This is a genomic window from Salipiger aestuarii (genome assembly GCF_003259905.1).
Classification (GTDB): Bacteria; Pseudomonadota; Alphaproteobacteria; order Rhodobacterales; family Rhodobacteraceae; genus Salipiger; species Salipiger aestuarii.
Genome location: NZ_QLMG01000025.1, coordinates 1 through 53,205 on the forward strand (window position 1 = coordinate 1; position 53,205 = coordinate 53,205).

Genomic DNA, 53,205 nt, shown 5'->3' on the forward strand with positions numbered 1-53,205 from the left:
CTCAGTTCTCCTCCTTCGCCTGGACGGACCGCTTGCGCCGGACCGGCGTGCGCATCTCGATGGATGGGAAAGGCCGGTTCCTCGACAATATCTTCATCGAGCGGCTGTGGCGGACCCTGAAATACGAGTGCGTCTACCTGCATGCCTGGGAGACCGGGGCGGAAGCAAAGGCGGGCATTCGAAAATGGATGACCTTCTACAACCACCAACGCCCACACTCCGCCCTTGGCGGCAGACCGCCAGCCGTGGTCTATTGGCAGAGAAATGAAACAACCAACCCCGATCAGCAGGTGCAACGAGTAGCTTGAATTACGCCAGATCCTGTCCAACCGATGGGGAGTAGCTCAACCTCCATGACGACATGTTGACCGAGACGGACCTGAGGCTATGGCCGACACTCGCCCGCTTCGACGCCGTCTATCATGGGCACTTCAAATGCGCGCGTCGGCGGCTGATCGACTATCCAAATCTTTGGGGTTATGCGCGCGATATCATGACGTGGAAAGGCGTCGCGGAAACTTTTGACGAGGCAGTAATCCGGGCAGCCTACTACGGAGAGGACCGCGACCTGAACCCTTTCGGGATCGTGGAAATGGCCCCGGCGCTCGACTGGACGGCACCGCACGACCGCGGGCGTCTTGGCCCAGCGACGGTTGCCGCAAGGGCCGGACGCCAAATCGAGGTCAATCCGACGACACTCCATGCTGTCGAGGTTTCCGCCCGTACGCGCTGTCCTAACTCGAAGGCGCTGCTCCGCACCGATACCAGATAAGAGTCCACGCGCTCTACATTCAGCATCTGGGTTTGGCCAGAAGAGCAATGCCTGGACTCCTTGGCCATGCTGTAAACGCTCAAAGCCCGGGAACCGCAAAGATATCGGCCAGGCACCACCCGGAATCTAGGTAGCTCCAATACGATGTGGAAACCTACACCGCCCCACCCCGCCTGACGATTCGGAAGCCACAAGGCCATTTAATTCGAGAGCAACTAATCTCGCGTTGCTCCCGAAGCATCTTCGGCAAAATCGCGCTGGAAGAGCCCTGATATGCAAGCTGCGAACAACATGAGCACCGAAGCCCATAGCCCGCCGGCAAGCCCTCCTGTGTGGTCAGTTATCATGCCTGTGGCGACCGGGCCAAGCATCTGTCCGGCCCCGAAGGCAACCGTAAGTGCTCCGATCGCCGAGGCCCAATGGGCGGGTGGCAGATTGCGGCGGACAAAAACGGTCGTCGAGGCAACCACGGCGAAGAAGGCCGCGCCGAAGATCACGGCCGAGAGAAACAGAACGATATTCGCGCCGGACGCCAGCGGCAGGGCCGCGCCGATGGCGGTGACCCCGACCAATAATGCAAAGGCGTGGCCGTGTTGCAATTGCTTTAAGGGTCTCGCACATACCCAGGGCGAGGTCATGGCAGCGGCACCGATTGCCGCCCAGAAAGCTGCTTGAAACCCGGCCCCACCGCCGCCGTCCCGTACCCAAGCGATCATGAAAGTCATGTAAGCAATGTAGCCTGCCCCGAAGAGCAGATAACCTGCGAGAAGCCAAAGCATTTTCAAACCGAACGGTTGGCGATCCACGCGGCCCTTCCCAGTTTCCGGTGTTGAGGCCTCAGCGACCTTGCCGCACATCAGAAGAACGCTCATCACAAGCGACAAGGCTGTCAAAGCCACCCAAGCGATCCGCCATGAACCTGCGCCAAATAAAGCGAGAACCATGGGCACCGTAATCCCGGACAGGAAGATACCCAAGCCTGGCCCAGCATAGAACAGACCGAGGTAGAGCGCGCCGTGCTCTGGGTTACGATGTGCAATATGGGCGGCCAGAACTCCGCCCGCGACAAAAGCAAGCCCTCCCCCCACCCCTGCGAGTCCACGTGCGATATTCAAAGCGACGAACTGTTGCATGACTGCGCAGAGGACCAGCGCCAAAACACAGGCCCAGACACCGATCACCATGACTCGGAACGCCCCAGCCATTGCGATCGCGCGGGTGCAAAGCAGCGCACCAAGTAGGTACCCTGCGGCATTGCTGGTATTCATCCAGCCGGCCTCCGCATAAGACCAACCGAGATCTGCGCGCATATCGGGCAGAACCAGAGCGTAAGCGAAACGCGCAATGCCAAGGCCCACTGCCGGAGCCAGGGCCAGCGTCACAACTGTCCAGGCGTCGCGCCGCGGAACTGGGGAATTCGCACTGCGTCGTTGCGTTTGGTTAGCCAGCATTTCGACACCCTGAGTCTACTTATTAGACTCAGGTTATCAGCCTAGGTTCAGATTGCAAACTAAGATATCCTATTTCGATGACCAACGAGACACATGACGCTACCAACAAACTGCACGCACCGGTTCCGCTTGCCGAATGCGCGCTCGCACGTGCCATTCGCACCATTGGCGACGAATGGACGCTTCTGATCTTGCGAGAGGCTCTTTGCGGCGTCGAACGCTTCGATGCGATGCGTGACGATCTGGGTATTCCGCGTTCGGTTCTTTCCCAGCGATTGAAACAGCTGACCAGTGAAGGGCTCCTGCAGCGCAAACCCTATAGCCTGCCCGGCCAACGCCCCCGTGACGGATATGTGCTGACAGAGAGGGGCCGTGCACTCATTCCGGCCCTGGCGGCCCTGCGCGAATGGGCAGAGATACATCTGCCCGGTGGACCTTCGAGATTGCGCCTTCAGGACAGCGACGGTCAGAAAGTTACAACCCGTTTGATCAAGGAAGATGGGAGCCCTGTTGACGATGTCTCGGCGATCGTGGCGGTTGCGCACCCCCCGAATACCGACCCAGCATAACCTCGGCTCATCCGCTTGCAGGAGCGGCGATCACCTTGCCCGGCACACTCTCTGGCAACTGCCCGGTCAGGAGCCAGGCAGAGGCCAGCGGCCAGAGCGTTTGCTCGAAGCGGCTGTGGAAAAACGCGAAATGTCCAACCTTATCCTCCCCAATGTCTTCGGGCGCGATCTTGAGATGGGTGCGCTCGGCGCCAGTGTAGTAGCTCAGCAGACGGCCGATAGCCGCGTCGGTGCCGTAAGGGTCGTCAGTGAGCCCGACGGCAAGCAAACTCGCACATGTCGTACCGTGCAGCTGAGCCAGATCCGCCCTATCGAGAACGGTGTCGACACTGGCCTCGAACCGTGGCCCCATGCGGCTCCAATCCCTGGCCACGCCGCGTGGCACATTCTCAAGCCAGCCAAGGCGTTCGCCCGGGAAAAATCCAAAAAGACCGGTAAGAGCGGGCATGACCACATGCCATTTCAGCACCATGGAAAGCCGTTGACGGCGAGCGTAGTCGCGCCAATAGGCGAATTGCGCACCGACCGTAACGATCCGATCAAGGTGCGCGGCGGAAGGCGCAAGACCAAGGGCGAAGCCGCCGATGGAGTGCCCCACCGCCATATATAGCCGGTGTGGCCAGCGCCGCATCGCGTAGGCGAGCACCGCCTCGGCATCAAGCAGGCCCCAGTCAACCCAGCCTGCATTGAGCTGCCGTATGGGCGTGGAGCGTGACTCGCCAATCCCACGATAGTCGAAGGTTAGGACGCTCGCGCCTTGCCCCGCCAACCAGGCGGCGAAGCGGGCGTAGTATCGCGCGCGCACTGCGGTGGCGGCATGAATGATCACGACGGGACCCTTCCCCGCGCCGTGCCAGATTGAACCTCGGATCGGATATCCGTCCTCGGCCGAAGCGGTGAAGGTCTCGTCCGGGTACATCTGGCACGCCCCTTGTCTTCGGCTGATCGAACAGTTCGCCATGCGTAGAGGCAAGCATCCCGGAGGATTGGCCCCGAGCCAAATGAGCATTCTTCCCGTGATGCTGAAGGTAACTCAGTTGCCTTATGACGCGACTTGGCTCCTTTTCCCCGAAGGAGGAACCTACAATGTCCCATCCCTCACCCCTATCCCTTGCCCCCGTTATCCGGCTGGAGGATCTGCATCTCGTTTCACAGGAACGCGGCAGCCGGTTTTCGGCCTTGATGGCACTGATCGCCGCACCGCTCGGCGCAACCCACCTGGGAGCACGGTTGGTGGAAATTCCGCCCGGCAAGACAGCTTGGCCCTATCATAGCCATCATGCAAATGACGAAATGTTCGTGATCCTCTCCGGCGCGGGCGAGTTGCGTTACGGTGCGGACGAACGCCACAAATTGGCCGCGGGTATGGTTGCGGTTTGCCCGGCAGGCGGGGCCGAAACCGCGCATCAGATCATTGCCATCGGCTCCGCGCCACTGCGCTATCTTGCCATCAGCATGATGCGCGAGCCCGACGTGCTAGAGTATCCAGACAGCGGCAAGATCACAGTCTTTGCCGGCGCCGCGGCTGGCGGGGAGAAAGCTCTGCGCCGGGTGGCCGCGTCGTTCCGGCAGGGGGATGCGGTTGATTACTGGGAAGGTGAGGACACATGAACCCCATCGAATTCTGGTTCGACTTCTCCTCGGGTTACGCCTTCTTTGCCGCGCAGGAGATCGACGCTCTTTCGTCACGAGTAGGGCGAACGGTGCTGTGGCGTCCGTACATGCTGGGTACGGCATATAAGGTAACCGGCGCACGCGGCTTGTCTTCAACACCGCTCAAGCGCGACTATGCGCGCCGCGACTGGGCTCGCATCGCCAAGGCGCGCGGACTGAGCTTTCAACTGCCACCCGAGCATCCGCGCGTGGCATTGCCCGCCACCCGCGCCTTCTATTGGATCGAGGCGCAGGACCCAGGCGCCGCTCGCTGTTTCGCAAAACGCATCTTTGCGGGCTATTTTAACGAAGGTCTCGACACCGCGTCGCCAGAGGCCGTTGCACCAGTTGCCCTGGATTTTGGATATCAACCCGAGGATCTTATGGCTGGGATAATCGATCCCGTCATCAAGTCGCGAACGACAGAACTTGCCGAGGACGCGGTGGCGCGGGGTGTTTTCGGTTCGCCGTTCTTTCTGGTCGATGGCGAGCCGTTTTGGGGTTGGGATCGCATGGGGATGATGGAAGAATGGATTGAAGCCGCAGGATGGTAACTTCTCTTCTCATCCGCACGCTTGTGCCAGACGATGCGCCACAGTTGACCGAGTTGGTCAATGGCTATCGCGCCGCCCTTTCCGAGAGCCCAACGCCTTCTGTCATGGTGGAAGCCGTAGCCCTGGACATGATCGCGAACGCCACCGGCGACCAGATTATTCTGCTGGGCGCTGAAGCACACGGCCGACTGGCCGGATTTGCCCATGCCTTCGATCTGCCTGAAATAATCTCTGGCAGTCGGGCGGGTCAGCTTGACGACCTCTTCGTCAGCGCAAATGCACGGGGGGCAGGCGTGGCCCGGGCGTTGATCGCCCGGCTCGCCGAAATAGGTGCCTCCAGAAACTGGACGCATTTGCGCTGGCTGGTACCGCAGGGCAATAGCGCTGCCCGGCAACTCTATCTGAAAATTGCCGAACAGGCCCCCTGGGATAGCTTTCGGATGGATCTGTCGGCAAAGACGACTCTGAATCGCGCCGGGTTTGCCGGAGGCTCCAACTCCTGAGTAGGGTGGAGCATCATGAGCAAGACGACGAACAAGTTTTCCCCTGAAGTGCGAGAGCGGGCCGTGCGGCTGGTTCTCGAGACCGAGGCCCAACACCCGTCACGCTGGCGAGGTGATGTCGATCGCGGCGAAGATCGGTTGCACTGCACAGACTCTGAACGAGTGGGTGAAGAAGGCAGAGGTCGACAGCGGTCGACGCGCAGGCATCCCCACTGAGATGGCGGAGAAGATGAAAGCGCTCGAGCGGGAGAACCGCGAGCTGCGCCAAGCGAACGAGATCCTCGGGAAGGCGTCGGCGTATTTTGCGATGGTGGAGCTCGACCGCCGGTCGAAGTGATGGTGGGTTTCATCGAGGCGCATCGTGATGCGCATGCCCTTGCGCTCCAACAGAACGCCAATCCAGCGGTAGCCGAACCTGCGCCGCTTGGCGGCGATCTCCGACATCTCCTTGCGGATATTTGCGCAGTCCGGCGGGCGGTCTCGCCGGACTGTCTTGGGATCGACACCAACCAGCCTGCACGCCCGGCGCTGCGAGATGTCGTGATCCCGCATCACCCGGAGCGCCGCATCTCGCCGCTTGATCAATGTCGTCAGTTCTTTCCCAGCAGGTCTTTCAACACGACGTTGTCCAGCATGGTGTCCGCCAAGCAGGCGCTTGAGCTTGGCATTCTCGTCCTCAAGGGCCTTTAACAGTGCGTGGCGCTCCCGTGACGAACTTGTCCCATAATGCTTCCTTCCATTCACGAGAAAGGATCGCACCATCAAACCGTGGGATCAAACACAGTGAGGCCGGACGGTTACGCTGGATTCAGATCCGGCGCACCTCGTGTCCGCTGCTCGTCAGATCTGCGCTTTATCCCGGCTTTCCTGGGCGGCCTCGACCATCCAGCGGCTCAGGTTGCGCACCCGGTGATCGCGGGCCAATGCCTCAGGATAAACCAGGTAATACCCGCCACCCGTTTGCGTCTGATGAGTAAAGATCCGCGTTAGCCGCTCGGCACTGACATCGGAGGCCGCGATTTCTACCCCGGCAAGTGCGACCCCTGCCCCGTCCATGGCCGCACGGAGTGCCAGACCTGCAGAATCGACCATCATCACTGCAGCGGGTCGAATTGGGCCACCTGGGAGCGTCGCGTTCCAACGGGCGTAATTCTCCTGTCGATACTGCGACAAGAACAGCGTCATCCCCGCGATGCCGGCGCGCATTTCGTCGGGATCACGAACTGCCAAGGACGGCGCGCCAAAGAGGCTTACCGATTCCTCAAAAAGAAGATCGGCCTGCAGCCCATCCCATTGTCCTTGCCCATGGCGCACCGCAGCATCGGCAACCCCGGCGGAGAGGTCCACTGCTTCTTGCGTTGTTGAGATCAATAGATCGAACCCGGTGCGCTCAAACGGATAGCGTGTAAGACGTGGAGAGAACCAATGCGCTGCGAAAGTCGGCAGCATGGAAAGCCGCAGCGGTCCGGTGCTTCGGTCCTGGCGAAGACTGCCCACGGCTTTGACAATCCGAGAGAATCCCTCGCTCAGATCTGGCGCAAGCCGTGCGCCGGCTTCTGTCAGTTCCAACGCGGGGCCGACACGGCGCATGAGGGAGAAGCCAAGCGCATCCTCCAGCCCGCGCAGCTGGTGACTGACCGCCGAGGGGGTCACGCCAAGTTCAAGCGCTGCCTCCTTGATAGAGAGGTGACGCGCGGCGGCCTCAAAGGCGCGCAATGCGGTGAGGGGCACATTTAGCCGATAGTTTGATTGCTTATCCATTATTGGTCCTCACTCGCGATAGTCTTCCAGAAATCGGGTGAGATGCGAACGACCCTTTCTCACTCCGGACTGAAAACTGCTCACTCGCCAGCGGGCCAGAAAAGGCGGACACTCTGCCGGACAACCCGAAAAAGGACGCCCTTGCATGTCGTCGGAAGCTACACTCGCACCCCGTGCCACCGCATCCCAAGAAAATGGGGCAGGTCCCGTCTGGTTCGATGGTTCTTTGATTCCATCGGGAGAGGCAAACCTGCACATCCTGACCCATTCGCTGCACATGGCTGGCGCAGTGTTTGAAGGCATCAGGGCCTATGACGGTCGGGTATTCCTCGCCGAAGAGCATTTCCAGCGCTTTGAACGTTCCGCCGAAATCCTCGGCTACGCCTTGCCCTGGAGCTTGGATGAGCTTGTCGCGGCAACCGAAGCCGTCCTCTGGGCGGGTGGATTGCAGGATGCCTATATCCGTCCCGTCGCTTGGCGCGGTAGCGAAGCCGTCTCGGTTTCCGCAAAGGGGTGCCGCATTCACACCGCCATCGCGGCTTGGGACTGGCCGGTGGATGCCACTCTTGGCAATGGTACAGACGGGTTGCGCTTGGTGCTGTCGGACTGGCGTCGCCCGGCACCTGATACCGCGCCCACGGCGTCGAAATGTTCCGGCCTCTACATGATCGGCACGCTGTCGCGCGCCGCAGCCGCCCGCAGCGGACATGACGACGCCCTCATGCTGGATGTGCACGGGAATGTCGCCGAAACCACCGTAACAAATGTGGTGTTGATTCGAGACGGGAGTCTTCTGTCGCCTCTGCCCACGTGCTTCCTCGATAGCCTGACCAAGCGCCATGTATTTGAACTCGCCAAGAGCCTCGGGTATACGGTTCATGAAGGGACCGTTAGTCTGGACGATCTGGTCGCGGCGGAAGAAGTTTTCGTCACCGGCACTTCGGTCGAGCTTCGTCCCGTGGCCTCGCTCGACACGCCCGACAAACACATCGCCTGGCCGGTAGGGCCGATCACCGTCGCGCTGCGCGAGGCATTCCGTGCTGCAACCCGGCGTCACGCGTAGTGCCAGACCAGCACGAGGCCGAGGCAGACGATAGCAGCGCGCAGAAGTTGCGGTTTCACCCGACGGGCCAGCCGGCCACCGATGACACCACCCGCCGCCGCCCCAAGAAAGACCAGGGCAGCCGGACCCCAGGCGACCGCGCCGCCAAAGGCGAAGATCAGGACGGCGATACTGGTCGCGAGCGTCGCCAGAGCATTCTTGACCGCGTTCAGCCACTTCAGATCATCGTCCCCCGTTACGGTCAGCAGCGCAAGCAGCAGTACCCCCAGCCCTGCACCAAAGTAGCCACCATAAAGGGCCACGACCCCCTCGGCGCAGACGGCAAGGACGGGCCCGATCGACACCCCGCGGTGTGCTAGCCAGCGGTTGAGCATGGGTCCCGCCGCAAACAGCAGCGTCGCGAAGAGCAGCAGCCAGGGGACCAACTGCCGAAACAGCGCATCTCCTGACACCAGCAACAGCCCGGCCCCCAGTGCTGAGGCCAGCGCAAACACCGCAACCCGCCCCGGCCGTGCGATCAGTTCCTGCCGCAGCACCGCGCCTTCGCCGATCAGACTGGCCGCATGGCCGGGCCAGATCGCCACAGCGCTGGTCGCCCCCGCCATCACCGGCGGCAACCCCACGGCCAGCAGCGCCGGGAAGGTGAAGAACGTGCCTCCGCCCGCGATCGCATTGCACAGCCCGCCGAGCAGCCCCGCGCCTGCGAGCAGCGCCATTGTCGTTATATCCATCCGGTCCTCCGTTCCGCATCCGCGCGATCCTGACGGAAGGGCTGGAAAAATGTGTCGCGCCGGTGCCAGATGATACCCCGGAGGTGCCAGCATGCAGCGCGACGAGATTGGAGGATTTTCCGAGGATGGAAGTCCGGTGATCGGCAGGATCACGAGCTTCACACCCGGCACCATGCCTGAGGCACATGCGCATTGGCGCGGACAGCTCGCCTGGTGCCCGGACCGAGCGGTGACGGTCGAAACAGGACGCAGGCTGCATCTTCTCTCTCCCGGCATGGCGATCTGGCTTCCACCGACGCACCGCCACCGCATCCGGGCCGAGGGCGCGCGGAAATCGGTCAATCTCTACACCCGACCTGCCGCGGCACCGCTGCCCAAGGCTCCCACGCCTTTCCCACTTGAGGCGCTGGAGGCCGAACTTCTCCGCGCCCTGGCAGGGTCCAGCCGCGCCGACCGACAAGAGCCCGCTTTCGCCCGACTGACGGCCGTGCTGTGGGACCGGCTTGCGCGCCCCGCCCCTGCGCCCACGCTGCCCCTGCCCACCGACCCGCGCCTGCGTCGCATCGCGCTGGTACATCTCGATGGGGCTGACCAATCGCTCGACCACTGGGCTGGAGCACTGGCCCTATCGCGGCGCAGCCTGCAACGCCTCGTCCGCCGCAACACCGGGCAGAGTTGGGCCACCTGGATGCGAGATCTTCGGCTGGCACGCGCGATTGCCCCGTTGATGGCGGGCAAAAGCGTGCAGCATGCAGCCCATACGGCCGGCTACGCCACCGCGAGCGGCTTCGTGGCCGCCTTTCATGCCGCCCATGGGATCACGCCCGGTCAGTTGCAGCGTCGGATGGAGATCTGCGGCATTAGGTAGCAAGCGCACCAAGATATAAGGCCACAAGAACAGCCGCTTAGACTAGTCTGCGCCCATGACACAGAACACGATTTCCGGGCTGCTGAAAAGGCTAAGGGTGCGGGACCTTGCTGAGAGAAGGAAGTGTTGTGCCATTGTACTGTATCCGATGCCTATGCATCAAATATAGTACGGTGACGCATCGCACACAAGGGCATAGGTATCGAAAATAGTACCTAAGCACTAAAGGTGATGCATGGCAGGCCAAACCGAATGGGAAACGAAGGCGGCAAACCTTCTCAAGGCAGAGCTGAAGCGTAAGGGCGTGACTTACGCTCAGCTTGCAGAGATGATCGGAGACAAAGAAGCGAACGTCCGCAACAAGCTTTCGCGCGGGAAATTTAGCGCCGCATATCTCCTGCAATGCCTGAATGCTATTGGTGAAGATACCTTTCGTATTTGACCTAGAAAAGTAGGCTGCACAGCCGGGTCACACGCCGCGCTGTGCTTCAGGCCCGACTACAATCATCCAAGAGGTATCGGACTGCTTGAATATCTTAATGTCCATGACAGGCTCTTGCATCGATACACGCGTAAAGCCGTCTGGATCTATATTGAACTCATGACTCCTCATGAACTCTCTTATCTGGTTCGCTAGTATACACGCCTCTTCATCTCCCCAAACCCCAGCTACGGAATAGCTGACGTGCCTTGGCAGGTCTTCGAGGATGTATTTCTTGAAGCCCGCTGCCTCTGGGTCGTCAATGCTTCGTGTTTTCTTGCCAAAGTTTACTGCCCCCGCAGTTATCCCTCCACTTTGACCTATAGATAGCACCCCGGTATTTTCAGAGATTTCCACAGTATGATCCGATGGCTTTGGGGGTACGGCTGGCTTAACTCGGCCGTCGCGACGTGCAGACTTCTTCGCAAATATTTTTTGAGAAACGTAGTGGACCCAGATACCTACGCCTAGTCCGATCATCAGGAACAGGATTTCGCCATTTGCTGTTACTGTACTCATGACGACCACCGCGTAGCTTTCCGCGTGCCATCCAAGCTGGTCAAACAGCTCCTCAAAGAACGGCTCAACAAGCATCGCGGCCAGTGGCCCGATGACGAAAGCAAGAGCGATTGTTCGTATGTAAGACATTTGCCGAAATCTCGCACAGGACAGTTGGCGATTGGAGACAATTTCATCATCCGTTCCCAACATTGCGGCCAAGGGTTGCCTCGACCTGCAGAGGCTTGCCAGGTCCTACAAGAAGGCGGCGATGACAGATGAGGCGCGGTGTGCGCCTTAGCTGTCGACAGGCGGGCCGGCATGAATTATCTATATTTCATGAAGAAAGCCCCCGAAGAAACACAGTCCACGCGCATCGCCCGTAACCTGGCTGATCGCATCATCTCGGGCCAAATACCGCCCGGCGCGCGACTGCGGCAGGATCACATTGCCGCCGAGTTCGGCGCCAGCCACGTTCCGGTACGCGAGGCCTTCCGCGAGTTGCAGACCCAGGGTCTGGCCGAGAGCGAACCGCGACGCGGCTTTCGCGTCACCGAGTTCGACGTGGCCGAGCTGCGCGAGGTGGCCGAGATGCGCTCCAGTCTCGAAAGCCTCGCCCTGCGCCACGCCACCCCCAACATCACGCGCGTCATTCTACAGGAAGCCGAAGAGGTTACGCGCCACGGTGACAGCGCCAGCAATGTCCGCGACTGGGAGGCCGCGAACCGGCATTTCCACCGGCTGATCCTCGCCCCCTGTCGGATGCCGCGCCTGTTGCGAACCATAGACGACCTGCAGGCGGCCAGCGCCCGCTTCCTCTTTGCCGCCTGGCAGCGAAACTGGGAGGCGCGCACGGATCACGATCACCGCACCATTATCGAGGCGCTGCGCAACGGACAGACCGACCTCGCCTGCGCAACGCTGGCGCGCCATGTCGGCTGGATCGGCAAGCGCAAAGCTTCGGTCAAAAATGCCGACCTGAGAGAGACTTACGAAATTTCCGGGTGATTATCTATAAATATTATTGCCGAACGCCGACGTGGCCCCGAAGGTATAGATAGATTCGATGCCTGGCTTAGGAGGATTAACCCATGGCGTTTCTCACCCCGTCCCTCACCCGTCCCGCGGCGCTTTGGCGCGGCCTCGGGATCGCGCTTGGCGGCGCCCTGCTGATCACCCTCGGCGCCAAGGCGCAGATCCCGTTCTGGCCGGTGCCGATGACGCTGCACACGCTGGCGGTGTTCTTCCTTGCCGCCGCCCTCGGGCCGCGGCTGGCGCTGGCGGCAATGGCCACCTATCTGGCAGCCGGGGCGCTGGGGATGCCGGTGTTTTCCGGCGCGCCTGAACGCGGCATCGGGCTGGCCTACATGGCCGGGCCGACCGGCGGCTACCTTGCGGGCTACCTGCTGGGCGCGGGCCTCACCGGCTGGCTGGCTCAGGGGCGCGGGCTGATCGGGCGCTTTCTGGCAATGCTTGCGGGCCTCGCCGTGGTCTATGCCCTCGGCCTTGCTTGGCTTGCAACCTTCTTGCCCGCATCCGGGTTGCTTGCGGCGGGGTTCACGCCCTTCATCCTCGGCGATCTGGTGAAGCTGGCGCTGGCGTCGGGGCTGATCTCCGGTCTCGCCCTGCTCCGGGCCCGCGCCCAATGATCCGTACCAACTGGACCATGGAAGAGGCGAGGGCGATCCACGCCCTGCCCTTTTCCGACCTCATGCATCGCGCCCAGACCCTGCACCGCGCGCATTTCGATCCCAATGCGATCGAGACCGCAAGCCTGCTCAGCATCAAGACCGGCGGCTGCCCCGAGGATTGCGGCTATTGCTCGCAATCCGCTTTTCACGACACCGGGGTGAAAGCCACCAAGCTGATGGACACCGATGAGGTGCTCGCCGCCGCCAAGCGCGCCAAGGCCGCAGGGGCGCAGCGATTCTGCATGGGCGCCGCCTGGCGCAGCCCGAAAAATCGCGACATGGACAAGCTCTGCGACATGGTTCAGGGCGTGGCCGATCTGGGGCTTGAAACCTGCATGACGCTGGGGATGCTCGATCCCGATCAGGTGACGCGGCTCAAGGCGGCGGGCCTGGATTTCTACAACCACAACATCGACACCTCGCCCGAGTATTACGCGCAGATCGCCAGCACCCGGACGATGGAGGACCGCCTCGACACCGTCGAGCAGGTCCGCAAGGGCGGGATCAAGGTCTGTTGCGGCGGCATCCTTGGCATGGGCGAGGCCGAGGAGGACCGCATCGCCATGCTGGTGACGCTGGCCACCCTGCCCGCGCATCCCGACAGCGTGCCGGTGAACCTGTGGAACGAGATCGAGGGCGTGCCGGTGCAGGCGCGTGCGCAGGCTGTCGATCCCTTCGCGCTGGTGCGCATCGTGGCGCTGGCCCGTGTCCTGATGCCGGCATCGGTCGTGCGGCTGTCGGCCGGGCGCACGGGGATGAGCGACGAGCTGCAGGCGCTGTGCTTCCTCGCCGGGGCGAACTCGATCTTCGTGGGCGACCAGCTTCTGACCACCGGCAACCCGGCGGCGTGGAAGGATCAGGACCTGCTGACCCGGCTCGGGATGCATGTCGCCCCCGCGCAAGCCCGCCCCCGGGTCGCGGCGGAATAGGTTCAGCCCGGAACGCTCCGGGCGAGGATCTCCAGCGCCCGGGCGATCTGCCCCTCGTCCAGCGCCGCATAGCCCAGACGGAAGGCCTGCGGCGCCGGACCCTCCAGCGCGAAACGCGTGCCGGGCGGCCGCCCAACGATGTTCGAGTCCGGCGTTTGCGCGCGCTTTCCGGTCCCCTCCGAGCCATCTTACCGGCCGGTCTTCTGCACGCGCCGCAGACTATGCGCGGTCCCAAACCGCGCCTTGGACTTTGGGGCGTGTATTGATGGGAATATTTTTGCGCCGGGGCCTTGAAGTTGCAGATTCGCAACACTTTATCCGCAGTGGAACGCCCAGTTGGGGTTTCACGGACAGGCGATAGGTTCGGTGGATTCAGCGCGCCGTCTGATGTTCGCCCGACGCGAACGCATGGCGGACGTGAACGCACCAGGGCCCCGCCGAATTGGCAAACCCTGAGGCATGTCCGTTCTCCGCGGGCGTTCAGTGGCGTGGCAGCAAGGTCACGCCGTCAACTGAAACGATGGAGGCCAACCATGCTCTATCCCACCTACACCCGCCGCAGCGATCCGTTTGCGCTGATGCGCTCGATGCTGCGCGATTTCGACAGGGTCTCGCCAAGCCGTCTGGCGCAGCCTGTCTTTCCGGCCGTGAATGTCTGGCAGGGCGACGAGGCGGTCGCGATCACTGCGGAACTTCCTGGCGTGGACCCTGCCGACATCGACATTTCCGTGAAGGAGAATGTCCTGACGCTTTCTGGCGAGCGCAAGGCGCCCGAAATGCCGGAAGGAGCCCGCTGGCACCGCAACGAGCGCGGCTTTGGCAAGTTCGTCCGTTCGGTTCGTCTGCCCTTCGTGGCCGCGGACGACAAGGTCGAGGCGCGCATGACCAACGGCGTGCTGCGCATCGTGATCGGCCGTCCCGAAGAGGACAAGCCACGAAAAATCGCGATCAAGGCTGCGTAAGAGGAGGACCGTCCCATGACCAACGACGTGACCCATACTGCCGACAAGACCCCGGCCGAGACGCCGGAAACCACCACCGGGCGCCGTATCTACGGACCGCTGACTGACATCGTCGAAACGGCCGACGGGGTGACACTGATGCTTGAGATGCCAGGCGTCGCCGCCGAAGACGTGGACATCACGCTCGAAAACCGCGCGCTGACGATCCGCGGCAAGGTCCACGCCGCGCAACCCGAGAAGCTGCAACTGGCTTATGCCGAATACGGCGAGGGCGATTTCGAGCGGGCCTTCACCATGTCCGACGACTTCGACCCCGACAAGATCGGCGCGCAGGTCTCGAATGGCGTGCTGACCTTGACGCTGCCGCGCGCAGCCGAAGCCAAACCCAAGAAGATCACCGTGACGGCGTCGTAAGTTCGGCGCATCGCACCGGCAGAAGAAAGGAGCACTCACATGCAGATCAAGGACCTGATTCCCTGGGCGCGGAAGGATCAAGCGCCCGACCCGAAAAGTGACGACCAGAACCCCATAACCACCCTTCAGCGCGATATGAACCGCGTGTTCGAAGGCTTCTGGAACCGCGTGGGCGATTTTGACTGGCCCTGGGGCGAAGGCGAGGCCAAATCCGACGTGGTCGAGACCGAAGATCACGTCGAGGTGTCGATCGAACTGCCCGGCATGGAAATGAAGGACATCGAGGTCACCGTGACCGGCGACATGCTGACCATCAAGGGCGAGAAGAAGATCGAGCGGCAGGAAGAGAAGAAGGGCTACTATCTCTCCGAACGCAGCTATGGCGCGATCTATCGCACGATCCCGCTGCCTCCGGGTGTCGACGGTGAGAAGGCCGACGCCAGCTTCAGCAACGGCGTGCTGACGATCAAGTTGCCGCAGACCCCGGAAGCGCAGGCCAAGGTCAAGCGGATCGAGGTGACAAACACCTGACGCCGAATGTCGTGCCGACGGCACGGTGCCGACGGCACGACGACCTAACCGTCTTCTGTCCTGGACGGTCAGAACCGTTCAGGACAGAGCGATGCATGTCGCCTTGGAATCTCGGGGGGTCTGCCCCGGACTGGTCTGCCGCACAGCCTTTTCCCGAACGCCCGCGCCATCCAGGTGGCAGGAAGATTTGCTCCAAGCGCAACCCGAAAACCCGACGACGCCGGGTACGATTTCCTCCTGCGCGGGCACCGAGTGGGTGGCAAACGATGAAAAGGAGAACGCTGGCATTGAGGTTCGACGCTGGCGACGGATACGGGACAGCAGCTTTGTGCCGCCCCCCTGACCATCGGGATGGCACGAGGTGACCAGCGATACGGACCAGCCAGCCGGTTCATCTTGTCGAGACGGCGCGGCGGGGCCGTGCCCGGAAAACCGGTGCCGGCAAGCACGCGAAGGTGTTGATCACCGAGCCGCGGCGCCGGCCCGCCGGTCACCGGCTGGTCAGGACGCAGCCCGCCGAGGTAGTCAGGAGTTTCCCGAACGCGGATCCTCGCAGAGCGCGAGGGCAAACCCGGACGGCGCTGTCTCTCGATCGGCGGGGGTCAGTGCCTCCCTCTTCCTCTCCATCACAGGCTCCGCCATTCTCCTGCGCGGCCAGAGACAACAGCACCCGATCCATCAGCTTTCACGCCACCTCATTGATCGTAATCAAAATTCATGCGACTTATCGGTTTCAAATTACCAATGGGGACCAAGAACTGAAATTCATGGATCACGGGCAAAGGAATCCATTTTCAGGCGCCGTAACTGTTTTTCACGAGCGCTGGCTTCCAGAGGAGGCCACACCCGCAGGCTATGCCGCGCTGATCGCTGCCTATGCGCTCGCAGCCCCCCTGCCCCGTACACTCTGCGCCATCGGGCCGCGTCACAAGGTCTACGAGGCCGACGGCTGGCGCCTTTACACGCCCCGTCACGCGCCCGAGCCAAGCCTCATCGGTCATCTGACCTTCGCGATGCGCTACGAGGGGCTGGATCTGGCGGTTCTCAAGCGGCTGTTCAGGACAACCGGCCCGGAGCCGATCCGAGCAATTGTCGAGGCCGCCCCGACGGGCAGCTACGCGCGCAGGATCTGGTTCCTCTATGAATGGCTCCTCGGGCAGGAATTGGATCTGCCCGATGCCACGCGCGGCAATTACGCGCCCGTGGTCGACGCCAAGCTGCAATGGCAGGCACAAGGCGCCGTCTCGCCGCGCCACCGGGTCCGCAACAACCTGCCCGGCACCCCCGGCTTCTGCCCGATGATCTTGCGCACACCAGCAATCGAGGCTTTCATCGCCCGCGATCTGGCGGCCGAGGCCCGCGCGGTGCTGGCCGAGGTGCCTGCCGATCTGCTGGCGCGCACGGCGGCCTTCCTGCTGCTCAAGGATTCACGGTCGAGTTTCCAGATCGAAGGCGAGAACCCGCCCCAGGATCGCATCCGGCGCTGGGGCCGGATCATCGGCGAGGCCGGGCGGCATCCGATCGACCGGGCCGAACTCGAACGCCTGCAACGCATCGTCATCGGCGATGCCCGCTTCGTGCATCTGGGCCTGCGTCAGGACGGAGGATTCATCGGCGAGCATGACCGCGCGACCGGTGCCCCCCTGCCTGATCACGTCTGCGCCCGACACGAAGACCTGCCCGCGCTGATCGCCGGACTGGAAGCGTTCGACCGCGATATCGCCCCGCGGCTCGACCCTGTTCTCGCCGCCGCGAGCCTCGCCTTCGGCTTCGTCTACATTCACCCGTTCGAGGACGGCAACGGGCGCCTGCATCGCTACCTGATCCACCACGTTCTCGCCGCGCGCGGCTTCAATCCGTCCGGGCTGGTCTTCCCGGTGTCGGCGGTGATCCTGGAGAGGATCGAGGCCTACCGGAAGGTGCTGGAGAGCTATTCGCGTCGGTTGCTGCCCCATGTCGACTGGCGCCCGACAGGTCGTGGCAACGTCGAAATACTGAACGACACCGGCGATTTCTACCGGTTCTTCGACGCCACGCCCCATGCCGAATTCCTCTTCGCCTGTGTGGCGCAGACAATCGACAGCGACCTGCCCGCCGAAACCCGGTTCCTGCGCGCCTATGACGGGTTCAAGACCCGCGTCTCGGGCCTGATCGACATGCCGGACCGCACGCTCGACCTGCTGTTCCGCTTTTTACACCAGAACGGCGGCAGGCTGTCAGGACGGGCCAGAGCCAGGGAGTTCGCCGCTTTGACCGACGACGAGGCAAGCCGGATCGAAGCGATTTATCAGGGGTTGCAGGGGGAGTTCTGAGCCCCCGTCTGGTCAACCGAACCGCCGTCGGGTTTTGGTGCAGGCGATGGTGGCCGCATGGACGACCTCGCCCGAAGACAGGGGGGCGTATTCCCCGCGCATTGCCACGACCACGGCGCCCTCGGCGTCGGCGGCCATGTCCGGATACCATGGGGCGTCGCGTTCGTCCGGGATCGCCACACAAAACTCATGGCAATGGCGTCAACGCTGGCCGGTTTCACCGAACTGCTGGCGTCGATATCGCCGACTCCGACCTGAACATGCATGGCGCGCTGCAATCCACCGGCGGGGTTTTCCCGACGGGACCGGGCCTTTGCGATCAACCGCTGCCCGGTGGCCGACAGAGAGGTTGCCTTGGACCCGCTGAAACACCTGGCCGGTGTTGCGAACGTCGAAGGCGACGGTCTGGGCATGCGCCGAAAGCTGCTGGATGCGGCTGACGTTCTGCTGACTCGCGGAAGACGGCATGCCTGCCGGATCTTTCCCGGAAGACAAGAGCGCCGCGCCTATTGCGCCGCCATTTCCCGGCGTCCGCGCAGAATGCCGAATTCGGCCCGCAGCATATCGAGCAGCGGGTCGATGATGCGGGGACGCGCGGCGGACGCATAAAGGCAGATCTTCTGCGCCCCCAGATCCGGCAGGATCCCCGGCGGGATCATTTCGAAATGCCCCGGCGCGTGTCCCTCAAGCACCGGTGTCACCGCGAGATCTGCCGACACCGAGACCTCGATCGTGCGGTCGCTTTCGCTGTCGACCGCCAGTTCCCATGCGGTGCCTTCGCGTTCCAGACGCGCCGCCACCACGGGGCGAAAACCGCAGCGGCGCGAAATCGCAACCGGCAGCGGGCGCAGTTTCCAGGCGGTGCCGCCGGGCGCGCCATACCAGCGCAGCGGCACCTCAAGCATTGGCTCGCCGCCCTGGTCCGGATCGGTTTCGGTGGTCAGGATGACGTGGACCGCGCCGCGCGCGAACTGGTCCTTGAGGTCGGCGGAGTACGCGCTGACCAGCTGCAACCGGACCCGCGGAAAGTCGCGCTGCATTTTTTTCATCACCCGCGGAATCACCGGGTAGACGATGTCGTGAGGCACGCCCAGCACGATCTCGCCCATCAGATCGGTCTGGGTCAGCTTTGCGTATATCTCGTCGTTCATCTCGACCATGCGGCGGGCATAGCTCAGCAGCTGTTCGCCCGCCGGGGTCAGGCTGACGCCCCGCCCCGAACGGTCGAGCAGCGCAAGCTCCAGCAGATCTTCGAGCCGCTTGAGCTGCATCGACACCGCCGATTGCGTCAGGTTCAGAAAGCCCGCAGCGCGGGTCACGCCGCCCGCGTCCGCGACGGCGACAAAGGATCGAAGCGTGGTGATGTCCAGATTGCGCATGAATCGGATTTCGTGATGGGGGGTGTCAGGAATAGTCGTTTTACTGATGGGTCAGACCATTGAATACCCATCACACAACAACATGAACAGAGAAACATTCATCACAATATGTGAAGGATATCATCATGCGACGTGACGTTGCCCTTACCTGCCCCCCGACTGTCCGCCGCCGCGGCATCCTGGCCGGGCTGCTGCGCTGGAGCGCCCTGTCGCGTCAGCGCCGCCAGCTTGCCCGTCTTGACGAGGCGGCGCTGCGCGATCTGGGGCTTAGCCGAAGCGATGTGGTCCGGGAGGCCCGGCGCAAGCCGTGGGACGCGCCCGCCCACTGGCGCGACTAAGTCAAAGCCCCCACGAAATTCGGCCGGAAACAGCGCGTTTCTCTGGCGTTGCGTCTTGAAAAGCTCTGGGTCTCTGCCAATATCGAAAGCGTAAACACCGGTATTCCATCCCGAACACAGCTTGGAGGCATTGATGGCTGAATACAGAACAATCCGGACCGCAGCCGGAACGTCGAGCGCGGCCCAGATTGACGAGGGTCTGCGCACCCACATGAACAAGGTCTACGGGACCATGTCCGTGGGGATGCTCATTACCTTTGCAGTCGCCTGGGCTGTCGGCACCAGCCCCGAGTTGCTGAGCGTCTTCCGCGATCCCGCCACGCTGCGCCCGAACATCCTTGGCTATATCGTCATGTTCGCGCCGCTTATCATGGTGTTCGCCTTTGGCGCGGCGCTCAACCGCCTGTCCGCCGCCGGCGCGCAGCTGTTCTTCTTCGCCTTCGCGGCGGTGATGGGGCTGTCGCTCAGCTGGATCTTCGTGGCCTTCACCGGCTTTTCGATCGCGCAGGTGTTCCTGGTGACGTCGATCGCCTTTGCCGGGCTGTCGCTGTGGGGCTACACCACGAAAAAGGACATCTCCGGTTGGGGGTCGTTCCTGATCATGGGCGTGATCGGCATTCTGGTCGCGATGATCATCAACCTCTTCCTGCAGTCGCCGGCGATGCATTACGCCATCTCCTGTATCGGCGTGCTGATCTTCGCCGGTCTCACCGCCTATGATACGCAGAGGATCAAGGCCACCTACCTGGAGCACGCCGCGCATGGCGACAGCGAATGGCTGGGCAAGGCCGCCATCATTGGCGCGCTGAACCTTTACATGGACTTCATCAACATGTTCATGTTCCTGCTGCAACTGCTTGGCAACAGAGAGTAATCTCTGCCGCTTGCAAAAACGGAAGGCCCCGCATCGCGCGGGGCCTTTTGCGTTACGGCCCTGGGGAAGATCAGGTCAGGCTAGCGCGGCCGGCATCAACCCCCGCAGGGAATTGCCGATCCAGATCCGCTCTGCACGACCAAGGTCGTCGCGCGTCAGGATGGCCTCATGCACCTCGCCGGTGCCAAGCAGACTGCCGCGCAGCACGCCGGGCAGCAGTCCGCTGGACACCGGCGGCGTCAGTTTCTGCCCCTCCACCTGCACGAAGATGTTGGTGATGCATCCCTCGCACAACTCGTCCTGACCGTTGAAAAAGATCACCTCGTCGATCCCGGGGGGCCGCGACGCATAGCACTGATCGTACAGCGCGCGGCGCGTGGTCTTGAGCCGCAGGAACGGATCACGCTGGTCAAGCCGTGTGGTCGAGATTGCAAGGCGGCTAAGCTCGGGGTGGACGCCAAGATCGAAGGGCTGTGCCGTCAGATCGACATCTCCGCCCTGGCCGATGGTCATGCGCAGCCGCAGCGGGGCGCCCCCGTTCAGCCGATTGACCTGACGCAGCACCGCCACCGGATCGTAAACGAACCCCAGCGCGGCGCAGGTCGCCTGGCAGCGGCCAAGGTGGCGCCGTTCGCGCACGATGCCCGAATGTGGTAGCCAAAGCATGGTTTCAATCACGCGGAGCGCGGGATCAGTCCTGTCACGAAGCGGGATTTCCACAAGGCCTCCTCGTATTCCGCGTCGCAGCGGCTGTCATGCACGATGCCGCCGCCGACCCCCATCACCGCGCGTCCGGGCGCGGTCACCGTCAGCGTCCGGATCGCGACGTTGAACGATGAGCGCCCATCGGGGGCCGCCCAGCCGATGGCGCCGCAATAAGCGCCCCGCCCCCAGGTTTCGAGCCGGTGAATCGCCTTCATCGCGGCGATCTTGGGCGCACCGGTGATGGAACCGCAAGGGAATATTGCATGAAATATCCGCGACAGGTCAAAGACATCGTCCAGTTGCGACTCAATTCGGCTGACCATCTGATGAACCGTGCTGTAGGTTTCGACCCGCAACAGTTCGGGCACACCGACCGATCCTACCCTGCTGATGCGTGACAGATCGTTGCGCATCAGATCGACGATCATCACATTTTCAGCGCGGTTCTTTTCGTCCTGACCAAGCGCGTCGCGCAACGCACGATCCGTGGCCGGATCGGCCCCGCGCGGGGCGGTGCCCTTCATCGGGGCGACAGCAATGCGCCCGGTCGCGTCGGTGCGAAAGAACAGCTCGGGCGAGCGCGACAGCACCGTCAGTTCGCCCAGCCGCAGCAAGGCCCCGTGTCCGACCGCCTGAAAGTCCCGCATCGCCTGCCAAAGTGCCGTGGAGCTGCCCTCGAAACGCACCTCGACCGGCATGGTCAGGTTGACCTGATACAGATCCCCCCGAGCGATCATCCGCTTGATATCCTGAAACCCGCGCCCGTACCGATCCCGGTCCCACAGGGGGGAAACCTGCATCACCCGCGCGCCCTGCGCGGTCGAGGCCGGCGCCGCGCGTGGGGCGTCAAAAATGCCGAATGTCAGCAACGGAATCTTTTCCGGCAGCAGCGATCGCAAGGCCGGTTCAAGCGCATAGCCCAGTTCGTAATGGGCGACCCCGGCGACCCAGGCTCCGGCACGACGCGCCGCGTCCAGCTTCTCCAGCGCGGCGACGGCCGAGGGCACGTCCTGCGCGGTGACGATTTCTCGCGGGGCCGTGAACAGCGCGGGCGCACGGTCCGGCCCGTCGTCGACGAGGATCATGTCACGCGGATCTGGCTGCATCACCCTGCCCTGCCCGTTCGAAGCCTGTCGTGTTCTGGCCTGATATGTTATGGCCTGATATGTTATGGCCTGACGTGCGAGCCCGAGTTCTTGGCCTGGCGTCTTGGCCGCGAACACAAGAAAGGCCGCGCGTCCGATGGATCTGCGCGGCCCCTGTCACTGTCCCGACGAGGTGTGGCTTACTTGATCTTGCCTTCTTTGTACTCGACGTGCTTGCGCGCAACCGGATCGAATTTGCGAACGGTCATTTTCTCGGTCATCGTGCGCGCGTTCTTCTTGGTCACATAAAAGTGGCCCGTGCCCGCGGACGAGTTCAGGCGGATCTTGATGGTGGTCGGCTTCGCCATGTGTCTTCTCCTGCAGCGGTCCCGCGCATGCGCAGAGGGCCCGTGAAATCTCTTGAGTTCCGCCTTGTACTCATCCCCGGCACCGAGTCAACCGGGAATGGCCGATATATTGCGTGGAGGGCCTGTAAGCCGGATTTTGTTCCCGGCGGGTTGCCCCGCCGTTCGGCGACCATTCCTCTAGGCCCGCGGTTGCCCACGGGCTCAAGCTGCCAACCCGGACCTCTCGGGCCGAAACTGCCCTGCGGCGATATCCCTGACGGGATCATGCCCCGCGCGAGGTCCCTATTTGGCATTGCTCCCGGTGGGGCTTGCCATGCCACCCCCGTTGCCGGGGGCGCGGTGGGCTCTTACCCCACCGTTTCACCCTGACCGCCCCAAGGGGCGGCGGTTTGTTTTCTGTGGCGCTTTCCGTCAGGTTGCCCTGCCCGGGCGTTACCCGGCACCGGTGTTTCGGCGAGTCCGGACTTTCCTCCCCCGTCTTGCAACGGCGGCGGCCGCCCGGCCCTCCACGCGTGCCCGGCATAGGCGCGGGTCGGGCCGGCGTCAATCGCCATTGGACGCGCCGGTCAGCGTAGCAGCAGCGGCTCGGCCATCCAGGCGCGGATCGCGGCGGACACCGCGTCGGGGCGTTCCAGCATCGGCAAGCGGCCCGCTTCATCCAGCACCTCAAGCCGGGCGCCGGGGATAAGCTCGGCCAGAAACGCCTGACGCTTGACCGGATGCTGGGCATCCTCGGCGCCGCACAGAACCGTCGTCGGCACCCGTATCTTGCGCAGTGCGCTTTGCTGGTCACGACGACGCTGCATCAGACGGACCTGTCGCACCAGCGTTTCGACCCCCAGCCCCAGCGCCATGTCGTCAAGCATGGCCTGAATCTCGGCCCTGTAATCGCCGGGATAAAGCGATTCCGCCGGGATCAGCGCGCGCGTCGCTTCGAACAAACGCCCCGCACGGGCCTTGATGATAAGCGGATCGAGCGCCGCAGCCTGTGCCGGCGTTTCGCCCAGCGGAGACGCGTTGATCAGCATCAACCGCGCCACGCGATCCGGCGCGCGGCGTTGCAGTTCCATGGCGATGGAGCCCCCCAGGCCGACGGCCGCAAGCGCAAAGCGGCGTGGCAGCACGTCCATCAGCCCCGAGGCGACCTCTTCGACCCGCTCGCCGCCGCTGATCGGCGCCACCGTCACGGCCATGTCCCGCGACAGATCCGCGATCTGCGGCCCCCAAAGGCGCGCATCGCACATCACATCCGGCAAAAGCACCAGCGATTCAGCCATTGCGGACCCGTTGCCTGCCGCGTTCCGCGTCTGCCATGCCTGCGCCCCCTTGTTGCCCGGCCCGCAGGGTACCAGAGCGGCAAGCGAGGGAAAGCGCGAAAACAGCGGCCTTGCAAACGGAGGATCGGCGTCATTCCGCCGCTATCGCCTGACGCGCGACCGGCACCAGACCCGAGGCGTGAATCTGCATCCAGATCGCCGCTTCGTCATACATCGACCATTCGCGACGGATGCCGCTGGGGCCAAATTCCGCATGGCTGATCCCCATCACATGGACCATCGCCCCGGTCGGCTTGCCAAAGGCGCCCCACCCGTCGTGACGCCCGCTGAGCGACCAGCGCAGCGCGGCGCGGGGCGGCATCAGGCGATCCTCGCGGCCCGCCCGGTGGTGGATCGTGAACGTCGCCGAAGGAAACGACGCGCGCAGCCCGAACCAGAACCGTTCGGCGGCGCTGGCGCCCTCGGCGATCACGCCGCCGGGGTAGCAAAGCCGCGCGGCCGGATCGTATTGTTCGGCAATCTCGGAAAATTCGTGATGCATGATGCGTTCGACAACACCGGCGAACGCCATCCCCCACTGGTTGCCGTTGCCGCCGCCGGTATAGGGACCGGGCTGGTCGATTCCCGGATGGAACGGCCCTGACTCGGGATCGCCCGGGCGCAACCGGGCCCGCGCCCAGGCCTGCGGTGCGATGCCAAGCTGGCGCAGGATCGCGCCGGTATCGCGCACCGCCCAGATTTCGGAAATGCGGTTGTCCTTGGCATAAATGTCGGTGAGCACGCGAAACCGGATGCGTTTTCCGGTGGGGGTGCCAAACGCGCCGGTGCCATCGTGACACCCCTGCATCAGGACGCGCTGAGACCCCAGCATGCCGACGCGCCCATTGCCGGACCAGACCACGTCTTCGCTGCGCGCGGCAAGGTCGGGCAGCGCGGCGAGCAGTTCAAGCGCCTCTCCGCGCAGCGCCTCCGCGCCGTACCCCATGGCGAGCGCGTTGCGGCAAATGAGCTGGGGATGGCAGACCCCGGCCAGCGCCGCCTCGAGCCCGCGACGGTTCCATGTGGTTTCCGCGACCCGGCGCAGGAAATCCCCGAAGCCAAGATCGTTGTTTTCCGGTTCGCGCATGTCGCCCTCCTGGCTGGCAGCAAGCAGGCGGCCGGACCGGCCGCACTGGGGCAGACGGCCGCAGCAGCCGTCTTTCAGGCAGAGTCGCGCAAAAATCTTGATAAATAGTTCCCGACTATCGAATACGCGTCAGTCCGCGCCATACCCCTGCCAGCGAAACGCCCCGTCGCCCTGCCGCAGGGGCGAAAACGGATTGTGAGCGATTTCCCAGACATGCCCGTCGGGATCGGAGAAATAGCCGTGATAGCCGCCCCAGAACACCTCTTGCGGAGCTTTCAGGATGCGCGCGCCCGCCGTTTCGGCCAGAAGCATCAGCGCCTCGACCTCAGCGCGGCTGCCAAGGTTATGCGCCAGCGTAGCGCCCCCGACCCCCAGTGTCTCGATCGGCACGCCGATATCCTCGGCGAGCTTTTCCAGGTCGAACAGCCCCAGGGTCTGACCCAGCAGGTCAAAGGCCACCACGCCGTCCGGCCCGTCGGCCCGGACCAGCCCGAGCGATTCGTAAAACGCGGCGGCGCGCGCGATGTCGCGCACCCCCAGCGTGATCAGACTGATCCGCGGCTGCATCCCGGTCATTGCAACACCTCACTTATGGCAGCCTCGATCACCGCCAGATTATCCGGTTCGGAAAAGCGGTGATCGGCCCCCCTGACCAGCGTCAGCCGCACGTCCGCCCCGTCGATGTGGTCGAACAGGCGCAGGGCGACGTCGCGGCTGACCGCCTCGTCTTCGGTGCCTTGCAACAGCCGGACGGGGAACGGCATCGGCAGCGGCGTGCGCAGAACCAGCCGGCGGCGGCCGTCTTCGATCAGGCGCCGGGTGATGGCGTAGGGGTCGCCGTAGGCCGACGGACGATACCAGACGCCATGCTCGGCCATCTCGCGCTTTTGCGCGTCGCTCATTTCGGCCCAGAATCCGTCTTCGGTGAAATCGGGCGCGGCGGCGATGCCCACAAACCCGACGATCCGATCCAGCCGCTGCGTCAGAAGGCTGGCGATCCAGCCGCCCATCGACGAGCCGACCAGCAGCACCGGCCCCGGTGCCACCGCGTCTATCACCGCCTGCGCATCCATGGCCCAGTCGCCGATACAGCCGTCTTCGAATCGCCCGCCCGATTCGCCGTGCCCTGCATAATCCAGCCGCAGAAAGGCCCGCCCCCGCGCCTTGGCCCAGGCTTCGAGATGCACTGCCTTGGTGCCCTGCATGTCGGATTTATAGCCCGACAGGAACACGATCACCGGCCCCTCGCCGGCGCTGAAGGCATAGGCAAGCCGCGCGTGCGGCCCGTCGATATAGCTGGTCGGGGTCATTGCCGTCTCCGTTCTCTGGCCCAAGACTGAACGGCGCGGACCATAAGGACAAGCCCCGGCGCCGTCGGGCGGGACAAAACAAAAGGTCCCGCCGCAGTCTGCGCCGGGACCTTGAAAGCATCGCTGACACCGGGGTCAGAGTTGCGCCATCACCTCGTCGGAGGCTTCGAAATTGGTGGTGACGCGCTGCACGTCGTCGTCGTCTTCCAGGGCGTCCACCAGCTTCATCAGCGTCTGCATCGATTCCAGATCCAGCTCGGTCGTGGTGCCGGGCTTCCAGATCAGCTTGGTGCTTTCGGATTCGCCAAGCTCGGCCTCAAGCGCGGTCGAGACTTCGTTGAGATCGGTGGCGGCACAATAGATGACGTGTTCATCCCCGGCGCTTTCGACATCCTCGGCGCCCGCTTCGATCGCCGCCATCATCACCGTGTCCGCATCGCCCACGGCCGAAGTATAAACGATCTCCCCCTTGCGTTCGAACATGAAGGCGACCGACCCGGTTTCCCCAAGATTGCCGCCGTTCTTGGTAAAGGTCGAGCGCACGTTCGACGCGGTGCGGTTTCGGTTGTCGGTCATCGCCTCGACGATCACCGCAACGCCGTTGGGGCCGTACCCCTCATAGCGGATTTCCTCGTAATCGTCGCCCTCGCCGCCAATCGCCTTCTTGATGGCGCGTTCGATGTTGTCCTTGGGCATGGACTGGCTTTTGGCTTCCTTGACCGCAAGCCGCAGGCGGGGGTTCTTGTCGGGATCGGGATCGCCCATCTTGGCGGCGATGGTGATCTCTTTGGAGAACTTCGAAAAGAGTTTCGCGCGCACCGCGTCCTGACGGCCCTTGCGGTGCTGGATGTTTGCCCATTTGGAATGGCCGGCCATGGGTGCCTCTTGCCTCGTCTGATGCTATTGGAAATCTCGCCCCGCGCTATAGCCGACCGGGGCACGGTCGCGCAAGCCCACTGCCAGAAGCCCGCGCGGCGCGCACTTTATATATAGGGGCGCATTATATATAGGGGCGCATTGCATATAGGGCTGCATTGCGCCGCGCCGGAACCGATGCGGCGGCATACCTGGTTTTGTTCCGGCGCTAAACCACCCCGCCCTGTATCATCCGGTCGGCAAGCTGCGCGTAAGCCTTTGCCATGTTCCCGTCGCCCAGCGCCACCGGGCGGCCCGCATCGCCGCCAAGGCGGGTGTCCAGATCAATGGGCAACGCCGCAAGCAGCGGCAGGCCCAACCGCGTGGCTTCGGCCTGCACGCCGCCCTCGCCAAAGATATGCGCCTCGAACCCGCAATCGGGGCATTTGAACATCGACATGTTCTCGATCAGCCCCAGCACCGGCACCTTGAGCGAGGCGAACGCGTCCAGCGCCTTTTTGGCGTCGATCATCGCCACGTCCTGCGGTGTGGACACCACGATGGCGCCCGTCAGGTCGGTTTTCTGGCCCAGCGTCAACTGCACATCCCCCGTGCCCGGCGGCAGGTCGATCAGCAGCACATCCAGTTCGCCCCACTGCACCTGCGTCATCATCTGCTGAAGCGCGCCCATCAGCATCGGGCCGCGCCAGATCACGGCCTTGTCTTCGGGCAGCATCAGGCCGATGGACATCAGCGTCACGCCATGGGCGACAAGCGGGATGATGGTCTTGCCGTCGGGGCTCGCGGGGCGCTTGGTCACGCCGAACATGCGCGGCTGCGACGGGCCATGGATGTCCGCATCCAGCAGCCCGACCCGTTTGCCCGCCCGCGCCAGCGCGACGGCAAGGTTGGACGACACCGTCGACTTTCCCACGCCGCCCTTGCCCGATCCGATGGCGATGATGGATTTGACGCCCGGCGGGTTCATCCGCGTCTCTTGCGGTTTCATGTGGCCGCCCATCTTGAGCGAGGGCGCCTTGGGCGCGGGTGCGTGCGCGGTCAGCACGGCGCTGACCTGACGCACACCCGGCACAGCCCGCACCGCGGCTTCGGCGGCGGCGCGGAACGGCTCCATCACCTTGGCCATTTCGGCGCTTGGGGCCTCGACGACGAATCGCACCACCCCGTCTTCGACGTTCAAAGCACGAATCAGATCAGCCGAAATCGGGTCATTTCCGTCCGGAAGTGCGAGTCGGCTCAGCGCGGCTTTCACCGCTTCCACAGTTACGGTCATTAACGATCCTTTCCGTTTGTGCAAACCGACGTAACGTCGCCTTGCACCTGTTGCAACGGTCGCACAACTTGCGCTCAAATATTATACTTAAGGCCCTGCAATCGCGTTCTTTGCCGCCCGAACTCCCATGCGCAAAACGCATAGCGGCAATGAGGTTCAGCGGTATTGTGCAGTTGCAGCAATTACCCCAAATTAGCGTCAACACAGCAACGCATGAACAGAAACGAGACAGCAATGGCATTCGCAACCGAAAATCGCACAACCGCTCAGGCTGGTTTCGCTGGTGGCTTCGGCTCGTTCTTCGCAGGCATCCGCGAGCAGATGGAGCGTCGCAAGCTCTTCCGGGAGACCCTGCGCGAATTGAACTCGCTGAGCAACCGCGAATTGGCCGACCTTGGCCTGAGCCGGTCGATGACCCGCCGGATCGCATACCAGGCCGCCTACAAGGCCTGAGACAGAAATTCAGTTTCGAAGGTCTCTTTCCTCCTCCCTGAGACCTTCGGATTTCGGCGGCACCCCTTTCCTCCTCCCGGGGGTTGCCGCCACCCGGATACGGACCCACATATGGTCTGACGGATCGAAGGCCCTCTCCTCCCTCGGGTCTTTCGTGACAGCGGTGATGCCTCTCCTCCTCCCTGGCATCACCGCACCCTACATCGGGCCGCAACGGCCCACAGTTTCGAAGCCCCCTCTCCTCCTCCCTGGGGCGTTTCGATCACGCGGTGATGCCCCTCCTCCTCCCTGGCATCACCGCACCCTACATCGGGCCGCAACGGCCCACAGTTTCGAAGCCCCCTCTCCTCCTCCCTGGGGCGTTTCGATCACGCGGTGATGCCCCTCCTCCTCCCTGGCATCACCGCACCCTACATCGGGCCGACCCCGGTCCACCCTGTTTCTGAAGCCCCTCCTCCTCCCTGGGGCCTTTGGAAAACCGACGGCGGCGCCCCTCCTCCTCCCTGGGCGCCGCCGTTTTTGTTTGCCCGGAATCTATTTCCCAACATGTTTTCCTCCGGCCCGCCGCGGGGTCAGGCGCTTCGGGGCGTCCGGTCTTTTCCTTCACCCGGCCTTGGCATAGACAGGGCGTGAAACGTGATGCAGGCGGGAAAACGACCCATGGCGATGGAAAAGACCTTTGACGCGGCCAAGGCCGAGGCGCGGATCTATGATGCGTGGGACAGCGCGGGGGCGTTCAAGGCGGGGGCCAATGCGTCGCGCGACGACAGTTTCTGCATCATGATCCCGCCGCCGAACGTGACCGGCAGCCTGCACATGGGCCATGCGTTCAACAACACGCTGCAGGATATCCTGGTGCGCTGGCACCGGATGCGCGGTTTTGACACGCTCTGGCAGCCGGGACAGGACCATGCGGGCATCGCCACGCAGATGGTGGTCGAACGCAAGCTGACCGAAACCCAGCAGCCAACCCGCCGCGAGATGGGGCGCGAGGCGTTTCTGGCCAAGGTCTGGGAATGGAAACAGGACTCTGGCGGCACCATCGTCAACCAGCTGAAACGGCTGGGCGCGTCCTGTGACTGGTCGCGCAATGCGTTCACCATGTCGGGGGCCGAAGGTGCGCCTGCGGGCGAAGATGGCAATTTTCACGACGCGGTCATCAAGGTCTTTGTCGAGATGTACAACAAGGGTCTCATCTACCGGGGCAAGCGGCTGGTGAACTGGGACCCGCATTTCGAAACCGCGATTTCCGACCTTGAAGTCGAGAATATCGAGGTCGCCGGCCACATGTGGCACTTCAAATACCCGCTGGCGGGCGGCGCGACCTACACCTATGTCGAGAAAGACGAAGACGGCGCCGTGCTGTTCGAGGAAGAGCGTGACTATATTTCCATCGCCACCACGCGCCCCGAAACCATGCTGGGCGACGGCGCGGTGGCGGTGCATCCGTCCGATGCCCGCTATGCATCTCTGATCGGCAAGCTGTGCGAGATCCCGGTGGGCCCGAAAGAGCATCGTCGCCTGATCCCGATCATCGCCGATGACTACCCCGACCCCGATTTCGGCTCTGGCGCGGTCAAGATCACCGGCGCGCATGATTTCAACGACTATCAGGTCGCCAAGCGGAATGGCATCCCGCTGTATCGCCTGCTGGACACGCGCGGCGCCCTGCGCGCCGATGGCAGGCCCTACGCCGAATGCGCCAAGATCGCCCAGCAGGCCGCGCAGGGCGAGGTGGCCCTGACCGAGGCGGAAGCCGACGCGCTGAACCTTGTGCCCGACCATCTGCGCGGCCTGGACCGGGCCGAGGCACGCGCCGCCGTGGTGGCCGAGATCACCGACGAGGGTCTTGCGGTGATGACCGACCCCGCCGACCCGCGCCTTGGCAAGCCGGTCAAGGCCCCCGTTGCACCGGAAGAAGGCGGCGAGCCGCGCGATGAAACGCCGGTGCCGCTGGTCGAGGCCAAGCCGATCATGCAGCCCTTTGGCGATCGCTCCAAGGTGGTGATCGAACCGATGCTGACCGATCAGTGGTTCGTCGACACCGCCAAGATCGTCGGCCCGGCACTGGATGCCGTGCGCGACGGCCGCGTGCGGATCATTCCCGAAAGCGGCGAAAAGACCTATTACCACTGGCTGGAAAACATCGAGCCGTGGTGCATTTCGCGCCAGCTGTGGTGGGGACACCAGATCCCGGTGTGGCACACGCCGGGGCTTGGCGGCGAATGGCGCAGCTTCTGTGCCCCGACCGAAGCGGATGCGCTGAAACAGATGCATGACTTCTTTGGCGAAGATGCCGAATTCCTGCTGGTAGAGGATGCCGCCGCCGCCGAGGACATGCTGGCCGACCTGCTGTCGCAAGGCACCGATTTCACCGGCGTCGATCAGCGTCGCCGCGCGCAGGCCATCCCGTTCTTTCGCGATCCCGACGTGCTGGACACCTGGTTCAGCTCGGGTCTGTGGCCCATCGGCACGCTGGGCTGGCCGGAACAGACGCCGGAGCTGGCGAAATATTTCCCGACCAACGTGCTGGTCACGGGGCAGGATATCCTGTTCTTCTGGGTCGCTCGGATGATGATGATGCAGTTGGCGGTTGTCGACGAGGTTCCGTTTCACGATGTCTATCTGCATGGGCTGGTGCGCGACGCCAAGGGCAAGAAAATGTCCAAATCGCTTGGCAACGTGGTCGATCCGCTGGACATTATCGACGAATACGGCGCCGATGCGCTGCGGTTCACCAATGCCGCCATGGCCTCGCTGGGCGGTGTGCTGAAGCTGGATATGCAGCGCATCGCGGGCTATCGGAACTTTGGCACCAAGCTGTGGAACGCCGCGCGCTTTGCCGAGATGAACGGCGCCGTGGGTCTGGGGGGCGGCCTTCCGACGCCGCAGGCCACCGTCAACAAATGGATCCTTGGTGAAACCGCCAGGGTGCGCGAAACGGTCGATGCGGCGCTGGCCGACTATCGGTTCAACGACGCTGCGCAGGCGCTGTATGCCTTTGTCTGGGGCGTGGTCTGCGACTGGTACGTCGAGTTTTCCAAACCGTTGCTGCAGGGCGACGATGAGCCGGCGAAACTGGAAACCCAGGCGACCATGTCCTGGGTCATCGACCAGTGCCTGATCCTGCTGCACCCCATCATGCCCTTCATCACCGAAGAGCTGTGGGGCACGCTCGGCGCGCGGCAAAAGATGCTCGTTCATGGCGACTGGCCGACCTACACCACCACCGATCTGCTGGACGCGGGCGCGGATGCCGAAATGTCGTGGGCGATTTCGCTGATCGAAGGTGTGCGTTCGGCGCGTGCGCAGATGCATGTGCCGGTGGGCCTGTATGTGCCGGTGCTGGTCACGGGGCTGGACGCCGCCGGACAGGGCGCGTGGGACCGTAACGAGACGCTGATCAAGCGTCTTGCCCGGCTGGAAAGCCTGACGCCGGTGGACGGTTTCCCCAAGGGCTGCATCACCGTGCCCGTCGGCGCGGCGTCGTTCGGGCTGCCTCTGGCGGATATCATCGACGTGGGCGAAGAAAAGGCGCGGCTGGAAAAGGCGCTGAGCAAGCTTGGCAAAGAGCTTGGCGGGCTGCGCGGGCGGCTCAGGAACCCGAATTTCGTGGACAGCGCCCCCGATGAGGTGGTCGAGGAAACCCGCGAAAACCTGCGTGCGCGCGAAGAGGAAGAGGCTAGGCTGAAAGAGGCTTTGGCACGGCTCGCAGAAATCGGCTGATCGGGCTGGCAAACGCCGGTGGTCTCTGCCGTGGCGGCGTTTGCCGACGACTGACGCGGCAGCGCCGCTGAACGGGGCCGGTGGACGGGGCCGAAACCGGGAAACTGCCGCACCGGGCCGGACAAGGGTCGCGGGCGCTGGCCGCGCGCCCAGTTTCTTTGGCGAGAACGAAGCACAGACCGCGTATCCGCATCGGTTTCGGCCCGCGCTGCGCCTGTCCTGCCTGCCTGCCTTGAAGCCACGGAATGGGTCTGCAAGCGCGCCGCCACGGACCCCGATGAGCGGTACCGGGGCGAACCGGCGTCGCCCGGCACGGGCCGGCACGGGCCGGCGCGCTTTCGTGCCAAGAGGGTGCCCGGTCTTCGGTTCACCCCGCTCTCCCCGGCGGGCGCGCCCTCGCAGGCGCATCCCGGCAGGCGACTTGCGCCGGGACGATCGTTTCGGGAACAGAATCGACCGGGCTTGCGTCCTTGCCCCTTGAACACGGCACCTCCAATTTGGGCCGGAAGACCACGATGCTGCCCAAGACTGCCCCGGAAAACGCGCCCCCGCTGCCCGTGGGGAACGCCGTGCCGGTCTTATCGGAATTTCGCAGCCCCCCAAGCTTGCCCCGCCGCGCCACATTTCCTATTGAGACTCAATGATCGGGGGCTTTCATGCGTATTCTCATCACCAACGACGACGGCATCAACGCGCCGGGCCTTGCCGTTCTGGCAGATATTGCCCATCAAATCGCCGGACCCGATGGGGAGGTCTGGACCGTGGCGCCCGCCTTCGAGCAATCGGGCGTCGCGCATTGCATCAGCTATTCGCGGCCCATGATGGTTGCCGAACTGTCCGCGCGCCGGTTTGCCGCCGAGGGCAGCCCGGCGGATTGCGTGCTTGCGGGCATTCACGACGTCTTGTCCGACACCCCTCCGGACCTGGTGCTTTCCGGGGTCAACCGGGGCAACAACTCTGCCGAAAACGCGCTGTATTCGGGCACGCTGGGCGGTGCCATGGAAGCCTCGTTGCAGGGGCTTCCCGCGATTGCACTGTCGCAGTATCTGGGGCCGCGCACCCGCGATCTGGAAAACCCGTTCGAGGCGGCCGCGACCCATGGGGCCGCGATCGTTCGCAAGATCCTGTCGCTGCCGGGGGACGACACCGATTACAGGCTGTTCTGGAACGTCAATTTCCCACCGGTTCCCGCAGCCGAGGTGCGCGGGCAGAAACTGGTTGCGATGGGCAAGCGCATCGGCACCTCCTTTGCCACCCAAGCGCAGCTTTCTCCGTCCGGCAGGCGGTTCCTGTGGATCCGGGGAGGCGATCAGCGCAGCCCGGCCACGCCCGGCTGCGATGCGGACGTCAATCTTGACGGATATGTTTCGGTGACACCGATGCGCGCGGATCTGACAGCCCATGACCGCCTTTCGTCGCTGAAAGACGCCTTCGCATGAGCTTTGACGCAGAGGCCAAGATGCAGTTCGTCTTTGCCCTGCGCTCGCACGGGGTGACCGATCTTGCCGTGTTGCACGCGATGGAGCGGGTCGACCGCGGCGCCTTTGTCAAAAGCTACTTTCCCGAGCGCGCCTATGACGATGTGCCGCTGCCCATTCCCTGCGGTCAGACCATTTCGCAGCCCTCGGTGGTGGGCCTGATGACGCAGGCGCTCAAGCTGACGGGCCGCGAAAAGGTGCTCGAAATCGGCACCGGCTCGGGGTATCAGGCCGCAATCCTGAGCCAGCTCGCGCGGAGGGTGTATACCGTCGACCGCCACCGCCGACTGGTTGCCGAGGCGCGCGAGGCGTTCGATGCGCTGGATCTGGCCAATATCACCGCCTTTACCGCCGACGGCAGTTTCGGACTGCCCGATCAGGCGCCTTTCGACCGCATTCTGGTGACGGCAGCCGCCGAAGATCCGCCCGGCCCGCTCTTGGCCCAGCTGAGGGTTGGCGGTATCATGGTTGTGCCGGTCGGACAGTCCGACGCCGTGCAAAGCCTGATCCGTGTCACCCGGTCCGAAGCGGGATTCGATTATGACGAGCTGCGCCCGGTGCGTTTCGTTCCACTGGTCGAGGGGCTCGCCAAGGACAACTAGCCAAACGACCGCATTTTTTCAAACGACGCCCCGGCGACAAGGGGCGCCCCGACCGACTTTCGAGGGATAGATCGAGATGACCAGCACCCCGCGCGTTTTCCGCCTTGCCGCACCGCTTGCCATCGCTTCGGCGCTTGGCGCCTGCACAGAGCCACTCGATTACGACATGAGAGGCCGCATGGGCGGTTCAGTCGACACCAGCCAGGCGGCGCTTTCCGCCATCGCCGAGCGCCCCGAACCCGACGAACGCGGGCTGATTTCTTATCCCAACTACCAGGTTGCGGTGGCGCGCAACGGCGATACGGTGACCGAGGTCGCAAATCGCGTGGGTGTGCCCGCCGGAGAGCTCGCGCGCTTCAACGGCCGGCAACCCCAGGACGGGCTGCGCGATGGCGAAGTGCTTGCCCTGCCCGGCCGCGCGCCAACCCCCACCACGGCAACAACCGCCCCGATCCAGCCAGCGGGGTCGGTCGACATCACCACGCTCGCCAGCGCCGCCATCGACCAATCGCCTGCAACACCCGCTCGCGCGCCGTCCCCCGCGCCGATCCAGGGCGGAGTCGAGCCGATCCGACATCAGGTCAGCCGGGGCGAGACCGCCTATACAATCGCCCGCCTCTATAACGTCACGCCGCGTTCGCTTGCCGATTGGAACGGCCTGGATTCAGACTATGCGGTCCGCGAGGGGCAATTCCTGCTGATCCCCGTGGTCCAGAAAGCCGCCCCAAAGGTCGCGGCCACGCCTGTCCCGGGCGCAGGCTCGCCAACCCCGCAACCGCCGTCCGCCAGCCACGCCTTGCCGAAAGACGAACCCTCCGTGGCCGCAAGCGCGGCCAAGGCCACCGCGACTCCTGCCAAGCCCGTTGCCGACATCGGGCAGTCAAAGCCCACGGTTTCAAGCGCCGCGATGACGATGCCTGTGGATGGAAACATCATCCGCGACTACGCCAAAGGCAAGAACGAGGGCATCGACATCGCGGCAGCAGCAGGTACGTCGGTAAAGGCGGCGGCAAGCGGAACCGTGGCGGCGATCACCACAAACACCGAAAACGTGCAGATACTCGTCGTTCGGCATCCTGATGACGTTCTGTCGATCTATACGCATGTCGATGGACTGAGCGTCGTCAAGGGCGATGCCGTGAGCCGGGGGCAAACCATCGGCAAGGTGCGGTCCGGAGATCCCAGCTTCCTGCATTTCGAAGTGCGCAAGGGGTTCGACAGCGTCGATCCCATGACCTTCCTGCGCTGACCAGGCGTCCAAGAATTTTCGTACGAAAATTCTTGGACCCGGCGCCGCGCCCCGCTTCGGGCCGAAGATCTTTCGGACGAAAGATCTTCTAAAGCGCGACCCCCTGGCGCCCGGCAAGATCGGTGAAATACTGCCAGGCCACGCGGCCCGACCGCGCGCCGCGCGTTGCCTGCCATTCGATGGCCTCGGCCCGCAGCGTGTCGTCGTCGATCGTCACGCCATGTACAACGCAATACCCCCGGATCATCGCGAGGTATTCATCCTGCGAACAGGGGTGGAATCCAAGCCACAGGCCAAACCTGTCCGACAGCGACACTTTTTCCTCGACCGCCTCTCCCGGGCTGATCGCCGAGGACCGCTCGTTCTCGATCATGTCCCTTGGCATCAGATGACGGCGGTTCGAGGTGGCGTAAAACAGCACATTCTCGGGTCGCCCTTCGATCCCGCCGTCCAGCACCGCCTTGAGGCTTTTATAGTGCTGGTCGTCATGGCTGAAGGACAAATCGTCGCAAAACAACACGAACCGCTTATCCGATCCCCGCAGCAGGTTCAGCAGGCGCGCCACCGAACCAAGATCCTCACGCTGCAATTCAACCAGCTTCAGATCGTGCCCCTGTACGCGCACCTGCGCGCAGATCGCCTTGACAAGGCTGGACTTTCCCATCCCCCGCGCGCCCCAAAGCAACGCGTTGTTTGCCGACAGCCCGCGCGCGAACTGTACGGTGTTGGCAAGCAACGTGTCGCGCGCCCGGTCAATGCCCAGCAGCAGCCCCAGATCCACCCGGTTGACTTGCGCGACGGGGTGCAGGCGGTCGGGATCGACATGCCAGACATAGGCTTCGGCCGCGTCGAAATCGGGCGCGGCAAGCGGCGCCGGAGCAATGCGCTCCAACGCCGCCGCGATGCGTTCAAGTGCGTCATCGGTCATGTCTTATCCTTGTTTCCGCTGTCGTCCGGCGCGCCATCGTCCTCATCGAATTCCTTCATCATGGGATCGACCTCGGGCTCTTCATCATCTTCGAACCACAAGCCCTGCGCACGCAGTTCTTTTTCGCGTTTGCGTTCGACCATGCGCACCAGCAGGATCGACACCTCGTACAAGCCATAGACGACGACAAACAGAATCCCCTGCGTGGTCACGTCCGGCGGTGTCACCAGCGCGGCCAGCACCAGGATCGCCACGACCGCATATTTGCGCACCGATCCAAGGCCCACCGCGGACACCAGCCCCGCCTTGCCCATCAGCGTCAGCAGCACCGGCAGCTGAAAGCACAGCCCGAAGGCCAGAATGAACTTCAGCGTGATGTCCAGGCTTTCGTTCACCTTGCCGAAAAAGGTGATGCGGATGCCGCTGGCGGTTTCGGGCACCACCGCGGGTTCGCCCGCGGGAATGCCCGCAACCCCGTCGCTGACCTTGTCCGCCGCGGTGCTCAGCAGGTTGGCAAAGATCGAAGACACATCCGCGAAGCCCAGAAAGAACGCCATCGCAAGCGGAGTCACCACGAAATGCGCAAAGCTCGCGCCCAGCAGGAACATCACCGGCGACGCGACGAGAAAGGGCAGAAACGCCCCCTTTTCATTCTTGTACAGCCCCGGCGCCACGAATCGCCACATCTGGTAGCCGATCACCGGGAACGCCAGCGCGAAGCCGAACACCATGGAGATGCGAAACAGGGTGAACAGGTATTCCTGCGGCGAGGTATACTGCATTGTCGGCGACGGATCGCCGAGGCTGCGCAGCGTTTCCTCGATCGGTCCAAGCAGAAACTGCAGGATCGGTTCGGCCACGGTGAATGCCAGGCAGATCCCGATGATGAAGGCGATCACCGATCGGATCAACCGCGTGCGCAGTTCGGCCAGATGTTCGATCAGCGGCGCCGAGCTGTCCTCGATGTCGTCCTGTCCCGCGCTCATGACTCACCGTCTTTCTTCAGGTCCGCCTCAAGGGCGGCGGCCTTGGTTGCGGCCTCCCCGGCCCGCTTCGCCGCTGCCTCCGCCTCGCGCTTGTGGCGTTCGGCCGCGGCCCGCGCGGTACTGGCGGCGATCTTCTTGCGCTGCGTGTCGCGTTCGGGATCGGCGGCGGAATCGGGCGCTGAGGGGTCTTCCTCCAGCCCCGCGTCCCTGGGTGGGGCCGTGGGGTCGGTCATGGATTTCGCCGCGTCGCGCACCCCGTCCAGCGCCGATCCGATGGGGTTCGTCGCGGATTTGAAGGTCTTGGCGACATCGCGCACGCCCGATTCGTCGGCCGCGTCGTTCATCGCACGGGAAAATTCCCGCGCCATGCCGCGCGCCTTGCCCATGAACCGGCCCATGTTGCGAAACAGCACCGGCAGATCCTTGGGGCCGACGACAATCAGCGCCACGATCCCGATGACCATCAGCTCGGACCATCCAAGATCCAGCATGACGGCTTACACCTTGTCCTTGTCTTCGGCCGGGGTCACATCGCGCGCCTCCTCCGCCTTGTCATCCTCAAGTTCCCTGCCGCCTTCGTGGACGCCCTTCTTGAATGCGGTGATGCCTTTGCCGACTTCCCCCATCAGGCTGGAAATCTTGCCCCGTCCGAACAGGACCAAAACGACGACGGCGATAAGCAAAAGGCCCGGAAGGCCGATATTGTTGAGCATGTCTTCTCTCCTGTTCCGGGTCCGCGACGCGGCCGGATGTGAAACCTCTTCGCGAGTCTTAGGGCGAAGCCCGCGCGCCCGAAAGCGGCAAGCGGTCGAAGAAAGGCTGCATGGCCAAATTCCCCCACCGTCTTTGACACTATTTTGTCAGTAGGGCACCCTGCCGCACGAAAGGACCATCGATGAAAAAATCCCTGCGCCTCGCGGCCCTGATGACCCGCCTGAAAGACGGCAACCTGCACACCGCCGAACGCCTCGCCCAGGCGCTCGGCGTGTCGGTGCGCACGATCTACCGCGACATGGACGAGCTGTCCGCAGCCGGAATCCCCATCGCCGGCGAGCGCGGGCGCGGCTACCGGGCGGCGGCCACGGTCACGCTGCCCCCCCTGAACCTGACGGACATCGAACTTGAAGTGCTGCATCTGGGGCTGGCCGCCGTGGGCGCGGGCGCCGCCGAAATGCCCGATCTGGCCCAGGCGGCCCGCAGCCTGTCCGCCAAGATCGACGACCTGCTTCCCGAAGAAGGTCAGACCGTTCCCTTCGGCTTTGCCAGCCACCCGTGGCAGGACGCGGCACAGGGCTTTCGCCACATGCCCGCCTTTCGCGCCGCCGTCCGGGCCCGCCAGAAACTGCGCGTCACGCTGACCGATGGCACGAGTCAGGATATTCGCCCGCTCAAGCTTGGCTATTGGGGACGGATCTGGACCTGCACCGCCTGGTCTGAAACCGGTGCGCGGTTCACCGAGATCCGTCTGGACACGGTCGCTGCCCTGACGCCCCTGCCCGGTCTGTTCGTCAATGAGCCCGGAAAACGGCTGGAAGATTACCCCACATCGCCCCGCCGGGACTGATGGTGCCGCGCGCGGGGGCGCGGCCTGCGCCCGCGCGGTATCCCCGCCACAACGACGGCCGCGACGCGCGGCCCCTTCGCGCAACCAATGTCCTCAGGTACCAAAGAGGAGGGCACCGCCCTCCTCTTCAGGCCCGCATCGCGGGCTGAAACCAGCGCGCCGCAAGGCGCACCTTTGGATCAGTCGGTCACAGTCACGGACACCATGCGGTCGGGCTGGCCGACCACGGTGCCGTTGCCGCCTGTGCCGCGCTTGATTGCGTCGACCACATCCATGCCTTCGGTCACTTCGCCGACGACGGTGTACTGGCCGTTCAGATGCGTCGCGGGCGCGAACATCACAAAGAACTGCGAGTTAGCCGAATTTGGGTTCTGCGACCGGGCCATGCCCACCGCGCCGCGCTCGAACGAACGGTCGGAAAATTCGGCCGCAAGATCGGACATGTCCGACCCGCCGGTGCCCGCCATGCGCATGTCCGCGCCCATCTTGCCGTATTGCACGTCGCCGGTTTGCGCCATGAAGCCTTCGATGACGCGGTGGAACACCACGTCATCGTATTCACCGGCCTTCGCCAGCGCGGTGATGCGCGCGACGTGCTGCGGGGCCACGTCATCGAACAGCTCGATGTGGAAGGTGCCGTTGGCGCCCTCGCCCGCGACCGTCACGTCCAGCCCTGCCGCCATCGCGGGCGGGCCCAGCACGCAGAAAACGCCTGCCAGAAGCTTACGCATCCACGGCCACCCTGACGCTGATCATCCGGTCGGGGGTCGCGGGCGGCTCGCCGCGGGTGATCGCATCGACGTGCTCCATGCCTTCGATGACGCGCCCGTAAACGGTATATTGCCCGTTCAGAAAGCTGTTGTCCTTGAAGTTGATGAAGAATTGCGAGTTGGCCGAATTCGGGTTTTGCGATCGCGCCGCCCCCAGCGTGCCCCGGTCATGCGGCAGCTTGGAAAATTCCGCCGGCAGGTCCGGCAGGTCCGACCCGCCCGTGCCCGCGCGGCGCAGGTTGAACCCGTCTTCCATGTCGCCATGTTCCACGTCCCCCGTCTGGGCCATGAACCCGTCGATCACGCGGTGGAAACAGACGTTGTCATAGGCCCCGGCGCGCGCCAGTTCCTTCATGCGCTCGGCATGTTTCGGGGCGACGTCCGCCAGAAGTTCGATCACCACGGTGCCGTCTTTCAGCTCCATGAGGATGGTGTTTTCGGGGTCCTTGATCTCGGCCATGTCATACTCCCAATGCGTCCGATGAGGTTGGGCGCAGACTTAATGCGCGCGCCGCGCTTTCACAACCTTTTCGGGCGGCTCGGCCAGCGTGGGCGCATTGACGCCGGGCGTCCGACGGGGCAGACCTTTCGTCAAAGCTCAAGACCAGAGGAGCCACACCATGGCCTGGAAAACGCTCGACGACATGGATCTGGACGGCAAGCGCGTCCTGACCCGCGTCGATATCAACGTCCCCGTCGAAAGAGGCGAAGTGACCGATGCCACCCGCGTCGAACGCGTCGGCCCGACCGTGCAGGACATCATATCGCGCGGGGGCAAGCCGATTCTGCTGGCGCATTTCGGTCGCCCCAAGGGCAAGGTCGTGCCCGAGATGTCGCTGAAGATGCTGGTTCCCACGCTAGAAGCGGTGTTCGGCACATCGGTGCATTTCACCACCCTGGACGAGGCCGAAGTGGTCATCGACGCCTGCGACGCGGGCCAGGTTGTGCTGCTGGAAAACACCCGCTTCGAGCCGGGCGAGGAATCCAACGATCCCGACCTTGCCAGGACCTATGCCCGGCTTGGCGACATCTACTGCAACGATGCCTTTTCGGCGGCCCACCGCGCGCACAGCTCGACCGAGGCGCTGGCGCATCTTCTGCCCGCCTGCGCCGGCCGCCTGATGCAGGCCGAGCTTGAGGCGCTGGAATCCGCGCTTGGCGACCCCAAGCGTCCCGTGCTCGCCGTTGTCGGCGGCGCCAAGGTGTCGACCAAGCTGGAATTGCTTGGCAATCTGGTCGAAAAGGTCGACATGCTGGTGATCGGCGGCGGCATGGCGAATACCTTTCTTGCGGCGCAGGGCGTCGACGTGGGCAAATCGCTGTGTGAACACGAAATGACCGGCACCGCCAGGGACATCGCCGCCAAGGCCGCGACCGCAGGTTGTGAAATCCTGCTGCCGCGCGACGTGGTCGTCGCCCGCGAATTCCGCGAAAATGCCCCGTCCGAGGTGGTTGCCGCCGAATCCTGCCCTGCGGATGCGATGATCCTGGATGCGGGCCCCGAAAGCGTCGCCCATATCGAGGCCGCGATCGAACGCGCCGAAACATTGATCTGGAACGGCCCGCTTGGCGCGTTCGAGATCGCGCCCTTTGACGCGGCCACCAATGCCGCCGCGGCCTCGGCGGCGAAGGCCACCGCCAACGGCACCCTGGTGTCGGTCGCCGGGGGCGGCGACACCGTCGCGGCGCTGAACAAGGCGGGCGCGGCGGACGATTTCACCTATATTTCCACCGCCGGGGGCGCGTTCCTTGAATGGATGGAAGGCAAGGTTCTGCCGGGCGTCGCCGCCCTGGGCTGACCGCAAAGCCATCGCCGGGGTGCCGACTGTGCCCCGGCCCGCTGCCCCGGCCCGTCGCCCCTACCTGCCGCCCCGACCTGCGGCAGCGATGCCGCAGGGGCGCGAAAAATATCCCCCTATGGGCTGACCGGGATTCCCCCGCAGGCCGATTCGTGCCATCACGTCCCCACGCATCCGTCAGAGATGCGACCCGAGGCAAAAGCAAGAGCACACCCCATGTCCGCAAGGCGCAAACCCGCGTTCGGCGCGTTGATCTATACCGGCATCACCATGGCCCTGTCCGCCTATTTCACCTTTGCCGCCGTGCAGGGCGATTTCGGCCTGTTCCGCCGCGCTGAAATCGACAGCGAAGCCGCGCAGCTGACCGCCGAGCTTGACCAGCTTGCGGCAGAAGTGTCGCGGATGGAAAACCTGACGCTGCGCCTGTCGGACGATTATCTGGATCTCGACCTGCTGGATCAGCAAGCGCGCGACGTGCTGGGGCTGATGCGGTCCGACGAAATCGTCGTGCGCTAAGCCTCATCCGTCAAGGCCGGGCGATCCGGCCGCGGAGGATGCGACGGGGCGGCCCTGATTGGGCGAAAATCCGCCTCGGCGCGCGCAAAAAGGCAAGGCCCTGCCGAGGCGGGCGCAATCCCGCAGTTCAACCGGCCCTTGCCGCACATGACGCTTGATCGGGGGCACCGACGCCCCCCATCTTGGTGACTGAACACGACAACAGGCAGCACGACAGATGCGACACAAGACCCGACTGAAAGCCCTGACCGCCCTGCAAGCCGCAGCCCTTGCGATGCTGGCAATCTTTGGCGCCTTCACGGCGCAAGGACATGCCAAATCGTGCAAACCCAACCTGTCGCCGCCGTCGTCCGCGTCGTGCTATATCGCCCCGGTCGAGGCGCATTAACGCCCAAGCGCCTTGTCGAGCGCGGGCAGGAACACATCGGTGTAAAGCGTGCCCGCCAGCGGCCCGGTGTGCTTGTGCAGCACCGTGCCATCGCCCGCGACGATAAAGGTTTCGGGCGGGCCGGTCACGCCCCAGTCGATCGCTGCCCGCCCCTGCGGATCGAATGGCACCCCGATGAAGGGCGAGCGTTCGTCGGTCAGGTAGCTGGACGCGGTGCCGGCCTGATCCTTGATGTTCACGCCGACGATGCGCACCCCCTGGGCCTGCAGCTCCAGCAGGCGCGGATGTTCGGCCCGGCACGGCGGGCACCACGACGCCCAGAAGTTCACGAGGGTCACCTCGCCGCTGCGCAGGTCAGCGTCTTGCACGGCCGGGAACCCCTCCAGCGTTTCGGTCGGAAGGCCCGGCGCCTGCCTGCCGATGAACTGCGAGGGCAGCAGCGTCGTGTCGCCCCGCTGCATCCCCAGATACGCCATGACCGCGAATGCCGCGAACAGCAGCGGCGGCAGGATCATCAGTACCGAAATCTTTTTGCGGGGCGTCTGCCCGCCGTCGCTGTCAGCCATGGGGTTTCAGCCTTTTCTCGACCTTTGCCAGTTCGGCCCGGACCCGGCGCGCCCGCGCCACGCTGACCCCGACAAGCAAGGCGATCAGCCCCAGGCTGACGCCATAGGATGTCAGCACCTCAAAAGCGTATTTGCCAAGATCCAGCTTCATGACTGTCGCTCCCGCGCCAGCAAGGCGCGCGCCCGGCGCGCCCGGATTTCCGTTTGCGTGCGCAGGAACACCAGCGCGACGAACAGCAGCACAAACCCCGCGATGCAGACCAGCGCGGGGTACCAGAACACATCGGCCACGTTTTCCGCAGCATCCATCGACAGCGATGCGCCCTGGTGCAGCCCCTGATTCCAGAACAGCACCGCATAGCGCGACAGGATCGCGAACACCGATCCGACCAGGCACAGGATCGACGTCAGATCCGCCGCCGTATCGTCGTTTTCGATGGCCGACCACAGCGCCATGTAGCCAAGGTAGAACAGGAACAGCACAAGGAACGAGGTCAGCCGCGGGTCCCACGCCCACCAGGTGCCCCACATCGGCTGGCCCCACAGCGCCCCGGTCGCCAGAGCGATCACCGTGAACGTCGCCCCCACCGGCGCCGCCGCGCGCGCCGCAAGGGCGGACACATGGTGGCGCCGTATAATCCAGATGAGCGAGGCGACCAGCATCATTGCCCAGGCGTTGATCGCCATCATCGCCGCTGGAACGTGGATGTAGAAAATCTTGACCGTGCTGCCCTGGCGGTAGTCGTCGGGGGTAAAGAAGACCCCCCAGATCAGCCCCGTCACCAGACATATCGCCGCCCCCGCCGCGATCCACGGCAGGACAAGATCCGTCGTGCGGATGAACTTTACGGGGTTGGCGTATTCCCAGATCGACATGCGGCTGACCCTATCGCTGACTGGCACGGGTTACACCCAAAAAAAGAACGGGGGGCAAGCCCTTCCAGGGCCCCGCGACATCGCGTCCGCGCCTGGTCCCGCGCGCCACCCGGTCAGGGCAGCGGCGCGCCGGTCTGGACGGCGGCAAGGGTATCCAGCAGCCGAACCTCGACGCGACGGAACGCGGCGAGCGCGGCGTTCTCCGGATGGGTGAACATCTTCATCACGCTGCCCTCGACCGCCACAAGGTTGGCGCAACCCGGCAAGTCCAGCCCGATGTAACTGACCTGTGCATCCGCCACCGGAAGACCGCCAAGCGCGGCGCCCAGCGCCCCGGCGTCGAGCCTGGCAAACCCCTGATCGGTGACAAAGGTCAGCAGGTCGGAAAACGCTTGCGCGCTCAGCCGGTCCTGCCGTTGCTCCAAATCGGTGCGCACGGTGACCGCGCCATTCGCGTGGACGGCCACCAGAGGCGGGGTTCTTGGCGCGCCCTCGCCCGTGATGTCCAGAAACAGCACGACGGATGTGTCCGAGCTTAGGGTCGGCGCGGGGCAATCGGCCGCCAGCGTCCCGCCCCAGACCGCGCAGACCGCCCCGGCCCAAAACGACAGCCGGCGCGCGGCGACGCGGCTCACGCCCTGCGGCGGCGCAATCGCAGCGCGCCCAGCCCACCAAGACCGATCAACGACAGCCCCGCCCCTGCCGGAAGCGGCACGGCAGCCGCGGCGACGTCGGTGACGTAGGTGATATATCCCAGGTCCGCAAAGGACGCGACGGTCGTGCCCGACACGGTCGTCGCGGCAAAATCGTAGCCCAGCACCGAATTGGGCGTCGAAAACGGCGCGCCGATATATCCGGTCATGATGTCCGCCGCCCCGCCCGCGTAGTTGTCTTCAGCCCAGTGGCTGTTTGCCGTGCCCTGGCCGCCATCAAGATCAACCGGAATGGACGACGCACCGGGGCCGAACTCGGCGTTGTAGACCGCAAGCCCGAACGCGCCGGTGTATTGGCCGCTGCCCGTGGTATAAAGGTTCTGCGTTCCCGCAAAGGCTCCGCCGTAAGTCGTGGTGTTCCACAGCGTCCCGAAGCCCAGCACATGCGCCATTTCGTGGACGATCACATCGAACAGCGTGCCGCCGCTGTACATCGCGGCAAGGTCGGCGGTGTCGAAATACATCAGACCGTGCGAGGCATAGGCATATTCCGACGCGCCCGCGTACACCGAAATACTGGTCGGCCCCGCCGCCCCGAGCGTGCCGCCCGCGCCGTCGATGCCGGTGCCCACGGCGATGATCGTCAACGCATTGATCGCCAGATCGTGACGGTTGCCCAGCACCATCGTTTCCCAGAACGATTTGGCCTGCTGGAACACCGATTGCAGGTCTGAAGACAGGGTTTCGCTGTCCGTGCTGCCGTTGCCGTCAAAGTCGACCTCACTGTCGAAATCGAGCACGATGTTGAACGGGTTCCCGATGCCGGAGTAGGTGGCCGCTGAGGCGAGTGCAGGCAGCCCGAGCCCGGCGGCGACAAGGGTCGTTGCAAGGCCAAATCGTCGAGCGTCGCTCATTTGATCACATCCAGAACGCTGCGGTTGGCCTACAGCGTTAACGCCTCGGATCTCATCTGGCAACGAACTTGTGAACGCAGCAGCGCAGCAAATACAATGGTTTCCCCGTGCATCTACCGCAGGTTTATGCGCAGGACGGCGGCGCTGGCGAACGGAAGAAGCGCGAGCGCCCCGGCGCTGATGCCGCCAAGCATCAGCAATGGGGTCTGAACCGCCAGCCCCTCGGCACCGCGTCGCGCCGCCTCGGCGCCAAAGATCAGCGTGGGCACATACAGCGGCAACACAAGAAGCGACATCAGCAGCCCGCCCCGTTTCAACCCCACGGTCAGCGCCGCGCCGAACGTGCCGATCACCGACAGCGCCGGCGTGCCCGCCACGAGCGATGCGAACAGCCACAGATAGCCCGGCGCGGGCAGGCTGAGCAGCACGCCCAGCAGCGGCGCGGCGATAACCAGCGGCAGACCTGTGGTGATCCAGTGGGCCAGCGCCTTGACGGTGACGATGCCTTCCATCGGCAGCGGCGCGGTGGCAAGCAGATCCAGCGAGCCATCCTCGCGATCCAGCGCAAAGATGCGGTCAAGCGACAGCAGGCAGGCCAGCAGCGCCCCGATCCACAGTACCCCCGGCGCGATGCGCGCCAGCAGCGCCGTTTCCGGCCCGACCCCAAAGGGCACCATGACCGTGACGATCAGAAAGAACGCGAGCCCCAGGCCGAATCCCCCCCCCGCCCGCACCGCGAGCCGCAGGTCGCGCGCCAGCAGCGCGATCACAGGAACGCCTCGTCATGCGCGGCGGCGCGCGGCGCGGCCCTGAACGGCGTGACGTCCAGCAGCGCGGCTTCGGGGATGCACAGGTCGATATGGGTGGCGATGATCGCAGAGCCACCGCCGGCCAGATGCCCCCTCACGGCCCGCGCGAACAGCGCCACCGACGCCGCATCGAGCGACACGGTGGGTTCGTCCAGCACCCAGACCGGGCGCCCCGTCACCATCAGTCGCGCCAGGCCAAGGCGGCGTTTCTGCCCGGCGGACAGTGCCCCCGCAAGCCGGTCGTCCAGCCGGTCCAGATCGAAATCGCGCAAGGCCGAAGCAATGTCATGCCGACCGAACACATTGGCCCAGAACGTCAGGTTTTCCGTGACCGTCATCATCGCCTTGAGCCCATCGGAATGAGCGGCGTAGGCGATGCGATCCGCCGCCCCGTCGATCCGTCCGGACTGGGCCGGTTGCAGCCCGGCGACGGTGCGCAGGAGGGTGGTCTTGCCCGACCCGTTCGGCCCCCGCAGCACAAGCGCTTCGCCGGGGGCAAGATCGAAACTCACCCCTTCGAGCACCGGCACACCCCCGCGGGATACCGTAAGATCCGTCACGCTCAGCCTCATGCCCGATGGGATAGCCCGAAGCCCTTGCAGGGGAAAGCGGTTAAACCGTCGCGCCCGGTCGCAAGATCGCGTCGCAAGTCCGGCCAACAGGGCACTGCCCGTGCCACATGCACCCGCCCGCGATACCCGCGGCAAGAACAGACGGGCGCTGCCCCGCGCGATCCCGCGTGTGTATCGACCCGCCGGTGTGCGGCGCCTAGACCGGAAGCGCGGCAAGCGCGACGCGGCGTCCTTCGCCAAGCAGCACATTGTAGGTGCGGCACGCCGAGGGCGTGTTCATGACCTCGACCCCGACGCCCGCGCTTGCCAGCCGGTCTGTCAACGTCTTTGGCAGGTAGGTCATTTCAGCCCCGGTGCCGACAAAGATCACGTCCACGTCGGGCACAAGACGCAACAGCGCGTCTTCGTCGTGCAACCCGCCCCAGGCGACCGAACCTTCGTTTGCAAGACAGATCGGCCCGTGCATCGGGCGCCCGGCCACCCGGAAAAACCCCGGACCATAGCCATCGACCGGCTGCGCCGTGCCGAAGCTGGTTTCGTTCATCTGCATGGTTGTCCCCTAGTCCCATACCGGCAATCCCAGCAAGATCGCCGCAACGATGATCAGATAGGCCAGAGCACGGTACCCCTCCTCCCGTGCCGGATCGAACAGAGCCTGACCCAGTTTCGTACCCGCAGCATACTGCAGAAGCCCGACAAAACCAAGACGCTTGGACAGCTGTGACCCGTCAGAAACACCCCTTCAGAAACACCGGAACACCGCGCCAATATCCGTCGTCAGCTGTCGTCAGGCGTCAGCAGCCGTCACGGCCCTGTAAACAAGAGCTGTGAAAGGCTCAAAGCCGGGGCTTGGGCGGTTGGGTCAAGGCAGCGTCCGCGTCACGATAACGGGGCGCGCGCGCTTACTGGAATCCCGGCTCTGTTGCATAAACCTGGTGAGGGATTCCTGTCGTGAATCCAGCGTGGTAGCTGGACGACATGAGCAGACCCACGCCCCCAACCTACAAGACCGGGAACTGGCCGGCCTGTAACGAAGCGCTCAAGCGCCGTGGCTCGCTGACGATCTGGTTTGACCCAGAGAGGATACGGCATGCTGCGCCGACCGGCAAACGCGGCCGACAGCAAACCTGCAGCGATACCGCCGTCCAGACATGCCTGACGATGAAGGTGCTGTTGGGCATGGCGGCACGGCAGACGACCGGGTGCGTCGAGAGCCTGCTGAGGCTGATCGGTTTGAACTGGGCGGTGCCCGACTTCAGCACGCTGTCGCACCGCCAAAAGACGCTGGCCGTGAACATCCCGTATCGTGGCTCCAACGGCCCACTGGGCCTTCTGATCCCCGCCTGGGCATTGCTGCGCAATACCCTGCCGGGCAGCGGATCAGTGCCGACATCAAGGCCGAGGGCGAAGGCGAGTGGCACGCCCGCAAGCATGGTGGTGCCAAACGGTGTCTATGGCGGAAGATCCATCTTGGGATTGACGAGAAAACCCTGGAAGTCCGCGCCGTCCACTGCCCGGCGGGCGATTTGCATGGCAAATCTGCCGAGAGGGGAGATTACCGGGACCCCCATCGGTGATGCGCCGATCCTGCCCGATCTGCTCAGCCAGATCCCGGCGGACGAGGCGATCGGCAGCGTCACCGCAGACGGTGCCCATGATACCCGCAAATGCCACGACGCCATCCTCTGCCCGGCAGTGCATGTTTACATGCACAAGAGGGGCTGACCGCAGGGCGAATGCCGTCATCCCACCCCGCAAAAACGCCAAGCCGTGGAAGACCGTCACCGCGGTGCCGTGGCCAGAAACGAGGCCCTGCGAGCCTCAAGATACCTCGGTCGCGCGATCTGGCGAAACTGGAGAGGATACCACCGCCAAAGCCGCGCCGAAACCAAGATGCACTGCGTCAAACTGCTGGGGCAACGCCTCATGGCGCGTGACTTCGACCGACAGATCGCCGACATCAAGGTGCGCATCGCCGTCATGAACGGCTACACCGCCCTTGGCGTTCCTGTCACACAAGCCGTGAGATCAATCCGTCCGGGGAAAGGGGAACCTCGGATATTACAAGCTTTGTGCAACAGAGCCATGTATCACGACAAGCTTCTTTCGCCCCCGATGAAACTGGCCTTCACCTAGATTCAACCGCGTCATTCATAGATGCTGACGATCCATTCTTGATGGCGATACTGAACTCCAAAGTCTTCTGGTTTGTTCTGTCTGCGCTCCCCCCTCTGGCCCAAGGCGGTCATCGCAGAAAAAAGAACCGATATATTGAAAAAGTAACCATTCCAAGCGCGGCCAAAGCTACCAGAGACACGCTTGCCGCGCAGGTTGAAAGGTGTCGCAACCGGGCCCGACAGCGGTTGAAGCTGCAAACTGCCCTGACCCGCCGCATCCCGGACCTCTGCCCGCCTGGCCGGGCCCTCAAGCTGATCAACAAGCTTAGGGAATGGTGAAGCATGCCAAACTTCGCGGCCTTCCGCGCCGAGGTGAAAAAGGTCTTCAAGGCCGATATCCCCCTTGCCGATCGTTCCGATTGGGAAGACTCGATCAATCGCGACCGCGCCGAAACCCTGCGTCTGAGCGCCGAAATCACCCAGGCCGAAGCCCGGATCGAGAGCATCGTCTACGACCTGTTTGACCTGACCGAAGACGAAATCGCGTTGTTGGATGCGGCGGTCCAGCCCCTCTGTCGGCAAAATCTCTTCCCGGTTCAACACGCGGCGCGGCAACAGCCAAGCCACGCCGCGCGTTGATTTCCCAGACTTGATCCCGGTCCGGGACGGAGGGGCGGAACCGACCTGCCCTCTGCCCGGTTCCAGAAGAGTTTCCCGCCCCGAAACGGGCTTCCCAGCGCTCAGAACCGCGTTTCAACCCTTGTTTACAAGGAATTCCGCGCGCGCGTGCTCGGGCAGGTACCTTAGACACCGGGAACTCCGGCCAGCCAGGCCACCACCTCTGCCAGTTGTTGCGTCATCGCGTCATCGAACGCGGGCACGATCAGCTCCGCCGAGGTGTCCGCCACGGTCCGTGTCGTGCTGAACCCGCGCGACGAAACGACCCGCCCGTCCTGGCCGTCGATCAGGCTCAGGGTGGTGCGCATCACAACCGTCACAGCTTCGGGCGTGACCTCGGCATGAAAGGCTTGCAGATCGGTCAGCAGCAGGTAATCCGGCGTCGGCCCCGTTCCAGCCGCGCTGACCAGCGCGAAGCCGCCCGAATTGGCAAGCGAGCGCACCAGAAGCAACTGCACATGCTCGGTTGCCGCGTCGATCCAGCGGGCGTCTGGCAGCGACTGGATCTGCAAGGGAGTCGGTTTGATCACGATGCGGTCGCTTGTCAGCGCGCCTGTCGCGGTCGGCAAGGCGATTTCCAGCACACGCCGCCCGCGCGGCACCGCCACCGAGCCCGCGGGCAGCGCGCTCAGCTCGTAGGTTTCCAGCGGCGTCGATGCGGTCTGAAGGCTGGACAGGGCCGAACAGCCCGTCAACAGCGTCAGACCCAGCCCGATCAGTGCAAGGCGCAGTGTCATGTTCGTCTATCTCCTGAATTCGGGGATGGTATTGCCGAAAAAGAACCGCGCCGGATCGCGCTCCATCTTCTTGGTCAGTTGTTCCAGCCGATAGACCAGTTGCTGGGCCTCGCGGGCGAATTTGGTAAATTCAGGCAGCCCGATTTGTGCAAAGCTCTGGATCGGCGGCGTGCTTGCGGTGACGGTCGTGTCGATATTGCGCACCACCGCCAGGGCCCGGCCGATGACATCGCGCAGATCGGAGGTGATCGCGGGCAGATCTTGCGCCAGGGCAGCCATCGTCGTTTCAAACTGTCCGGCGGCGGTGCGCACATCGGTGATCGCCGGCCCGAGATCGGTACCCAGGATCGTGTCGGCCCTGGCAAAGGCATCGCGGGCCACATCCAGCGTCGCTTCGGTGGTGCCAAGCGCGCGATCGAGATTGGCAAAGCTGCGGCTGGCATCCGCAAGGGTCCGCGTCGCCGCCTGCACCGCCGTCTCGCCGCTTGCGACCAGCGGGTCAAGCCGCGTGGTGAACCCGGTGATGTCGCCTGCGACCTGATCGACCGCTGACGTCACGCTGGCGACCGCCCGTCGCACATCGGCCAGGATGGCGGGAACATCGTCTTGCAGCATGCGATCCATGCGCGCGATGGTCTGCTGCGCCGATTTCAGCGTGGCGCGGGCATCCGCCACCAGTGCGGTGCCCTCGCCGTCCACCAGCCCCTGCACGCTTCCCGAGGCGCCCTGCACCGCGGCGAGCGAGGCGCGCGCTTCGGCCAGCGTCAGATCGAGGTTGGCAATCGTCGGTTCAAGCTGGGCAAACCGTTGCGTCGCCGCATCGGCGGTACCGCCCATCTGCGCCAGCACGGTATCCAGCTGCGTGCGCAGGTCGGTGACGGCGGTTTCGATGGACAGGATGGCCGATGACAGCTGGTCCGCCAGGGGCGGCACGCGCGTCTGCACAAGGCTGTCGACGTCGCCGATGGTCTTTTCCGCCGCGGCGAACGCGCCGGTGGCGGATTTCATCGTCGGTTCGATCTCGGCGATCGCCAGCTTGGCCACGTCCAGCGTGTCGTTGATCTTGACCAGCGAGGTCTGCACGGTGGTTCCGATGTCATCCAGACGCCCGGTGAATTTTGAAATCTCGGCGGTGCCATCGGACACGGTGCGCGAAATATCGGAAAAATCAGACAGCGCGGTTTCCAGCTTGCCGGAGGCGCTTTCAAGGTTGCGCAACGTGGTGGCGACCGATTGCTGGTTTTCCGGCCCCAGAAAGCTGCGGATCTCGCGGATGGCACCGACCGCTTCTGCCACCAGATCGGGGGCGTCTTCGGTCAGGGCCTGAATGACAGACCGTTCCGAGGGGATCAGCGGGATGTCGGCCGCGTCACTTGCGTCGAGCAAAAGCGGCGCCTCCGGGCTTCCCCCGCTCAGGGACACAAAGGCCACCCCCGTCACGCCCTGCGAATTGAGCTGGGCGGTGGTGTCGGTCTTGATCGGCGTGCCCGCCGCGACCTCGATGCGCACCCGTACCTTGCTGGGATCGGTGTCATCCAGACCCAGCCCGATGACCTGCCCCACCGACAGGCCGTTGTAGCGCACGTCCCCCGCCATGCCCAACCCCGAGACATCGTCGAACAGCACCTCGTACCAGGCATACTGGCGGTCGATCTCGACCTTGGCGAACCACACAAGCAGCCCCAAGAGCCCAAGGACCCCCAGAACCGTCACGGCGCCGATCAGCACGAAATTGGCTTTGGTTTCCATCCGGTGTCAATCCTCGGCTATGCCGGCCGCCCGCGCGCGGGGGCCGTGGAAATATTCGTGTACCCAGGGCTGATCGACCTTCAACATGTCTTTCATGGTTCCCGTGACAAGGACGCGCTGTTCGGCCAGAACCGCGATGCGGTCGCAAATCGCGTGCAGGCTGTCCAGATCGTGGGTCACCATGAACACGGTCAGCCCCAACGTCATTTGCAGCTTTTTTATCAGCGCATCGAAGGCCGACGCCCCGATCGGGTCCAGCCCGGCGGTGGGTTCGTCCAGAAAGACGATCTCGGGGTCGAGTGCAAGGGCACGGGCCAGACCGGCGCGTTTGCGCATCCCCCCCGAAAGCTCGGACGGATACTTGTCGCAGGCGTTCGGCGGCAAGCCCACCATCGAAATCTTGAGTTCGGCCAGCGCGACCCGCGTTCTGGCGGACAGGGTCGTCTGTTCGCGCAACGGCACCTCGACATTTTCGCGCACGGTCAGCGATGAAAACAGCGCGCCGTCCTGAAACATCACCCCCCAACGCTGCTCGATCTTCTGGCGCCGGTCATCCGGGGCGTGCAGCATGTCGGTGCCCAGCACGGTGACGCTGCCGGCGCGCGGGCGCAACAGACCGACGATCGAACGCAGCAGCACCGACTTGCCGGTCCCTGACCCTCCGACCACGCCCAGTACCTCGCCCCGGCGCACATCCAGATCCAGGCCATCATGCACCACA

Annotated in this window: 62 protein-coding genes, 1 other RNA gene, 3 pseudogenes and 1 other annotated feature (1 of these 67 only partly in view); of the genes and pseudogenes, 30 read left to right on the forward strand and 36 right to left on the reverse strand. The window is 64.0% G+C overall.

Annotation, left to right across the window (positions count from 1 at the left end; all coding sequences use genetic code 11):
• Both ATI53_RS13425 and ATI53_RS13430 read left to right on the forward strand, forming a co-directional pair.
• The coding region (locus ATI53_RS13425; protein WP_146609925.1) for an integrase core domain-containing protein at positions 1-308 on the forward strand (308 nt) is incomplete at its 5' end.
• Between the two features lie 56 nt (positions 309-364).
• Entirely contained in the window at positions 365-772 is a 408-nt protein-coding gene (locus ATI53_RS13430; RefSeq protein ID WP_211315397.1) for a glutathione S-transferase C-terminal domain-containing protein, read from the forward strand.
• A 215-nt stretch (positions 773-987) separates the two neighbouring features.
• On the opposite strand, the gene ATI53_RS13435 is transcribed toward ATI53_RS13430, so the two are convergent.
• Complete coding sequence (locus tag ATI53_RS13435) at positions 988-2,223, reverse strand: YbfB/YjiJ family MFS transporter (protein ID WP_240778605.1); 1,236 nt, start codon at positions 2,221-2,223, stop codon at positions 988-990.
• A gap of 77 nt (positions 2,224-2,300) precedes the next feature.
• Between ATI53_RS13435 and ATI53_RS13440 the strand changes: the two genes are divergently transcribed.
• Positions 2,301-2,792 carry a winged helix-turn-helix transcriptional regulator gene (locus ATI53_RS13440; protein WP_009505398.1) on the forward strand — a complete coding sequence of 164 codons (492 nt, stop codon included), beginning with the start codon at positions 2,301-2,303 and terminating at the stop codon, positions 2,790-2,792.
• 7 nt (positions 2,793-2,799) lie between these two features.
• Here the strand turns inward: ATI53_RS13440 and ATI53_RS13445 are convergent, their stop codons facing one another.
• A complete protein-coding gene (locus ATI53_RS13445; protein WP_111550625.1) occupies positions 2,800-3,711 on the reverse strand; it encodes an alpha/beta hydrolase family protein in 912 nt (303 codons plus the stop codon).
• A 167-nt stretch (positions 3,712-3,878) separates the two neighbouring features.
• Here ATI53_RS13445 and ATI53_RS13450 point away from each other — a divergent pair, with 167 nt between their 5' ends.
• The 4 genes and pseudogenes from ATI53_RS13450 to ATI53_RS13465 all read left to right on the forward strand — a co-directional run.
• The gene (locus ATI53_RS13450) at positions 3,879-4,403 is read left to right on the forward strand and encodes a cupin domain-containing protein (protein ID WP_111550626.1); all 525 of its coding nucleotides are present in this window, start codon (positions 3,879-3,881) and stop codon (positions 4,401-4,403) included.
• A complete protein-coding gene (locus tag ATI53_RS13455; protein WP_111550627.1) occupies positions 4,400-4,999 on the forward strand; it encodes a 2-hydroxychromene-2-carboxylate isomerase in 600 nt (199 codons plus the stop codon). The genes ATI53_RS13450 and ATI53_RS13455 overlap by 4 nt, the downstream gene beginning before the upstream one ends.
• A complete protein-coding gene (locus tag ATI53_RS13460; RefSeq protein WP_009505402.1) occupies positions 4,993-5,502 on the forward strand; it encodes a GNAT family N-acetyltransferase in 510 nt (169 codons plus the stop codon). The genes ATI53_RS13455 and ATI53_RS13460 overlap by 7 nt, the downstream gene beginning before the upstream one ends.
• 15 nt (positions 5,503-5,517) lie before the next feature.
• A pseudogene (locus ATI53_RS13465) lies at positions 5,518-5,865 on the forward strand (transposase); the annotation flags it as partial.
• Positions 5,797-5,888, forward strand: a sequence feature (AL1L pseudoknot). (Overlaps the previous pseudogene by 69 nt.)
• Here ATI53_RS13465 and ATI53_RS13470 read toward each other — a convergent pair.
• Together ATI53_RS13470 and ATI53_RS13475 are read right to left on the reverse strand one after the other, a co-directional pair.
• Positions 5,872-6,273, reverse strand: a pseudogene (locus tag ATI53_RS13470) (IS3 family transposase); the annotation flags it as partial. (Overlaps the previous feature by 17 nt.)
• A gap of 69 nt (positions 6,274-6,342) precedes the next feature.
• On the reverse strand, positions 6,343-7,263 hold the full coding sequence (locus tag ATI53_RS13475; protein ID WP_009505405.1) for a LysR substrate-binding domain-containing protein: 921 nt from the start codon (positions 7,261-7,263) through the stop codon (positions 6,343-6,345).
• Between the two features lie 145 nt (positions 7,264-7,408).
• Here ATI53_RS13475 and ATI53_RS13480 point away from each other — a divergent pair, with 145 nt between their 5' ends.
• Positions 7,409-8,326: an aminotransferase class IV gene (locus ATI53_RS13480; protein ID WP_009505406.1), complete on the forward strand. Its 918-nt coding sequence runs from the start codon at positions 7,409-7,411 to the stop codon at positions 8,324-8,326.
• Here ATI53_RS13480 and ATI53_RS13485 read toward each other — a convergent pair.
• Positions 8,317-9,057, reverse strand: a complete 741-nt coding sequence (locus ATI53_RS13485) for a sulfite exporter TauE/SafE family protein (protein ID WP_034452923.1) — start codon at positions 9,055-9,057, stop codon at positions 8,317-8,319. The genes ATI53_RS13480 and ATI53_RS13485 overlap by 10 nt on opposite strands.
• Positions 9,058-9,148: 91 nt before the next feature.
• On the opposite strand from ATI53_RS13485, the gene ATI53_RS13490 reads away from it, so the two are divergent.
• On the forward strand, positions 9,149-9,925 hold the full coding sequence (locus ATI53_RS13490) for an AraC family transcriptional regulator (RefSeq protein WP_009505408.1): 777 nt from the start codon (positions 9,149-9,151) through the stop codon (positions 9,923-9,925).
• Positions 9,926-10,160: 235 nt separating this feature from the next.
• Entirely contained in the window at positions 10,161-10,367 is a 207-nt protein-coding gene (locus ATI53_RS13495; protein WP_009505409.1) for a DUF6471 domain-containing protein, read from the forward strand.
• Between the two features lie 27 nt (positions 10,368-10,394).
• Here ATI53_RS13495 and ATI53_RS13500 read toward each other — a convergent pair whose 3' ends face one another.
• Positions 10,395-11,054 carry a hypothetical protein gene (locus tag ATI53_RS13500; RefSeq protein ID WP_111550628.1) on the reverse strand — a complete coding sequence of 220 codons (660 nt, stop codon included), beginning with the start codon at positions 11,052-11,054 and terminating at the stop codon, positions 10,395-10,397.
• Positions 11,055-11,243: 189 nt separating this feature from the next.
• Here ATI53_RS13500 and ATI53_RS13505 point away from each other — a divergent pair, with 189 nt between their 5' ends.
• From ATI53_RS13505 to ATI53_RS13535, 7 genes are all read left to right on the forward strand, one after another.
• Positions 11,244-11,912 carry a GntR family transcriptional regulator gene (locus ATI53_RS13505; protein WP_009505411.1) on the forward strand — a complete coding sequence of 223 codons (669 nt, stop codon included), beginning with the start codon at positions 11,244-11,246 and terminating at the stop codon, positions 11,910-11,912.
• An 83-nt stretch (positions 11,913-11,995) separates the two neighbouring features.
• On the forward strand, positions 11,996-12,553 hold the full coding sequence (locus tag ATI53_RS13510) for a biotin transporter BioY (protein WP_009505412.1): 558 nt from the start codon (positions 11,996-11,998) through the stop codon (positions 12,551-12,553).
• On the forward strand, positions 12,550-13,524 hold the full coding sequence (bioB, locus tag ATI53_RS13515) for a biotin synthase BioB (protein WP_034452925.1): 975 nt from the start codon (positions 12,550-12,552) through the stop codon (positions 13,522-13,524). The genes ATI53_RS13510 and bioB overlap by 4 nt, the downstream gene beginning before the upstream one ends.
• A gap of 533 nt (positions 13,525-14,057) precedes the next feature.
• Positions 14,058-14,486, forward strand: coding sequence for an Hsp20/alpha crystallin family protein (locus ATI53_RS13520; RefSeq protein ID WP_009505414.1), 429 nt, complete (start codon positions 14,058-14,060; stop codon positions 14,484-14,486).
• Between the two features lie 15 nt (positions 14,487-14,501).
• Entirely contained in the window at positions 14,502-14,900 is a 399-nt protein-coding gene (locus ATI53_RS13525; protein WP_009505415.1) for an Hsp20/alpha crystallin family protein, read from the forward strand.
• Positions 14,901-14,939: 39 nt separating this feature from the next.
• A complete protein-coding gene (locus ATI53_RS13530) occupies positions 14,940-15,431 on the forward strand; it encodes an Hsp20/alpha crystallin family protein (RefSeq protein ID WP_009505417.1) in 492 nt (163 codons plus the stop codon).
• A gap of 455 nt (positions 15,432-15,886) precedes the next feature.
• Entirely contained in the window at positions 15,887-17,743 is a 1,857-nt protein-coding gene (locus tag ATI53_RS13535) for a Fic family protein (RefSeq protein ID WP_240778606.1), read from the forward strand.
• A gap of 12 nt (positions 17,744-17,755) precedes the next feature.
• On the opposite strand, the gene ATI53_RS23315 is transcribed toward ATI53_RS13535, so the two are convergent.
• Both ATI53_RS23315 and ATI53_RS13540 read right to left on the reverse strand, forming a co-directional pair.
• Positions 17,756-17,923, reverse strand: a complete 168-nt coding sequence (locus ATI53_RS23315; protein WP_170134583.1) for a hypothetical protein — start codon at positions 17,921-17,923, stop codon at positions 17,756-17,758.
• 326 nt (positions 17,924-18,249) lie between these two features.
• Positions 18,250-19,122 carry a LysR family transcriptional regulator gene (locus ATI53_RS13540; RefSeq protein WP_009505421.1) on the reverse strand — a complete coding sequence of 291 codons (873 nt, stop codon included), beginning with the start codon at positions 19,120-19,122 and terminating at the stop codon, positions 18,250-18,252.
• Between the two features lie 125 nt (positions 19,123-19,247).
• Here ATI53_RS13540 and ATI53_RS13545 point away from each other — a divergent pair, with 125 nt between their 5' ends.
• Positions 19,248-19,460 carry a DUF1127 domain-containing protein gene (locus ATI53_RS13545; RefSeq protein WP_034452928.1) on the forward strand — a complete coding sequence of 71 codons (213 nt, stop codon included), beginning with the start codon at positions 19,248-19,250 and terminating at the stop codon, positions 19,458-19,460.
• 133 nt (positions 19,461-19,593) lie between these two features.
• The gene (locus ATI53_RS13550; RefSeq protein ID WP_034452930.1) at positions 19,594-20,334 is read left to right on the forward strand and encodes a Bax inhibitor-1/YccA family protein; all 741 of its coding nucleotides are present in this window, start codon (positions 19,594-19,596) and stop codon (positions 20,332-20,334) included.
• A 75-nt stretch (positions 20,335-20,409) separates the two neighbouring features.
• On the opposite strand, the gene ATI53_RS13555 is transcribed toward ATI53_RS13550, so the two are convergent.
• The 10 genes from ATI53_RS13555 to ATI53_RS13600 form a co-directional block, all read right to left on the reverse strand.
• Positions 20,410-21,000, reverse strand: coding sequence for an aminotransferase class IV (locus ATI53_RS13555; RefSeq protein ID WP_083840645.1), 591 nt, complete (start codon positions 20,998-21,000; stop codon positions 20,410-20,412).
• An 8-nt stretch (positions 21,001-21,008) separates the two neighbouring features.
• Positions 21,009-22,124: an aminodeoxychorismate synthase component I gene (locus ATI53_RS13560; RefSeq protein ID WP_051989499.1), complete on the reverse strand. Its 1,116-nt coding sequence runs from the start codon at positions 22,122-22,124 to the stop codon at positions 21,009-21,011.
• Between the two features lie 200 nt (positions 22,125-22,324).
• Positions 22,325-22,492 (reverse strand): 50S ribosomal protein L33, encoded by a 168-nt coding sequence (rpmG, locus tag ATI53_RS13565; RefSeq protein ID WP_009505426.1) that lies wholly within the window; start codon positions 22,490-22,492, stop codon positions 22,325-22,327.
• Between the two features lie 109 nt (positions 22,493-22,601).
• Positions 22,602-23,002, reverse strand: an RNA gene (rnpB, locus tag ATI53_RS13570) — RNase P RNA component class A.
• A gap of 56 nt (positions 23,003-23,058) precedes the next feature.
• Positions 23,059-23,769, reverse strand: coding sequence for an alpha/beta fold hydrolase (locus tag ATI53_RS13575; RefSeq protein WP_009505427.1), 711 nt, complete (start codon positions 23,767-23,769; stop codon positions 23,059-23,061).
• A gap of 130 nt (positions 23,770-23,899) precedes the next feature.
• Complete coding sequence (locus ATI53_RS13580; RefSeq protein WP_111550630.1) at positions 23,900-24,895, reverse strand: nuclear transport factor 2 family protein; 996 nt, start codon at positions 24,893-24,895, stop codon at positions 23,900-23,902.
• A 129-nt stretch (positions 24,896-25,024) separates the two neighbouring features.
• Complete coding sequence (locus tag ATI53_RS13585) at positions 25,025-25,462, reverse strand: VOC family protein (RefSeq protein ID WP_034452940.1); 438 nt, start codon at positions 25,460-25,462, stop codon at positions 25,025-25,027.
• A 5-nt stretch (positions 25,463-25,467) separates the two neighbouring features.
• Complete coding sequence (locus ATI53_RS13590; RefSeq protein WP_009505430.1) at positions 25,468-26,205, reverse strand: alpha/beta hydrolase; 738 nt, start codon at positions 26,203-26,205, stop codon at positions 25,468-25,470.
• Between the two features lie 135 nt (positions 26,206-26,340).
• Positions 26,341-27,081: a YebC/PmpR family DNA-binding transcriptional regulator gene (locus ATI53_RS13595; RefSeq protein ID WP_009505431.1), complete on the reverse strand. Its 741-nt coding sequence runs from the start codon at positions 27,079-27,081 to the stop codon at positions 26,341-26,343.
• A gap of 208 nt (positions 27,082-27,289) precedes the next feature.
• Positions 27,290-28,354 carry an Mrp/NBP35 family ATP-binding protein gene (locus ATI53_RS13600; protein ID WP_009505432.1) on the reverse strand — a complete coding sequence of 355 codons (1,065 nt, stop codon included), beginning with the start codon at positions 28,352-28,354 and terminating at the stop codon, positions 27,290-27,292.
• Positions 28,355-28,588: 234 nt separating this feature from the next.
• Here ATI53_RS13600 and ATI53_RS13605 point away from each other — a divergent pair, with 234 nt between their 5' ends.
• The 5 genes from ATI53_RS13605 (at position 28,589) to ATI53_RS13625 (ending at position 35,862) form a co-directional block, all read left to right on the forward strand.
• Entirely contained in the window at positions 28,589-28,807 is a 219-nt protein-coding gene (locus ATI53_RS13605; protein WP_009505433.1) for a DUF1127 domain-containing protein, read from the forward strand.
• Positions 28,808-29,467: 660 nt separating this feature from the next.
• The gene (locus ATI53_RS13610) at positions 29,468-32,533 is read left to right on the forward strand and encodes a valine--tRNA ligase (RefSeq protein WP_051989518.1); all 3,066 of its coding nucleotides are present in this window, start codon (positions 29,468-29,470) and stop codon (positions 32,531-32,533) included.
• 656 nt (positions 32,534-33,189) lie between these two features.
• Positions 33,190-33,972: a 5'/3'-nucleotidase SurE gene (surE, locus tag ATI53_RS13615; RefSeq protein WP_009506039.1), complete on the forward strand. Its 783-nt coding sequence runs from the start codon at positions 33,190-33,192 to the stop codon at positions 33,970-33,972.
• Positions 33,969-34,613, forward strand: a complete 645-nt coding sequence (locus ATI53_RS13620; protein ID WP_009506038.1) for a protein-L-isoaspartate(D-aspartate) O-methyltransferase — start codon at positions 33,969-33,971, stop codon at positions 34,611-34,613. The genes surE and ATI53_RS13620 overlap by 4 nt, the downstream gene beginning before the upstream one ends.
• Positions 34,614-34,689: 76 nt before the next feature.
• The gene (locus ATI53_RS13625; RefSeq protein ID WP_009506037.1) at positions 34,690-35,862 is read left to right on the forward strand and encodes a M23 family metallopeptidase; all 1,173 of its coding nucleotides are present in this window, start codon (positions 34,690-34,692) and stop codon (positions 35,860-35,862) included.
• Positions 35,863-35,950: 88 nt separating this feature from the next.
• On the opposite strand, the gene ATI53_RS13630 is transcribed toward ATI53_RS13625, so the two are convergent.
• The 4 genes from ATI53_RS13630 to ATI53_RS13645 are packed head-to-tail and all read right to left on the reverse strand — an operon-like array spanning position 35,951 to position 38,489.
• Positions 35,951-36,790, reverse strand: coding sequence for an ATP-binding protein (locus ATI53_RS13630; RefSeq protein WP_111550631.1), 840 nt, complete (start codon positions 36,788-36,790; stop codon positions 35,951-35,953).
• The gene (gene tatC, locus ATI53_RS13635) at positions 36,787-37,776 is read right to left on the reverse strand and encodes a twin-arginine translocase subunit TatC (protein WP_111550632.1); all 990 of its coding nucleotides are present in this window, start codon (positions 37,774-37,776) and stop codon (positions 36,787-36,789) included. Before tatC ends, ATI53_RS13630 begins: the two co-directional genes overlap by 4 nt.
• Entirely contained in the window at positions 37,773-38,267 is a 495-nt protein-coding gene (tatB, locus tag ATI53_RS13640; protein ID WP_009506034.1) for a Sec-independent protein translocase protein TatB, read from the reverse strand. Before tatB ends, tatC begins: the two co-directional genes overlap by 4 nt.
• Before the next feature lie 6 nt (positions 38,268-38,273).
• Complete coding sequence (locus tag ATI53_RS13645) at positions 38,274-38,489, reverse strand: twin-arginine translocase TatA/TatE family subunit (protein WP_009506033.1); 216 nt, start codon at positions 38,487-38,489, stop codon at positions 38,274-38,276.
• A 182-nt stretch (positions 38,490-38,671) separates the two neighbouring features.
• Here ATI53_RS13645 and ATI53_RS13650 point away from each other — a divergent pair, with 182 nt between their 5' ends.
• Positions 38,672-39,340 carry a helix-turn-helix transcriptional regulator gene (locus ATI53_RS13650; protein WP_111550633.1) on the forward strand — a complete coding sequence of 223 codons (669 nt, stop codon included), beginning with the start codon at positions 38,672-38,674 and terminating at the stop codon, positions 39,338-39,340.
• Positions 39,341-39,519: 179 nt separating this feature from the next.
• Here the strand turns inward: ATI53_RS13650 and ATI53_RS13655 are convergent, their stop codons facing one another.
• Both ATI53_RS13655 and ATI53_RS13660 read right to left on the reverse strand, forming a co-directional pair.
• A complete protein-coding gene (locus tag ATI53_RS13655; protein ID WP_111550634.1) occupies positions 39,520-40,071 on the reverse strand; it encodes a peptidylprolyl isomerase in 552 nt (183 codons plus the stop codon).
• On the reverse strand, positions 40,064-40,570 hold the full coding sequence (locus ATI53_RS13660; protein ID WP_009506030.1) for a peptidylprolyl isomerase: 507 nt from the start codon (positions 40,568-40,570) through the stop codon (positions 40,064-40,066). Before ATI53_RS13660 ends, ATI53_RS13655 begins: the two co-directional genes overlap by 8 nt.
• A 160-nt stretch (positions 40,571-40,730) precedes the next feature.
• Here ATI53_RS13660 and ATI53_RS13665 point away from each other — a divergent pair, with 160 nt between their 5' ends.
• The 3 genes from ATI53_RS13665 (at position 40,731) to ATI53_RS23320 (ending at position 42,813) form a co-directional block, all read left to right on the forward strand.
• Positions 40,731-41,909, forward strand: coding sequence for a phosphoglycerate kinase (locus ATI53_RS13665; RefSeq protein ID WP_009506029.1), 1,179 nt, complete (start codon positions 40,731-40,733; stop codon positions 41,907-41,909).
• A gap of 216 nt (positions 41,910-42,125) precedes the next feature.
• Positions 42,126-42,425, forward strand: a complete 300-nt coding sequence (locus ATI53_RS13670; RefSeq protein WP_009506028.1) for an FtsB family cell division protein — start codon at positions 42,126-42,128, stop codon at positions 42,423-42,425.
• A 217-nt stretch (positions 42,426-42,642) separates the two neighbouring features.
• On the forward strand, positions 42,643-42,813 hold the full coding sequence (locus tag ATI53_RS23320) for a hypothetical protein (protein ID WP_009506027.1): 171 nt from the start codon (positions 42,643-42,645) through the stop codon (positions 42,811-42,813).
• Here ATI53_RS23320 and ATI53_RS13675 read toward each other — a convergent pair.
• The 8 genes from ATI53_RS13675 to ATI53_RS13710 form a co-directional block, all read right to left on the reverse strand.
• Complete coding sequence (locus ATI53_RS13675) at positions 42,810-43,379, reverse strand: DsbE family thiol:disulfide interchange protein (RefSeq protein ID WP_009506026.1); 570 nt, start codon at positions 43,377-43,379, stop codon at positions 42,810-42,812. The genes ATI53_RS23320 and ATI53_RS13675 overlap by 4 nt on opposite strands.
• Positions 43,372-43,530 carry a heme exporter protein CcmD gene (gene ccmD, locus ATI53_RS13680; protein ID WP_009506025.1) on the reverse strand — a complete coding sequence of 53 codons (159 nt, stop codon included), beginning with the start codon at positions 43,528-43,530 and terminating at the stop codon, positions 43,372-43,374. Before ccmD ends, ATI53_RS13675 begins: the two co-directional genes overlap by 8 nt.
• Positions 43,527-44,255: a heme ABC transporter permease gene (locus ATI53_RS13685; protein WP_009506024.1), complete on the reverse strand. Its 729-nt coding sequence runs from the start codon at positions 44,253-44,255 to the stop codon at positions 43,527-43,529. Before ATI53_RS13685 ends, ccmD begins: the two co-directional genes overlap by 4 nt.
• Positions 44,256-44,368: 113 nt before the next feature.
• Positions 44,369-44,890 (reverse strand): hypothetical protein, encoded by a 522-nt coding sequence (locus ATI53_RS13690; protein ID WP_009506023.1) that lies wholly within the window; start codon positions 44,888-44,890, stop codon positions 44,369-44,371.
• A complete protein-coding gene (locus ATI53_RS13695; RefSeq protein WP_111550635.1) occupies positions 44,887-45,822 on the reverse strand; it encodes a peptidase in 936 nt (311 codons plus the stop codon). Before ATI53_RS13695 ends, ATI53_RS13690 begins: the two co-directional genes overlap by 4 nt.
• A gap of 113 nt (positions 45,823-45,935) precedes the next feature.
• Positions 45,936-46,592, reverse strand: a complete 657-nt coding sequence (ccmB, locus tag ATI53_RS13700) for a heme exporter protein CcmB (RefSeq protein ID WP_111550636.1) — start codon at positions 46,590-46,592, stop codon at positions 45,936-45,938.
• On the reverse strand, positions 46,589-47,203 hold the full coding sequence (gene ccmA / locus ATI53_RS13705; RefSeq protein ID WP_009506020.1) for a heme ABC exporter ATP-binding protein CcmA: 615 nt from the start codon (positions 47,201-47,203) through the stop codon (positions 46,589-46,591). Before ccmA ends, ccmB begins: the two co-directional genes overlap by 4 nt.
• 196 nt (positions 47,204-47,399) lie before the next feature.
• Entirely contained in the window at positions 47,400-47,753 is a 354-nt protein-coding gene (locus tag ATI53_RS13710) for an Mth938-like domain-containing protein (protein ID WP_009506019.1), read from the reverse strand.
• A gap of 428 nt (positions 47,754-48,181) precedes the next feature.
• On the opposite strand from ATI53_RS13710, the pseudogene ATI53_RS13720 reads away from it, so the two are divergent.
• A pseudogene (locus ATI53_RS13720) lies at positions 48,182-49,339 on the forward strand (IS5 family transposase).
• Positions 49,340-49,350: 11 nt separating this feature from the next.
• On the opposite strand, the gene ATI53_RS24630 reads toward ATI53_RS13720, so the two are convergent.
• The gene (locus ATI53_RS24630) at positions 49,351-49,578 is read right to left on the reverse strand and encodes a hypothetical protein (protein WP_511223898.1); all 228 of its coding nucleotides are present in this window, start codon (positions 49,576-49,578) and stop codon (positions 49,351-49,353) included.
• A gap of 84 nt (positions 49,579-49,662) precedes the next feature.
• On the opposite strand from ATI53_RS24630, the gene ATI53_RS24635 reads away from it, so the two are divergent.
• Positions 49,663-49,959 carry a DUF8810 domain-containing protein gene (locus tag ATI53_RS24635; protein WP_111550637.1) on the forward strand — a complete coding sequence of 99 codons (297 nt, stop codon included), beginning with the start codon at positions 49,663-49,665 and terminating at the stop codon, positions 49,957-49,959.
• Between the two features lie 164 nt (positions 49,960-50,123).
• Here the strand turns inward: ATI53_RS24635 and ATI53_RS13730 are convergent, their stop codons facing one another.
• The 3 genes in view from ATI53_RS13730 to ATI53_RS13740 are tightly spaced (at most 6 nt apart) and all read right to left on the reverse strand, a layout consistent with a single transcriptional unit that may run on beyond the window.
• On the reverse strand, positions 50,124-50,735 hold the full coding sequence (locus ATI53_RS13730; protein WP_009506878.1) for an ABC-type transport auxiliary lipoprotein family protein: 612 nt from the start codon (positions 50,733-50,735) through the stop codon (positions 50,124-50,126).
• A 6-nt stretch (positions 50,736-50,741) separates the two neighbouring features.
• Positions 50,742-52,484 carry an MCE family protein gene (locus ATI53_RS13735; protein ID WP_111550638.1) on the reverse strand — a complete coding sequence of 581 codons (1,743 nt, stop codon included), beginning with the start codon at positions 52,482-52,484 and terminating at the stop codon, positions 50,742-50,744.
• A 6-nt stretch (positions 52,485-52,490) separates the two neighbouring features.
• Positions 52,491-53,205, reverse strand: the 3' portion of a protein-coding gene (locus ATI53_RS13740) for an ABC transporter ATP-binding protein (RefSeq protein WP_009506880.1). The gene runs 62 nt beyond the window's last position; only the last 715 of its 777 coding nucleotides appear in the window; its start codon lies off the right edge, out of view — the gene reads right to left on this strand; its stop codon occupies positions 52,491-52,493.

Excerpts from the sequence above, each read along its gene's own strand:
- ATI53_RS13460 (WP_009505402.1), top strand. The coding sequence starts at position 4,993 with ATGGTAACTTCTCTTCTCATCCGCACGCTTGTGCCAGACGATGCGCCA.
- ATI53_RS13575 (WP_009505427.1), bottom strand. The coding sequence starts at position 23,769 with ATGGCTGAATCGCTGGTGCTTTTGCCGGATGTGATGTGCGATGCGCGC.
- ATI53_RS13450 (WP_111550626.1), top strand. The coding sequence starts at position 3,879 with ATGTCCCATCCCTCACCCCTATCCCTTGCCCCCGTTATCCGGCTGGAG.
- ATI53_RS13605 (WP_009505433.1), top strand. The coding sequence starts at position 28,589 with ATGGCATTCGCAACCGAAAATCGCACAACCGCTCAGGCTGGTTTCGCT.
- tatC (WP_111550632.1), bottom strand. The coding sequence starts at position 37,776 with ATGAGCGCGGGACAGGACGACATCGAGGACAGCTCGGCGCCGCTGATC.
- ATI53_RS13545 (WP_034452928.1), top strand. The coding sequence starts at position 19,248 with ATGCGACGTGACGTTGCCCTTACCTGCCCCCCGACTGTCCGCCGCCGC.
- ATI53_RS13495 (WP_009505409.1), top strand. The coding sequence starts at position 10,161 with ATGGCAGGCCAAACCGAATGGGAAACGAAGGCGGCAAACCTTCTCAAG.
- ATI53_RS13435 (WP_240778605.1), bottom strand. The coding sequence starts at position 2,223 with ATGCTGGCTAACCAAACGCAACGACGCAGTGCGAATTCCCCAGTTCCG.
- rpmG (WP_009505426.1), bottom strand. The coding sequence starts at position 22,492 with ATGGCGAAGCCGACCACCATCAAGATCCGCCTGAACTCGTCCGCGGGC.
- ATI53_RS13530 (WP_009505417.1), top strand. The coding sequence starts at position 14,940 with ATGCAGATCAAGGACCTGATTCCCTGGGCGCGGAAGGATCAAGCGCCC.
- ATI53_RS13475 (WP_009505405.1), bottom strand. The coding sequence starts at position 7,263 with ATGGATAAGCAATCAAACTATCGGCTAAATGTGCCCCTCACCGCATTG.
- ATI53_RS13650 (WP_111550633.1), top strand. The coding sequence starts at position 38,672 with ATGAAAAAATCCCTGCGCCTCGCGGCCCTGATGACCCGCCTGAAAGAC.
- ATI53_RS23320 (WP_009506027.1), top strand. The coding sequence starts at position 42,643 with ATGCGACACAAGACCCGACTGAAAGCCCTGACCGCCCTGCAAGCCGCA.
- ATI53_RS13685 (WP_009506024.1), bottom strand. The coding sequence starts at position 44,255 with ATGTCGATCTGGGAATACGCCAACCCCGTAAAGTTCATCCGCACGACG.
- ATI53_RS24635 (WP_111550637.1), top strand. The coding sequence starts at position 49,663 with ATGCCAAACTTCGCGGCCTTCCGCGCCGAGGTGAAAAAGGTCTTCAAG.
- ATI53_RS13710 (WP_009506019.1), bottom strand. The coding sequence starts at position 47,753 with ATGCAGATGAACGAAACCAGCTTCGGCACGGCGCAGCCGGTCGATGGC.
- ATI53_RS13550 (WP_034452930.1), top strand. The coding sequence starts at position 19,594 with ATGGCTGAATACAGAACAATCCGGACCGCAGCCGGAACGTCGAGCGCG.
- ATI53_RS13695 (WP_111550635.1), bottom strand. The coding sequence starts at position 45,822 with ATGAGCGACGCTCGACGATTTGGCCTTGCAACGACCCTTGTCGCCGCC.
- ATI53_RS13500 (WP_111550628.1), bottom strand. The coding sequence starts at position 11,054 with ATGTCTTACATACGAACAATCGCTCTTGCTTTCGTCATCGGGCCACTG.
- ATI53_RS13730 (WP_009506878.1), bottom strand. The coding sequence starts at position 50,735 with ATGACACTGCGCCTTGCACTGATCGGGCTGGGTCTGACGCTGTTGACG.
- ATI53_RS13490 (WP_009505408.1), top strand. The coding sequence starts at position 9,149 with ATGCAGCGCGACGAGATTGGAGGATTTTCCGAGGATGGAAGTCCGGTG.
- ATI53_RS13445 (WP_111550625.1), bottom strand. The coding sequence starts at position 3,711 with ATGTACCCGGACGAGACCTTCACCGCTTCGGCCGAGGACGGATATCCG.
- ccmA (WP_009506020.1), bottom strand. The coding sequence starts at position 47,203 with ATGAGGCTGAGCGTGACGGATCTTACGGTATCCCGCGGGGGTGTGCCG.
- bioB (WP_034452925.1), top strand. The coding sequence starts at position 12,550 with ATGATCCGTACCAACTGGACCATGGAAGAGGCGAGGGCGATCCACGCC.
- ATI53_RS13735 (WP_111550638.1), bottom strand. The coding sequence starts at position 52,484 with ATGGAAACCAAAGCCAATTTCGTGCTGATCGGCGCCGTGACGGTTCTG.
- ATI53_RS13520 (WP_009505414.1), top strand. The coding sequence starts at position 14,058 with ATGCTCTATCCCACCTACACCCGCCGCAGCGATCCGTTTGCGCTGATG.
- ATI53_RS13560 (WP_051989499.1), bottom strand. The coding sequence starts at position 22,124 with ATGATCCTCGTCGACGACGGGCCGGACCGTGCGCCCGCGCTGTTCACG.
- ATI53_RS13595 (WP_009505431.1), bottom strand. The coding sequence starts at position 27,081 with ATGGCCGGCCATTCCAAATGGGCAAACATCCAGCACCGCAAGGGCCGT.
- ATI53_RS13480 (WP_009505406.1), top strand. The coding sequence starts at position 7,409 with ATGTCGTCGGAAGCTACACTCGCACCCCGTGCCACCGCATCCCAAGAA.
- ATI53_RS13645 (WP_009506033.1), bottom strand. The coding sequence starts at position 38,489 with ATGCTCAACAATATCGGCCTTCCGGGCCTTTTGCTTATCGCCGTCGTC.
- ATI53_RS13590 (WP_009505430.1), bottom strand. The coding sequence starts at position 26,205 with ATGACCCCGACCAGCTATATCGACGGGCCGCACGCGCGGCTTGCCTAT.
- ATI53_RS13540 (WP_009505421.1), bottom strand. The coding sequence starts at position 19,122 with ATGCGCAATCTGGACATCACCACGCTTCGATCCTTTGTCGCCGTCGCG.
- ATI53_RS13600 (WP_009505432.1), bottom strand. The coding sequence starts at position 28,354 with ATGACCGTAACTGTGGAAGCGGTGAAAGCCGCGCTGAGCCGACTCGCA.
- ATI53_RS13675 (WP_009506026.1), bottom strand. The coding sequence starts at position 43,379 with ATGGCTGACAGCGACGGCGGGCAGACGCCCCGCAAAAAGATTTCGGTA.
- ATI53_RS13655 (WP_111550634.1), bottom strand. The coding sequence starts at position 40,071 with ATGCGTAAGCTTCTGGCAGGCGTTTTCTGCGTGCTGGGCCCGCCCGCG.
- ATI53_RS13665 (WP_009506029.1), top strand. The coding sequence starts at position 40,731 with ATGGCCTGGAAAACGCTCGACGACATGGATCTGGACGGCAAGCGCGTC.
- ATI53_RS13505 (WP_009505411.1), top strand. The coding sequence starts at position 11,244 with ATGAAGAAAGCCCCCGAAGAAACACAGTCCACGCGCATCGCCCGTAAC.
- ATI53_RS13625 (WP_009506037.1), top strand. The coding sequence starts at position 34,690 with ATGACCAGCACCCCGCGCGTTTTCCGCCTTGCCGCACCGCTTGCCATC.
- ATI53_RS13610 (WP_051989518.1), top strand. The coding sequence starts at position 29,468 with ATGGCGATGGAAAAGACCTTTGACGCGGCCAAGGCCGAGGCGCGGATC.
- tatB (WP_009506034.1), bottom strand. The coding sequence starts at position 38,267 with ATGCTGGATCTTGGATGGTCCGAGCTGATGGTCATCGGGATCGTGGCG.
- surE (WP_009506039.1), top strand. The coding sequence starts at position 33,190 with ATGCGTATTCTCATCACCAACGACGACGGCATCAACGCGCCGGGCCTT.
- ATI53_RS13585 (WP_034452940.1), bottom strand. The coding sequence starts at position 25,462 with ATGCAGCCGCGGATCAGTCTGATCACGCTGGGGGTGCGCGACATCGCG.
- ATI53_RS13660 (WP_009506030.1), bottom strand. The coding sequence starts at position 40,570 with ATGGCCGAGATCAAGGACCCCGAAAACACCATCCTCATGGAGCTGAAA.
- ATI53_RS13525 (WP_009505415.1), top strand. The coding sequence starts at position 14,502 with ATGACCAACGACGTGACCCATACTGCCGACAAGACCCCGGCCGAGACG.
- ATI53_RS13485 (WP_034452923.1), bottom strand. The coding sequence starts at position 9,057 with ATGGATATAACGACAATGGCGCTGCTCGCAGGCGCGGGGCTGCTCGGC.
- ATI53_RS13555 (WP_083840645.1), bottom strand. The coding sequence starts at position 21,000 with ATGCTTTGGCTACCACATTCGGGCATCGTGCGCGAACGGCGCCACCTT.
- ATI53_RS13440 (WP_009505398.1), top strand. The coding sequence starts at position 2,301 with ATGACCAACGAGACACATGACGCTACCAACAAACTGCACGCACCGGTT.
- ATI53_RS13510 (WP_009505412.1), top strand. The coding sequence starts at position 11,996 with ATGGCGTTTCTCACCCCGTCCCTCACCCGTCCCGCGGCGCTTTGGCGC.
- ATI53_RS13630 (WP_111550631.1), bottom strand. The coding sequence starts at position 36,790 with ATGACCGATGACGCACTTGAACGCATCGCGGCGGCGTTGGAGCGCATT.
- ATI53_RS13620 (WP_009506038.1), top strand. The coding sequence starts at position 33,969 with ATGAGCTTTGACGCAGAGGCCAAGATGCAGTTCGTCTTTGCCCTGCGC.
- ccmD (WP_009506025.1), bottom strand. The coding sequence starts at position 43,530 with ATGAAGCTGGATCTTGGCAAATACGCTTTTGAGGTGCTGACATCCTAT.
- ATI53_RS13580 (WP_111550630.1), bottom strand. The coding sequence starts at position 24,895 with ATGCGCGAACCGGAAAACAACGATCTTGGCTTCGGGGATTTCCTGCGC.
- ATI53_RS13455 (WP_111550627.1), top strand. The coding sequence starts at position 4,400 with ATGAACCCCATCGAATTCTGGTTCGACTTCTCCTCGGGTTACGCCTTC.
- ATI53_RS13670 (WP_009506028.1), top strand. The coding sequence starts at position 42,126 with ATGTCCGCAAGGCGCAAACCCGCGTTCGGCGCGTTGATCTATACCGGC.